At 59.7% G+C, this 56,174-nt stretch carries 55 protein-coding genes (2 of these 55 cut by a window edge); 8 read left to right on the forward strand and 47 right to left on the reverse strand.

What is annotated here, in order from left to right; all coding sequences use genetic code 11:
• The 39 genes from AC2A6O_RS03340 to AC2A6O_RS03530 form a co-directional block, all read right to left on the reverse strand.
• Positions 1-867, reverse strand: the 5' portion of a protein-coding gene (locus tag AC2A6O_RS03340) for an ABC transporter ATP-binding protein (RefSeq protein ID WP_498925717.1). It extends 132 nt beyond the left edge of the window; only the first 867 of its 999 coding nucleotides appear in the window; the start codon lies at positions 865-867; the stop codon falls past the left edge of the window.
• Positions 864-1,898: a Gfo/Idh/MocA family protein gene (locus tag AC2A6O_RS03345; protein WP_498925718.1), complete on the reverse strand. Its 1,035-nt coding sequence runs from the start codon at positions 1,896-1,898 to the stop codon at positions 864-866. Before AC2A6O_RS03345 ends, AC2A6O_RS03340 begins: the two co-directional genes overlap by 4 nt.
• Positions 1,895-2,734 (reverse strand): carbohydrate ABC transporter permease, encoded by an 840-nt coding sequence (locus AC2A6O_RS03350; RefSeq protein ID WP_148584414.1) that lies wholly within the window; start codon positions 2,732-2,734, stop codon positions 1,895-1,897. Before AC2A6O_RS03350 ends, AC2A6O_RS03345 begins: the two co-directional genes overlap by 4 nt.
• A 13-nt stretch (positions 2,735-2,747) precedes the next feature.
• A complete protein-coding gene (locus tag AC2A6O_RS03355) occupies positions 2,748-3,662 on the reverse strand; it encodes a carbohydrate ABC transporter permease (protein WP_148584415.1) in 915 nt (304 codons plus the stop codon).
• A gap of 140 nt (positions 3,663-3,802) precedes the next feature.
• A complete protein-coding gene (locus tag AC2A6O_RS03360) occupies positions 3,803-5,056 on the reverse strand; it encodes an ABC transporter substrate-binding protein (protein ID WP_498925719.1) in 1,254 nt (417 codons plus the stop codon).
• 499 nt (positions 5,057-5,555) lie between these two features.
• Positions 5,556-5,750, reverse strand: a complete 195-nt coding sequence (locus AC2A6O_RS03365) for a hypothetical protein (protein ID WP_498925721.1) — start codon at positions 5,748-5,750, stop codon at positions 5,556-5,558.
• Between the two features lie 68 nt (positions 5,751-5,818).
• A complete protein-coding gene (locus tag AC2A6O_RS03370; RefSeq protein WP_148584417.1) occupies positions 5,819-6,880 on the reverse strand; it encodes an ABC transporter ATP-binding protein in 1,062 nt (353 codons plus the stop codon).
• A 12-nt stretch (positions 6,881-6,892) separates the two neighbouring features.
• On the reverse strand, positions 6,893-7,735 hold the full coding sequence (locus AC2A6O_RS03375) for a carbohydrate ABC transporter permease (RefSeq protein WP_498925722.1): 843 nt from the start codon (positions 7,733-7,735) through the stop codon (positions 6,893-6,895).
• A 10-nt stretch (positions 7,736-7,745) separates the two neighbouring features.
• Entirely contained in the window at positions 7,746-8,678 is a 933-nt protein-coding gene (locus AC2A6O_RS03380) for a carbohydrate ABC transporter permease (protein ID WP_498925723.1), read from the reverse strand.
• Positions 8,675-9,931 carry an ABC transporter substrate-binding protein gene (locus tag AC2A6O_RS03385; RefSeq protein WP_148584419.1) on the reverse strand — a complete coding sequence of 419 codons (1,257 nt, stop codon included), beginning with the start codon at positions 9,929-9,931 and terminating at the stop codon, positions 8,675-8,677. Before AC2A6O_RS03385 ends, AC2A6O_RS03380 begins: the two co-directional genes overlap by 4 nt.
• Positions 9,932-9,975: 44 nt before the next feature.
• The gene (locus AC2A6O_RS03390) at positions 9,976-11,139 is read right to left on the reverse strand and encodes an aminotransferase class I/II-fold pyridoxal phosphate-dependent enzyme (RefSeq protein ID WP_286192631.1); all 1,164 of its coding nucleotides are present in this window, start codon (positions 11,137-11,139) and stop codon (positions 9,976-9,978) included.
• The gene (locus tag AC2A6O_RS03395; protein ID WP_148584420.1) at positions 11,132-11,860 is read right to left on the reverse strand and encodes a FadR/GntR family transcriptional regulator; all 729 of its coding nucleotides are present in this window, start codon (positions 11,858-11,860) and stop codon (positions 11,132-11,134) included. The genes AC2A6O_RS03390 and AC2A6O_RS03395 overlap by 8 nt, the downstream gene beginning before the upstream one ends.
• 392 nt (positions 11,861-12,252) lie before the next feature.
• Positions 12,253-12,648: a RidA family protein gene (locus AC2A6O_RS03400; protein ID WP_498925725.1), complete on the reverse strand. Its 396-nt coding sequence runs from the start codon at positions 12,646-12,648 to the stop codon at positions 12,253-12,255.
• Positions 12,649-12,746: 98 nt separating this feature from the next.
• Positions 12,747-13,148: an acyl-CoA thioesterase gene (locus tag AC2A6O_RS03405; protein WP_498925726.1), complete on the reverse strand. Its 402-nt coding sequence runs from the start codon at positions 13,146-13,148 to the stop codon at positions 12,747-12,749.
• Positions 13,149-13,151: 3 nt separating this feature from the next.
• Entirely contained in the window at positions 13,152-13,841 is a 690-nt protein-coding gene (locus AC2A6O_RS03410; protein ID WP_498925727.1) for an ABC transporter ATP-binding protein, read from the reverse strand.
• Positions 13,838-14,587, reverse strand: coding sequence for an ABC transporter ATP-binding protein (locus AC2A6O_RS03415; RefSeq protein ID WP_498925728.1), 750 nt, complete (start codon positions 14,585-14,587; stop codon positions 13,838-13,840). Before AC2A6O_RS03415 ends, AC2A6O_RS03410 begins: the two co-directional genes overlap by 4 nt.
• Positions 14,580-15,563 carry a branched-chain amino acid ABC transporter permease gene (locus AC2A6O_RS03420; RefSeq protein WP_148584425.1) on the reverse strand — a complete coding sequence of 328 codons (984 nt, stop codon included), beginning with the start codon at positions 15,561-15,563 and terminating at the stop codon, positions 14,580-14,582. Before AC2A6O_RS03420 ends, AC2A6O_RS03415 begins: the two co-directional genes overlap by 8 nt.
• Entirely contained in the window at positions 15,560-16,480 is a 921-nt protein-coding gene (locus tag AC2A6O_RS03425) for a branched-chain amino acid ABC transporter permease (RefSeq protein ID WP_498925729.1), read from the reverse strand. The genes AC2A6O_RS03420 and AC2A6O_RS03425 overlap by 4 nt, the downstream gene beginning before the upstream one ends.
• Before the next feature lie 57 nt (positions 16,481-16,537).
• The gene (locus AC2A6O_RS03430) at positions 16,538-17,674 is read right to left on the reverse strand and encodes an ABC transporter substrate-binding protein (protein ID WP_498925730.1); all 1,137 of its coding nucleotides are present in this window, start codon (positions 17,672-17,674) and stop codon (positions 16,538-16,540) included.
• Positions 17,675-17,805: 131 nt separating this feature from the next.
• Positions 17,806-19,425, reverse strand: a complete 1,620-nt coding sequence (locus AC2A6O_RS03435; protein WP_498925731.1) for an AMP-binding protein — start codon at positions 19,423-19,425, stop codon at positions 17,806-17,808.
• 3 nt (positions 19,426-19,428) lie between these two features.
• On the reverse strand, positions 19,429-20,583 hold the full coding sequence (locus AC2A6O_RS03440; RefSeq protein ID WP_498925732.1) for an acyl-CoA dehydrogenase family protein: 1,155 nt from the start codon (positions 20,581-20,583) through the stop codon (positions 19,429-19,431).
• Positions 20,583-21,383, reverse strand: a complete 801-nt coding sequence (locus tag AC2A6O_RS03445) for an enoyl-CoA hydratase family protein (RefSeq protein ID WP_498925733.1) — start codon at positions 21,381-21,383, stop codon at positions 20,583-20,585. Before AC2A6O_RS03445 ends, AC2A6O_RS03440 begins: the two co-directional genes overlap by 1 nt.
• Positions 21,373-21,855, reverse strand: coding sequence for a MarR family winged helix-turn-helix transcriptional regulator (locus AC2A6O_RS03450; RefSeq protein ID WP_498925734.1), 483 nt, complete (start codon positions 21,853-21,855; stop codon positions 21,373-21,375). The genes AC2A6O_RS03445 and AC2A6O_RS03450 overlap by 11 nt, the downstream gene beginning before the upstream one ends.
• Positions 21,855-22,598, reverse strand: a complete 744-nt coding sequence (locus AC2A6O_RS03455; protein ID WP_498925735.1) for an SDR family NAD(P)-dependent oxidoreductase — start codon at positions 22,596-22,598, stop codon at positions 21,855-21,857. Before AC2A6O_RS03455 ends, AC2A6O_RS03450 begins: the two co-directional genes overlap by 1 nt.
• Entirely contained in the window at positions 22,595-24,889 is a 2,295-nt protein-coding gene (locus tag AC2A6O_RS03460; protein WP_498925736.1) for a bifunctional salicylyl-CoA 5-hydroxylase/oxidoreductase, read from the reverse strand. Before AC2A6O_RS03460 ends, AC2A6O_RS03455 begins: the two co-directional genes overlap by 4 nt.
• 151 nt (positions 24,890-25,040) lie before the next feature.
• The gene (locus tag AC2A6O_RS03465; RefSeq protein WP_498925738.1) at positions 25,041-26,030 is read right to left on the reverse strand and encodes a LacI family DNA-binding transcriptional regulator; all 990 of its coding nucleotides are present in this window, start codon (positions 26,028-26,030) and stop codon (positions 25,041-25,043) included.
• An 80-nt stretch (positions 26,031-26,110) separates the two neighbouring features.
• Positions 26,111-27,037 (reverse strand): ribokinase, encoded by a 927-nt coding sequence (gene rbsK, locus AC2A6O_RS03470; RefSeq protein ID WP_498925739.1) that lies wholly within the window; start codon positions 27,035-27,037, stop codon positions 26,111-26,113.
• On the reverse strand, positions 27,034-27,444 hold the full coding sequence (gene rbsD / locus AC2A6O_RS03475) for a D-ribose pyranase (protein WP_148584436.1): 411 nt from the start codon (positions 27,442-27,444) through the stop codon (positions 27,034-27,036). The genes rbsK and rbsD overlap by 4 nt, the downstream gene beginning before the upstream one ends.
• A complete protein-coding gene (locus AC2A6O_RS03480; protein WP_148584437.1) occupies positions 27,441-28,439 on the reverse strand; it encodes an ABC transporter permease in 999 nt (332 codons plus the stop codon). The genes rbsD and AC2A6O_RS03480 overlap by 4 nt, the downstream gene beginning before the upstream one ends.
• Positions 28,436-30,004: a sugar ABC transporter ATP-binding protein gene (locus tag AC2A6O_RS03485; RefSeq protein WP_498925740.1), complete on the reverse strand. Its 1,569-nt coding sequence runs from the start codon at positions 30,002-30,004 to the stop codon at positions 28,436-28,438. Before AC2A6O_RS03485 ends, AC2A6O_RS03480 begins: the two co-directional genes overlap by 4 nt.
• 77 nt (positions 30,005-30,081) lie before the next feature.
• Positions 30,082-31,002 carry a sugar ABC transporter substrate-binding protein gene (locus AC2A6O_RS03490; protein WP_148584439.1) on the reverse strand — a complete coding sequence of 307 codons (921 nt, stop codon included), beginning with the start codon at positions 31,000-31,002 and terminating at the stop codon, positions 30,082-30,084.
• A 527-nt stretch (positions 31,003-31,529) separates the two neighbouring features.
• Positions 31,530-31,919, reverse strand: a complete 390-nt coding sequence (locus AC2A6O_RS03495) for a GFA family protein (RefSeq protein WP_498925741.1) — start codon at positions 31,917-31,919, stop codon at positions 31,530-31,532.
• 84 nt (positions 31,920-32,003) lie between these two features.
• Positions 32,004-32,744, reverse strand: coding sequence for an SDR family oxidoreductase (locus AC2A6O_RS03500; protein ID WP_498925742.1), 741 nt, complete (start codon positions 32,742-32,744; stop codon positions 32,004-32,006).
• 125 nt (positions 32,745-32,869) lie between these two features.
• Positions 32,870-34,324 carry an aldehyde dehydrogenase family protein gene (locus AC2A6O_RS03505; RefSeq protein WP_498925743.1) on the reverse strand — a complete coding sequence of 485 codons (1,455 nt, stop codon included), beginning with the start codon at positions 34,322-34,324 and terminating at the stop codon, positions 32,870-32,872.
• A gap of 11 nt (positions 34,325-34,335) precedes the next feature.
• Entirely contained in the window at positions 34,336-35,940 is a 1,605-nt protein-coding gene (locus tag AC2A6O_RS03510; RefSeq protein WP_498925744.1) for an ABC transporter ATP-binding protein, read from the reverse strand.
• A complete protein-coding gene (locus tag AC2A6O_RS03515) occupies positions 35,937-36,767 on the reverse strand; it encodes an ABC transporter permease (protein ID WP_498925745.1) in 831 nt (276 codons plus the stop codon). Before AC2A6O_RS03515 ends, AC2A6O_RS03510 begins: the two co-directional genes overlap by 4 nt.
• Positions 36,767-37,714 (reverse strand): ABC transporter permease, encoded by a 948-nt coding sequence (locus tag AC2A6O_RS03520; protein WP_498925746.1) that lies wholly within the window; start codon positions 37,712-37,714, stop codon positions 36,767-36,769. Before AC2A6O_RS03520 ends, AC2A6O_RS03515 begins: the two co-directional genes overlap by 1 nt.
• A gap of 101 nt (positions 37,715-37,815) precedes the next feature.
• Positions 37,816-39,300 (reverse strand): ABC transporter substrate-binding protein, encoded by a 1,485-nt coding sequence (locus AC2A6O_RS03525; protein WP_498925747.1) that lies wholly within the window; start codon positions 39,298-39,300, stop codon positions 37,816-37,818.
• Positions 39,287-40,612 carry an acetylornithine deacetylase/succinyl-diaminopimelate desuccinylase family protein gene (locus tag AC2A6O_RS03530; RefSeq protein ID WP_498925748.1) on the reverse strand — a complete coding sequence of 442 codons (1,326 nt, stop codon included), beginning with the start codon at positions 40,610-40,612 and terminating at the stop codon, positions 39,287-39,289. Before AC2A6O_RS03530 ends, AC2A6O_RS03525 begins: the two co-directional genes overlap by 14 nt.
• Before the next feature lie 86 nt (positions 40,613-40,698).
• On the opposite strand from AC2A6O_RS03530, the gene AC2A6O_RS03535 reads away from it, so the two are divergent.
• Positions 40,699-41,238 carry a PAS and helix-turn-helix domain-containing protein gene (locus AC2A6O_RS03535; protein WP_148584448.1) on the forward strand — a complete coding sequence of 180 codons (540 nt, stop codon included), beginning with the start codon at positions 40,699-40,701 and terminating at the stop codon, positions 41,236-41,238.
• 22 nt (positions 41,239-41,260) lie between these two features.
• On the opposite strand, the gene AC2A6O_RS03540 is transcribed toward AC2A6O_RS03535, so the two are convergent.
• The 4 genes from AC2A6O_RS03540 to AC2A6O_RS03555 all read right to left on the reverse strand — a co-directional run bounded on the left by AC2A6O_RS03540 (position 41,261) and on the right by AC2A6O_RS03555 (position 45,665).
• Positions 41,261-42,412, reverse strand: coding sequence for an ABC transporter permease (locus AC2A6O_RS03540; protein ID WP_498925749.1), 1,152 nt, complete (start codon positions 42,410-42,412; stop codon positions 41,261-41,263).
• Positions 42,409-43,332 carry an ABC transporter permease gene (locus AC2A6O_RS03545; RefSeq protein WP_148584450.1) on the reverse strand — a complete coding sequence of 308 codons (924 nt, stop codon included), beginning with the start codon at positions 43,330-43,332 and terminating at the stop codon, positions 42,409-42,411. Before AC2A6O_RS03545 ends, AC2A6O_RS03540 begins: the two co-directional genes overlap by 4 nt.
• Before the next feature lie 2 nt (positions 43,333-43,334).
• Positions 43,335-44,423, reverse strand: a complete 1,089-nt coding sequence (locus AC2A6O_RS03550; protein ID WP_148584451.1) for an ABC transporter ATP-binding protein — start codon at positions 44,421-44,423, stop codon at positions 43,335-43,337.
• A 102-nt stretch (positions 44,424-44,525) separates the two neighbouring features.
• On the reverse strand, positions 44,526-45,665 hold the full coding sequence (locus AC2A6O_RS03555) for an ABC transporter substrate-binding protein (RefSeq protein ID WP_498925750.1): 1,140 nt from the start codon (positions 45,663-45,665) through the stop codon (positions 44,526-44,528).
• Between the two features lie 259 nt (positions 45,666-45,924).
• Between AC2A6O_RS03555 and AC2A6O_RS03560 the strand changes: the two genes are divergently transcribed.
• Entirely contained in the window at positions 45,925-47,406 is a 1,482-nt protein-coding gene (locus AC2A6O_RS03560; protein ID WP_498925752.1) for an aminotransferase-like domain-containing protein, read from the forward strand.
• A 39-nt stretch (positions 47,407-47,445) separates the two neighbouring features.
• Here AC2A6O_RS03560 and aptA read toward each other — a convergent pair whose 3' ends face one another.
• Complete coding sequence (aptA, locus tag AC2A6O_RS03565) at positions 47,446-48,762, reverse strand: omega-aminotransferase AptA (RefSeq protein ID WP_498925753.1); 1,317 nt, start codon at positions 48,760-48,762, stop codon at positions 47,446-47,448.
• A 187-nt stretch (positions 48,763-48,949) separates the two neighbouring features.
• On the opposite strand from aptA, the gene AC2A6O_RS03570 reads away from it, so the two are divergent.
• Entirely contained in the window at positions 48,950-49,699 is a 750-nt protein-coding gene (locus tag AC2A6O_RS03570; RefSeq protein ID WP_498925754.1) for an SDR family NAD(P)-dependent oxidoreductase, read from the forward strand.
• Between the two features lie 248 nt (positions 49,700-49,947).
• Here AC2A6O_RS03570 and AC2A6O_RS03575 read toward each other — a convergent pair whose 3' ends face one another.
• Positions 49,948-50,802 carry a fumarylacetoacetate hydrolase family protein gene (locus AC2A6O_RS03575; protein WP_498925755.1) on the reverse strand — a complete coding sequence of 285 codons (855 nt, stop codon included), beginning with the start codon at positions 50,800-50,802 and terminating at the stop codon, positions 49,948-49,950.
• Between the two features lie 12 nt (positions 50,803-50,814).
• Here AC2A6O_RS03575 and AC2A6O_RS03580 point away from each other — a divergent pair, with 12 nt between their 5' ends.
• On the forward strand, positions 50,815-51,117 hold the full coding sequence (locus AC2A6O_RS03580) for a hypothetical protein (protein WP_498925756.1): 303 nt from the start codon (positions 50,815-50,817) through the stop codon (positions 51,115-51,117).
• Here AC2A6O_RS03580 and AC2A6O_RS03585 read toward each other — a convergent pair.
• Together AC2A6O_RS03585 and AC2A6O_RS03590 are read right to left on the reverse strand one after the other, a co-directional pair.
• Positions 51,107-51,862 (reverse strand): SDR family oxidoreductase, encoded by a 756-nt coding sequence (locus tag AC2A6O_RS03585; protein ID WP_498925917.1) that lies wholly within the window; start codon positions 51,860-51,862, stop codon positions 51,107-51,109. The two genes, AC2A6O_RS03580 and AC2A6O_RS03585, sit on opposite strands and share 11 nt — an antisense overlap.
• A 45-nt stretch (positions 51,863-51,907) precedes the next feature.
• Entirely contained in the window at positions 51,908-53,434 is a 1,527-nt protein-coding gene (locus AC2A6O_RS03590) for a UxaA family hydrolase (protein WP_498925757.1), read from the reverse strand.
• Positions 53,435-53,642: 208 nt separating this feature from the next.
• On the opposite strand from AC2A6O_RS03590, the gene AC2A6O_RS03595 reads away from it, so the two are divergent.
• The 4 genes from AC2A6O_RS03595 to AC2A6O_RS03610 form a co-directional block, all read left to right on the forward strand.
• Entirely contained in the window at positions 53,643-54,356 is a 714-nt protein-coding gene (locus tag AC2A6O_RS03595) for a GntR family transcriptional regulator (protein WP_498925758.1), read from the forward strand.
• A gap of 83 nt (positions 54,357-54,439) precedes the next feature.
• Positions 54,440-55,492, forward strand: a complete 1,053-nt coding sequence (locus tag AC2A6O_RS03600; RefSeq protein WP_498925759.1) for an aldo/keto reductase — start codon at positions 54,440-54,442, stop codon at positions 55,490-55,492.
• Entirely contained in the window at positions 55,482-55,913 is a 432-nt protein-coding gene (locus AC2A6O_RS03605) for an RbsD/FucU family protein (RefSeq protein ID WP_498925760.1), read from the forward strand. The genes AC2A6O_RS03600 and AC2A6O_RS03605 overlap by 11 nt, the downstream gene beginning before the upstream one ends.
• A protein-coding gene (locus tag AC2A6O_RS03610; protein WP_498925761.1) for an amidohydrolase family protein crosses the window boundary here: on the forward strand, positions 55,910-56,174 show its 5' end (the start). It continues 569 nt past the right edge of the window; the window shows 265 of its 834 coding nt (coding positions 1-265); it begins with the start codon at positions 55,910-55,912; its stop codon lies off the right edge, out of view. The genes AC2A6O_RS03605 and AC2A6O_RS03610 overlap by 4 nt, the downstream gene beginning before the upstream one ends.

Here is a 56,174-nt window from a genome sequence, read left to right on the forward strand (position 1 = left end):
CTTTGCAATCACATTGGTGTCGCCGCCAAGATGTTCCACATGCTGTACAGACGCCTTGAGTTGCCCCTGTTCACTCTGGAACAGGTCTTCCGGACGCACTCCGAGCGTGCGGGTATCGCCTTCACTGATCAAGCTTGCGGGCATGAAATTCATGGCAGGTGAGCCGAGGAAGCCTGCAACGAACTGGTTGACCGGGTTGTTGTAAAGCTCCATCGGGCTTCCGACCTGCTCGACACGCCCGGCGCGGAGGACCACGATCTTGTCGGCCAGCGTCATGGCTTCGGACTGGTCATGTGTCACATAGACCATCGAGGTCTTGAGCTGCTGGTGAAGGTTGGCAATCTCCAGCCTTGTGTTCATGCGCAGTGCCGCATCCAGGTTGGACAGCGGCTCATCGAAGAGGAACAGCTTCGGATGGCGCACGATGGCCCGGCCGATCGCGACACGCTGGCGCTGACCGCCGGAGAGTTCCGACGGATAACGCTCAAGATAGTCTTCAAGGTTCAGCATGCGGGTCGCCTCGGCAATGCGCTCCTCGATCACCTGCTTGCTCTGCTTTTCCTGCTTGAGTGCAAGAGACATGTTGTTGCGCACGTTGAGATGCGGATAAAGCGCGTAGCTCTGGAACACCATGGCGATGCCGCGCCTGGAGGGCGGCGTTGCATTCACGATCTCCCCGCCGATGGAGACCTCGCCGGAGGAAACGTCCTCAAGGCCCGCAATCACGCGCAACAACGTGGATTTGCCACACCCGGACGGCCCGACGAAAACGACGAACTCGCCGTCTTCCACCTCGAGATTGATGTCCTTCAAGACATGAACATCGCCGAATGACTTGTTGACGTTTGTCAGGGTTAGCGCCTTCATGGCGTTAGCTCCTTTAGCATGACTGAGTGACCGCTGCGGATGCTCTCGTCGGCGGCTAGGCAAATCGCCAGCGACCGGACCGCATCCTGCATATGCCGGCTGAGATCGATATTTTCTGAAATCGCGCGAAGCATGAACGTCTGTTCGGCGTCGCAAAGCTCCTGGTGGCCGGGTTCGCCCGGCAGTTCGATGCGCCTATCACCTTCCGGGCGATGGACCAGAAGCCCGCCGACCCTTGTGTGGCCATCGACATCGGCGGAGGCGCCCTTGTCGTCCTCGACGATCGAGACGGAGCCTGCTGGCGAGACGACATCCTTCACGAAAAAGGCGGTCTCCGACATCATCGGGCCCCAGCCGGCTTCGTACCAGCCGACCGAACCATCATCGAAGAACACCTGAAACTGTCCGTAGTTGTACATGTCCGGCGCGATTTCATCGGAAAGCCGCAGCCCCATGCCGTGAACTTTCACAGGTTCGGCATCGGTGATCTGGCACCAGACATCGACATAATGCACGCCACAATCGACAATCGGCGCCGTCGTTTGCATCAGGGCTTTGTGGGTCTCCCACTCAGCGCCCGAGCTTTGCTGATTGAGGTTCATGCGGAAGACATAAGGGCCACCGAGCCCCCGAGCCTCCTCTATCAGGCGAACCCAGGAGGGGTGATGCCTCAGGATATAACCGACCACGAGCTTGCGGCCGGTTTCCGCGGCACAGGCGACCACCCGCTTTGCATCGGCAACGGTTGTCGCAAGCGGCTTTTCGACAAAGACATGGGCCCCTGCCTGCATGGCCGCGACAGCGTAATCCGCGTGGGTGTCGGAATAGGTAGAGATAACCACCAGATCCGGCTTGGTTGTTTCTAACGCCACGGCGTAATCCGTGAAGACCAAATAGCCGGCAAGATCCGCATGGGAGACCTGGCCGGAACGGTTGACGAGACCGACGATCTCGGCGCCTTCATGCTTGTGATGAGCCAGCGCATGGGAGAGCCCCATGTTACCGAGGCCGACGATCAGAACCCGGATCATTTGACAGCTCCCGAGGTAATGCCGCGGATGAGCTGACGCGAGAAGATGACGTAAAGAACCAGCACCGGCAGGATCGCCATCGAAAGCGCGGACAGGACTGCGTTCCAGTCGGTGACGAACTGACCGATGAACACCTGGCTGCCGAGCGTCAGCGTCTTGGTTTCCTCAGCCGGAGCCAGGATCAGCGGGAACCACAGATCGTTCCAGATGGGGATCATGTTGAAGACTGCGACCGTCGCCATCGCCGGGCGCACAAGAGGCAGCACAAGGCGGAAGAAGATCGTGTATTCCGAAAGCCCGTCGATACGTCCGGCGTTCTTCAGATCGTCCGATACCTGCCGCATGAACTCGCTCAGGATGAAGACCGCAAGCGGCAGGCCCTGTGCCGTGTAGACCAGGATCAGTGCCATCAGCGAGTTGACCAGGCCGGTGGCAACCATCATTTCCAGAATGGCCACGGTGCCGATCCGGATCGGGATCATGATGCCGAGCGCCAGGTAGAGGCCCATCAGCATGTTGCCCTTGAAGCGATATTCGCTGAGGGCAAAGGCCGCCATTGCGCCGAAAACCAGAATGAAGGTCAACGACACCACGGTGACGATCATGGAATTCTGGAAATAGAGGAAGAAATCCCCCTGCTTCATGACCGTCTGGTATCCGATCATCGAGAAACTGTCGGCACTGGGCAGCGCCAGCGGTTCACGGAAGATCGCCTTGCGGGTCTTGAAGCTGTTGATCAGGATCACGAAGACCGGGAAAAGCGCGATCAGCGTGTAGAGGATCAGGGCGCCGTGCATGGCGGCGGTGTTGAGCGGATTGGTACGCGCCTTGTTCATGTGACGACCTCCCTTACAGCTGATATCTGCGCATCCGGGTCTGGATGCCGAAGAGGTAGAGACAGACGCCGATCAGGATGATCGCGAACATGGCGCTGGCAATTGCCGAGCCCATGTAGGGATCGCCCAGCTGAAGCTGGAACCCGAAGAACGTGCGGTACATGAAGGTGCCGAGAATATCGGTCGAGAAATCCGGTCCGGCCAGCGCCCCCTGCGTTGTATAGATAAGGTCGAAGGCATTGAAATTGCCGACGAATGTCAGGATCGAGATGATGCCGATGGACGGCAGAATCAAAGGCAGCTTGATCTTCCAGAAGGCCGACATGCCGGTGATGCCGTCGATCTCGCCAGCTTCCAGGATCTCTTCGGGAATGGACAGAAGAGCGGCATAGATGAGCATCATCGGAATACCCACGAACTGCCAGACCGAAATGAGCGACAGCGTGGTCAATGCGTATTCTTCCTTGCCGAGCCAGGGTGCGAACAGGGATTTCAGTCCAACGGCATCCAGCATGGAGGGGGCTATGCCCCAGATCGGCGACAGGATCAGCTTCCAGGCGAAACCGACAATCACGAAGGAGAGGATCGTCGGAATGAAGATCGCCGAGCGGTAGAAGGCCGCGAACCTGAGCCGCGGATGGCTGAGAATGGCCGCCAGCGCGACGCCGATCGGGTTCTGAACCAGCATATGCATGAGGAAGAACCAGAAATTGTTTCCCAGCGCGTTCCAGAACTGATCCGACCAGAGCGGATCGCCAAGAAGCGTGGTGAAATTCTGCAGCCCCACGAAGACACGCTCCTGATCGATCTTGCTGTAAAGCGCAAGGCGAAGCGTGTTGAAGAGGGGGAAGATCATCACCGCCGTGTAGACAAGGACCGCTGGGGCCAGAAACACGACGATATGCCAGCGGAAACGAGGCCTGCTCATGAAAAGCTCCGGTCAAATGCCCCGGGCAGGCCTGGCCTCTCCGGGATACAGACGTTCCGGGGGCAAGCCGAAGCCTGTCCGGGAATAGAGTTCCCGGGCGATCCGAACGCCGCCGCGGGAACCATTTTCATTTGTGCAGATTACTTCTGCGGCTCGTACCAGTTAGCCAGGCCTTCCTGCAGTTTCTTGCCGAGAGCCTCTGGCGTTTCCGTGCCCTTGATGGCAGCCGCGGATGCACCCCAGGTTTCGTTTTCCAGGTTCGGCGTGCCCCGAGACAGGATCTGATAGGTGGACCGGATGGTGCTTTCGCACTCGCCGCGCCAGCTAGCGAATTCCTTCGCGAGCGGATCTTCCAGCTGGACAGGTGTCTTGGACAACGGGAAGAAACCCGGCAGTGCATTGCCGAAGATGGTGGCGAATTCCGGAGAAGCCACCCATGCCAGGAATTCCTTGGCCTGTTCGGGATGCTCGGTCTTGGCGTTCATGCCGATGCCGATATCCGTGTGGTCGGAGATGTAGCATTCGTCACCAGCATTGCGGACTGGCGGCTTGAAAGCGCCCATTTCGAAATCGGCCTGCGCATTGAAGCCGGAAATTTCCCAGCTGCCAGCCGGATAGATTGCGGCACGGCCAAGCGTGAACAGGTTCTGGCTGTCCGGGTAGGTCTGTGCCTCGAAGCCGTCGCCAAGGTAAGGCGCCCATTTTGCCAGCGTGGCGTAAGGCGCAACCCACTGCTCGTCGGTGAGTTTCTGTTCGCCGGCGATCAGAGCCTTGCGGCCCTCTTCACCTTTCCAGTAGTTCGGGCCGATGTTGTTGTAACCCATGGTGGCCGCTTCCCACTGGTCATTGGTGCCCATGGCCATCGGGATATAGGTGCCGTCTTCCTTGATCTTGTCGAGAGCGGCGAAGAACTCTTCCTCGGTTGTCGGAACTTCGATACCCAGTTCGTTAAACGCGTCCTTGTTGTAGATGAAACCGTGGATCACGGCGGCCATCGGAACGCAGAAGCTTGCCGAGCCATCGTCCGTCTGCCAGGCAGCCTTGGCGACGTCGGAGAAGTTGTCCATGGCATCCATGTCGGACAGATCAGACAGGTGTCCGGCATCATAAAGCGCCAGGGAGGCATCGAACGGGCGACAGGTGATCAGATCGCCTGCAGAGCCGGCGTCGAGCTTGGAGTTCAGCGCGGCATTGTATTCCGTCGGTGCGGACGGGGTGAATTTCAGCTTGATGCCGGGATGCGAGGCTTCGAAAGCCGGAATGATCTTTTCCTGCCAAAGCGCCAGATCATCGTTGCGCCAGCTTTCAATCGTCAGCGTGACGTCTTCTGCATAAGCTGCGGATGTAAGGAGCGCGGTGCTAGCCATCGCCAGTGCGAGAATATTGCGTTTCATAAGACACCTCCGAAAAGTTCCATCCATTGCTGGACGTTTCAGGTTGTTCGCTCACGGCGTTGGAGTCTCTTCCGTTTCCTGACCCGGCCTGCCCTAATGAGGATTGCCGCTGCCATTCACGTTGTTGTTTTACCGCCAGATACAGAACAACATGCGCTGGAGAACATCAGCCCTCCTGCTCAACGTATATAATACCTATTTGATACCACTTGTCGACCTATTAGTTTAAATTCGTGAAAATCATTTTTTGACAGCTAAATCAAACAAATGAGACAGTTATTGGTATTATATTGGAATTATTTTCTCCAGATTTTCAGCTTAAAAGCACTGTTCTGAAGCTTAGGAGGCCCGCTCAAACGGGTTGAAAGCGCCTTCCGAAGTGACCTTTTGAAAAAAACGGCACACTTCACGCCTGATCAGACAGCCCTGGCCATGCCTGGGCTGTCTTGTCCGCTGGGTCGCAGCAGTCATCCGGCACACAACCCCGGGTCAACGAGCCTCACGCATCCGTCATAACTTTTTGATTTTGATAGAGAAATTCTTTTTCAACGATTTCGATACCGCAGATCAACCTGCAAATGCCAAACCATGCAGGCAACAGGGCTGCAGTCAGGTGTTCGTTGAAAAAGAAGCTGTTTTCGAAAGCGATCAGGTGACAGGTGATGCCGGGCGCTGAGCGGCTGCTCGCGAGCATTGCGCCGGCACCTTGTTAAGAACGCCGGCGCTGATCCACTGTCTGGCTTTCGTCGCGATAACTTGCGCTCAGGCAGCCAGGCGTCGACCATCCGCATCGAACAGGTGGGTCTTTTCAAGATCCAGCGCGATCCCAACCGGGTCGCCGGATTTCAGCGCGAAATGACCGTGCTCGCGCACAAGCACCTGACCGATGCCGGGCACATTGGCATGAATGTTTGTGTCCGACCCGAGGTGTTCGACCAGTTCGGCGGTTCCCGAAATATGAGCCTCCTCCGGGGAAACAATGTTGAGATGTTCCGGCCGGACGCCCAACTCCCTAGCGCCTGCCTGAGCGTTTGTCAGACCAACACCGAGGTTTGCCCCGTTCTTCAGCGAAAGCCCGCCCTGCTTCGGTTCGATTTCCAGAATGTTCATGGTCGGAGACCCGATGAACTGGGCAACGAACTTGTTGGCCGGAGTTTCGTAAAGATCCAGTGGCGTGCCGACCTGCTGGATGTCGCCGGCATTCAGAACCACAATGCGGTCGGCCAGCGTCAAGGCCTCCACCTGGTCGTGGGTTACATAGATCATCGTTGCCTTCAGCCGCTGGTGCAGCCGGGCGATCTCCAAGCGCATCTCGACGCGCAATGCCGCATCGAGGTTGGACAGCGGTTCATCGAACAGAAAAGCGCTCGGGTCACGCACGATGGCCCGGCCCATGGCAACACGCTGCCGCTGGCCGCCCGAAAGCTGCTTCGGCAGGCGTTCCGTCAACTTGCTCAGGCCAAGTGTTCTCGCAGCTTCCTGCACCTTGCTCACACGTTCTTCGTTGGCCGCTTTGCGGATTTCCAGCGAAAAGCCCATGTTGCGGGCTACATCCATATGCGGATAAAGCGCATAGGACTGGAACACCATCGCCATATCCCGGTCACGGGGTGGCACTTCGTTCATGCGTTTGCCGTCGACGGTGAAGTCACCGCCGGAAATCGGCTCCAGCCCGGCGATCATGCGAAGCAGCGTGGACTTGCCGCAGCCGGACGGGCCGACAAGCACGATGAATTCGCCATCGTCGATGGTCAGGTTGATATCGCGCATCACCTCGACGGGACCGTAGGCCTTTGCGATGTTGTTGAGTTCGATACGAGCCATGATCCGGGTCCCCTACCCCTTGACGGCGCCAGAGGTTAGCCCCTGGACCAGATAGCGCTGGATGAAGATGAAGAACAGGCAGGACGGCACGAGGGCGAGGACGCCGGCCGCCATCATCTGCCCCCAATCGACAGAGAACTTCGAAACGAAAGTCAGAAGCCCGACCGGGAAGGTCATTGTGTCATTGGAGTTGATCAGCATGAGTGCGAACAACAGCTCGCTCCACGCCGCGGTGAAGACGAACCCAAGGGTCGCGCCCAGCCCCGGCAGCGTCAACGGCAGGATGATCTTCCTGAGCGCTTCGAAGCGGGTGCACCCGTCAATCATGCCGGCCTCTTCCAGATCCTTCGGAATGCCGTCGAAGAAGGACTGCATCAGGAACGTGGCGAAGGGGATGTTGAAGGCCGTGTAGACGATGATCAGGCTGGTGAGCGAGTTCAGCAGGCCAACCGCAGCAACGATCTTGTAGATCGGCGCAATGATCATCAGCAGCGGAAACATCTGGGTGATCAGCATCAAGGCGATGATCAGGCGTTTCCCGCGAAACACGAAGCGCGAAAAGGCGTATCCGGCAGCAGCAGCTATGGCCGTTGTGATGGCCGCCGTGCCGACGGACACGATCACGCTGTTCTTGAAGTAGGACAGGAAGTCCGTCGCGATCAGAACGGTCTGGAAATTCTCGAAGGTAAACTCGCTCGGAAAGAGCGCCGTCCCTTCCGTGAAGATCAGCTTGTCCGGTGTAATCGCGATCTTGACGAGCCAGTAGAGAGGAAACAGCGCAAAGGCGACGTAAAACCCAAGAGCCAGATATTTTCCCGTCACCGCCAGAGGCGAGCTTTTGCGAAGGGTACTCATTGGAAGCACCTCAGATCTTGACCAGTTTCCGGCGCAGCACCAGCAGGATTGCCGCATAGATCAGCAGCAGCCCGAGGAGCGCGACCGCGATTGCGGAGGCATAGCCGAAATCGAGTTTCCGGAAGGCGGTTGTGAAAATATAGGTCGACAGGATCTGCGTGGAGTTTGCAGGTCCGCCGCCGGTCATGACGAAGATGAGATCGGCGAAATTCGCGATCCAGATCGTCCTCAGCATGACGGTGATTGCGATCATCGGTGCCAGGAACGGCAGAGTGATCTTCGTAAAGGACTGCCAGGCCGTGGCGCCGTCGATTTCCGCGGCCTCGTAAAGCTCGCCGGGGATGGACTGCAGCGCCGCAAGCAGCGTGATGGCGAAGAACGGAATGCCGAACCAGACGTTGGCGGTCACAGGCCCCCACATGGCAAGATGCTTGTCGCCCAGGATGTTGAACGGCTCAGACAAGATGCCGAGAGCAGCCAACCAGTGCGGCAGTGGGCCGATGGTCGGGTTGAACAGCCAGGCCCAGGTGAGCGCCGACAGGAAGGTCGGGACTGCCCAGGGCAGGAACACCAGCGCCTGGACGATGCGCTTGCAGTGGAACTGGGTGTTCAGAAGCATTGCAAGGCCGAGACCCAGGAAGAACTGGAAGAAAATCGATCCGAGTGTCCACCAGAAGGTATTGGTCATCGCAAGCCAGAACTTCCGGTCCGACCACAACGCTTCGAAATTGGCAAGGCCAACCCAGCCCGACTGGAATGGACGCAGCAGGTTGACGGCCTGAAAGGCGTAGGAAATGCCGATGACCAGCGGCACCAGCATCACCAGGGCAATCAGCACGATTGCCGGGGTCAGGTAGAGATAAGGCTCCACCATGTAGCGAAAGTAGAAGGAGGGCCGAGCCCGGGACTTTTTCCCGGGCTCGGCGGTGTCGATCATTGTCATTGCGCGGCTTTCCAGCGGCCATACTCTGCCGTCAGGAACTCAGCCCATGTGTCGGCCAGTTCCTGCGCGGTGAGATCTCCGAGCAATGCTTCCTGACTGGATTCAAGTGCAATGGAATCCGCAAAATAGCCGAACTGCTCCAGATAGGTCGGCATGACCGTCGGGATGTACTGATCGCCGTTCAGCGTGTCGAACCAGCCCTTGAACTGCTCGGTCTTGAAGTACGGATCCTGCTCGGCGCCTTCATGGATCGGGATAACACCGACGCGCTTTGCCCATTCCTTGTTGGCCTCGGGGCTGGACAGATGCGCGATCAGCTTCCACGAAAGATCTTCGTTGCTGGTCGTGTCGAAGATGGCCCAACCGGCGAAACCGATGGTCGGGAAGGCTTTTCCGGCCGGACCGACAGGCATCGGCACCACCGCAAAATCTTCCGGCGCCATACGCTCGGAAACCGCAATCAGCGCATCCGGGTCCTGATCGAGGAACGCGCAGGTTCCCGAGTAGAAGCCAGCCACGATCTCGTTGAAGCCCCAGCTGACGGAGTCTTTCGGGGCATAGCCCTTCTGGTACATGTCCATCAGGAACTGGATACCTTCGACGGAGCCCGGCTGGTTGATCGTGCTGTTGCCGTCTTCGTCGAAGAAGGTGTTGTCTCCGTTCATGGTGGCGGCCATCATGATCCAGCCGTTGAGCCCACCGGGTCCGCCACGCAGACAATATCCGTATTTTCCGTCCAACTCGGACACAGCCTTGGCCGCATCCATGAATTCCGCCATTGTGCTCGGCGGATTTTCAACGCCGGCTTCCGCCAGCAGCTTCTTGTTGTAGAACATGGCGCGCAGATAGAAGCCGTAAGGGATCATCCGGGCGGTCTTGCCGTCAGTCTGACGGCCCATGTCCAGGGTCTTCTGGGTCAGCGTGCCGCCATATTCCCAGTTTGCGATCTTGTCGTTGAGGTCAACCAGCCTGTCCTTGTAGATGCCCGCCCAGCGGTCCGGCATTTCAACGACGTCCGGAATATCGCCACCGGCGACCATGGTTGCCAGCTTTTCGAAGGCCTGGCCCCAAGGCAGCGAGACGATTTCAACTTCCGTGCCCGGGTTCTCAGCCTCGAAGGCGTCCACTTGCTTCTGCAGCACTTCCGTGCGCTCCGGGCTGGTGATCACTTCCACCAGCTTCAGGGTTTCCGCGCTCGCTGCCGAGCCAGCCAGAAACGCCAATGCGCTAATTGCTCCTATCAGTCCCCTCATGGTTCAACTCCGCTTCTTTCAGGTTTGGTTTGAAATACGCCGTCTTATGTCCGGGCGCTTTTGCTCAGGGCCGTTTCGAAGTCGGCCCAAAGATCGTCAGGGTCTTCCAACCCCAGGCTGAGGCGTACGATCCTGTCGGAGACGCCAAAGCGTTGCATTGAATTCTGTTCACCCGCCTGATTGAGGCCGATCCGCGTCGGCAGGATCAGGCTTTCGAACCCGCCCCAGCTGACGCCAAGACGGAACAGCTTCAGGCTGTCGGCAAGGTTCGGGATATCGACGTTGTCGTTCAGCGCCACGGACAAAAGGCCCGAGCGGCCGGTCAGGCCGGGAACGATATTCGGACCGGGTGAATACACCGCACTGACATGCGGGTGGTTCGACAAGCGGTCGACAAACAGATTTGCGGTTGCCTGGTGCTGACGCATGCGGGGCCCAAGTGTGCGCACTCCCCGCGTCAACAGAAAGGCCTCGAAAGGCGCCAGCTTGCCACCCAGCAGCGGCAGCGTCAGGTCCCGGATGCTGTCGATGAACTCCCGGCTGGCCACCACCACACCGGCAACCGTATCGGAATGGCCGGAAAGATATTTGGATGCGGAATGCAGCACGATATCGATGCCGAGGGTCAACGGACGCTGGAACAGCGGCGTTGCCCAGGAATTGTCGACCACCGTTATGGTGCCGTGCTTCTTCGCGTGAGACGCGACGACCCCGAGATCCATCGTCTGGAAGACAATGGACGTCGGACTTTCCAGATAAGCCAGCTTCACCCCTTTGAGCAGATCCGGCTCTGTCTGGAACTCCTCGACAGAGTGATAGGAGACGCCAACACCGAAGGGCCTCAACATGCGCTCAAGCAGGCGGTAGGCGTCCGGATAGACATGTTCGATGCAGGCAATACGGTCGCCCGGCTTGACGAAGGCAAGAATGGTTGAGGAAATCGCCGCCATGCCGGACGCAAAACCGATTGCAGCCTCGCCTTCTTCCGCCTGCGCCATCAGTTTTTCAAACGCAGCCACCGTGGGGTTTTGAACCCGGGTGTAGAGCGGCTCATTCGAGCGGCCCGCCATGCGGTCTTCGAAGGCCTGATAATTCTCGAAGGTGAAAAGAGACGTCTGCACGATTGGCGGAGCGACGGCGCCTCCACTTTCGGCAGCTGCCGTCAGCAGCGTCTCGATCGAATATCCACCCGGCATAGCGTCAGCCATCGTGTTCCTCTGAAATTTTCTGGGTTTCGGCACAGACCATGTCGATGATCATCCCGGCCAGTTCCGCGGCCTTGTCCTCGTCGCCGGCGATGATCGCATCGGCAAGCGGGCGGTGCAGCGGAATGGTGTCCTGACCAAGATGCGGTTTGCCGAACGGTGCATCGTAAATGTCGTGAAAGGCTTTCTGAATCTGTTCAATGAACTGGCTGAACAGGGGGTTGCCGGTCGCATCGTGAATGGCGTTGTGAAAACGGTGGTCTGCCGGGCGCCAGTCCTCACCAGCCTCGTAGACCGCCATCAGTTCCGCCGCCCGGGCATTGATAATAAGCCGCTGCTCAGGCGTTGCGGATCTCGTTGCGATGCGCACCGACTCGATTTCCAGAGGCCGGCGAACCTGTTGCGTGCGCAAAAGGCTATCGGCCTCATGTTTGATGGTCAGCGCCACACGCAGTGTGTTCGTTGAAATTTCCGCGATGAGCCTTGTGCCGGCGCCTTTGTTGCGACTGACGACACCCATGCTTTCCCAGGTTTTGAGCGTCTCGCGAATGGTCGACCGGCCAAAGCCGAGACGGCGCACCAACTCCAGCTCCGGTGGTAGTCGATCCCCCACCTTGAGGCCTTCCTGCTCGATCAGGCCGATCAGAGCACGCGGCACATCCCGCGGCTCTCGCGCTGATCCGGACGCCGCTTCCGGTTTCGGCTGTTGTGCATTTTCCGGCATGGAAAGATGTCGACCCCACTTGTTTCATAGTCACGTTAGCACTTTGTCTGACATTGTAAAGACTTTGTCAGACATAGTTTTTCCCCTGAGCCTCACCCTCTTCAAGCATCTGTTTTGTTTGATATTTTTTAAATCCACCACGGAGGATCAGCTCCAACCAAGACTGTTCATCTCAGTATTGCCCTAACGTCCGGGCGACGTGCGAGCCGGGATCGGGGAGTTTTGGAGCCGGGAGAAGACGCATTGGTGGTTCCCGATTCTATTTCATTGCAGTCCCGGATTGTCCTGTGCGTCCCCCGGCGAGACGCCAGCCTCTTAGGGTGTGGACCCAAACAAAAAGCCCGGCGCGAGGCGCCGGGCTGCTGATACGTCAATCAGGAGCGTTCAGCGAGTCAGCCGACCTGAGCGGTCGCTTCGATTTCAATCAATGCGTCGTCTTCGATCAGACCGGCCACGACAACCACGGACATGGCCGGGAAATGCCTGCCCATCACCCGGCGATAGGCTTCGCCGACGTCCCTTTGGCGGGCGAGATATTCCCGCTTGTCAGTGATAAACCACGTCAGGCGGGCAATGTCGGTCACGGTGCCGCCAGCGGCCTCGACGATGGCCACGATATTGGCGAGCGTCTGCTCCATCTGGCCGACGAAGTCATGGCTTTCGAAGACCTGGTCCTTGTTCCAGCCAATCTGGCCGCCGATGTGGAGCGTCTTGCCCTCTGTCAGCATGCCGTTTGCATAGCCTTTTGCCGGGGCCCAGCCGTTCGGTTGAATAGTTTTGACCGTCATCGATCCTGACTTTCCTTGTCTTCCGGATCAGCAAAATCAATCCGACTGGATTGACCCTCTCAAGGCTGATCGTTTCCTCCTGTTGAACCGGTCCACGTTCAGGCGAACGCCGACTGGTCCTGAAATCTTTGTTTGACCTGTTCCGGCCATGCTTCCGGCCTGCCGCCGCTATCCACGTTGACGAGAGTAAGCTCGGTCTGAAAACGTGCTTCGCCGTCGCAGGACGCAGAGATTTCGATGCCGCAGCTGCTGCGGCCGACCTTGTTCAGTTTCAGGTCGAACACCAGTTGGTCGCCCAGCCGGCTGGGTGCGATGAAACGTGTATGGATCTCGGCGGTCGGCACGGCTCCCACCTTGTGAATGTCCTTGAAAGGCCATGCGGCGACCTTGTCGAAAAAGGCTTCGACGCAATCGTTCATCATCTCGAAATAGCGAGGATAGAAAACGATCCCCGCCGGATCGCAATGCTTGAACAAGATAGGTTGCTCGAACCGGAACATTCCTCAAACCCCAATGTATTTGGCAGTGACGTCGTCAGTCAGCGCGTCGATACCACCCGTCCAGACGGACGTGCCGCGTTCCAGGATCGTCGCCCGGTCGCAAACCTGGCGCAGTTCCTTGATCGACTTGTCGATGACGAGAATCGCAAGGCCCGTTTCGGCCTTCAACTGGCGGACCACCGACCAGATTTCCTGGCGGATGACCGGTGCAAGACCTTCCGTTGCTTCGTCCAGGATCAGGAGCTTCGGGTTGGTCATCAGAGCGCGGCCGATGGCGAGCATCTGTTGCTCACCGCCGGAGAGCGATCCCGCCCGCTGACCGCGCCGTTCGCCAAGCCGTGGAAACATGGAGATCACGCGCTCGAAGGTCCAGTCGCCACGCCGTGCTGCCGCAATCAGGTTTTCATGGACGCTCAACGTTCCGAAACAGCGGCGGCCTTCCGGCACAAGACCAAGGCCCAGCCTGGCCGCCTTGTGGCTTGGCAGACGGGCAAGATCTTGCCCGTCGAACACCAGCGAGCCTTGCGCGGACAGCATCCGGCAGATGCATTTGACCGTGGTCGACTTGCCCATGCCGTTGCGCCCGAGCAAGGCCAGAACTTCGCCCTCGCCGATTTCCAGATCGACGCCAAACAAGGCCTGGCTGGCACCATAGGAGGCCGTCACATTGGACAGTGTCAGAAGACTGCTCATGCTTCGTCTCCCAGGTAAGCTTCCTTGACGTCCGCGTTGGCGCGGATCTCATCGACCGTGCCGGTGGCGATCACTTCGCCATAAACCAGCACACTGATGCGGTCGGCCAGCGAGAAGACCGCGTCCATGTCGTGTTCAACGAGCAGGATCGGCGCCTCGTGGCGGAGCTGATCGAGAAAACCGGTCAGCAGTTTGGAGCCCTCGGAGCCCATGCCCGCCATGGGTTCGTCCATCACGAGCGCCTTTGGTTTTTGTGTCAGCGCGACGGCAACTTCCAGCTGGCGGCGCTGTCCGTGGCTGAGTTCTGCCGTGCGCATGCGTGCCTGGTCCAACAGGCCGACACGGGCCAGCGCCTCCTCGGCGGTTTCGCGCAAGGACTTGTCCTTGAGCACGTTGGAGAAGAACCGCCAGGGCCGACCGCTGGCGCCCAGAGCGCCAAGCAGCACGTTCTGGAGAACCGTGTCTTCCATGGACAGCGAGGAGATCTGGAAGGTTCGCCCCAAACCGGCCCGCGCCCTGGCCCGAGTCGGCTGATGCGTGACATCCTTGCCCAGCAGGTGGACCGACCCGGAATCCGGCTTCAGCGTACCGCAGATCTGGCCGATCAGGGTGGATTTGCCGGCACCGTTGGGGCCGATGATCGCGTGGATTTCTCCAGGCTTCAGGTCGATGGAAATGTCCCTGCTGGCACGCAAGGCACCAAAGCTCTTGGAGATGCCGCTTGTCTGCAGAACAGCGTCAGTCATGAACAGCCTCCCGTCCGCAGAGCATGCCAATCAGTCCGCCCCTGCCGAAGAGCACGATGACCAGCAACAACAATCCCAGATAGATGTGCCAGAAGTCGCTCAGCCCCCCGAGCCAGTGTTCCAGCGCGACGAAAACCAGAGCACCGACGACAGGCCCGAACAGGCGGCCAACGCCACCCAGAATGATGAAGATCATGATCTCGCCACTGGTCTGCCAACTGAACATCGTCGGGCTGACGAAGCGGTTCAGATCGGCGAACAATGCCCCGGCTAGACCGGTTATGGCACCGGAGAGAACGAAGGCAACGAGCTTGAGCCTTACCGGATCCAGACCCGCTGTTTCCACTCGAACGGGAACCTGCCGGGCGGCGTTGAGCGCGAGGCCGAAGGGAGATCCTGACAGCCGCCATGCAAACAGCAGCACAAGGCACAGCAGCCCCAGGCAAAGACCGTAGAACTGGATCGGATCCAGCGTATTGAGCCCCGGAAACCCGTTGCGAACATAGATCGACAGTCCGTCCTCTCCTCCGTATTCCGCCCAGGAAATGGCAAAGAAGAAGAACATCTGGCCAAAGGCCAGGGTGATCATGATGAAATAGACGCCTGCCGTCCTGAGAGACAGGATGCCGATTACCAGCGCAGCAAGGGAAGACACCACAATGGCCGCAAGCCAGATCACCGGCATGGACTTCGTGCCTTCAATGAGGAAAGGCCATTCGGTGAGCGCGGTGTAATTCTGGGCATGGTAGGCTAGGATGCCCATGGCATAGCCCCCCAGACCGAAGAATACCGCATGGCCGAGACTGACCAGTCCGCCAAGGCCCAGTGCGATGTTGAGGCCGACGGCGGCAATGGCGAAGACAACGGCCCGCGTCATCAGGGTGATGGTAAAGGGTTCGTCTGCCGTGATCGCCCAGAATGGGATCGCGACGAACAACGCCAGTGTCAGCGCATTGAGATAGCGTTCCCGGATCATGCGCGCGCTCCGAACAGACCGGCAGGACGCAGGATCAGCACCGCAGCCATGAGGATATAGATCGCCATGGAGGCGAGCGAGGAGCCGATAGAGGTGGCTGTCGACGGATCGAGAAAGAGCTTCAGGAGCTCGGGCAGAAAGATGCCGCCGAGCGTATCGGTCAGCCCGACAAGGATGGCCCCCACAAGCGCGCCCTTGATGGAACCGATACCGCCGATGACGATGACGACGAAGGCCAGGATCAGCACCGGCTCGCCCATGCCGACCTGCACCGACTGGATGGCACCGACCAGCGCACCGGCCAACCCGGCCAGTGCCGCGCCAAGTGCGAAGACGATGGTGTAGAGCCGGGCGATATCGATGCCGAGGGCCGCGATCATCTCGCGGTCATTCTCCCCTGCTCTGATCTGCACCCCGAGCCGCGTTCTGGAAATCAGCAGCCAGAGGCCGATGGCAACGGCAAGACCGACCGCGATCAGCGTCAATCGATAAAGCGGATATTCGATGCCGCCCGGAAGCGTAACCGGGCCGGACAGGAACTCCGGCACATTGAGAAACAAGGGAAAGGAACCGAAGATCCAGCGCGTTCCTTCGGAAAAGATCAGGATCAGCGCGAAGGTGGCCAGCACCTGATCCAGATGGTCCTTGGTGTAAAGCCGACGAATGACCACCAGCTCGACAAGGGCACCTGCGATGGCTGCCCCGGCAAGTGCCCCGATGAGGCCAAGCAGAAAGGATCCGGTGGCAGCCGCAACAGCCGCCGCACAGAAGGCGCCGATCATGTAAAGCGAACCATGGGCAAGGTTGATCAACCCCATGACGCCGAAGATCAAGGTCAGCCCGGCGGCCATCAGAAACAGCATGATGCCGAATTGCAGGCCATTCAGTACCTGCTCTATGAGCAATATCAGAGACATGAGTTCCCCGCCCCGTTTGCCGGTGCAGCTTCCTGCACCGGCTTTTGGGTCAATACCTTACATGCTGCACTCGTCCGAATAGGCATCGCCGTGATCGGTCAGGGCCGTTCCGACAATCTTGTTGGTGTAGACGTCGCCTTCCTTGATCACCTCACGGACATAGATGTCCTGGATCGGATGATGGTTCGGGCCGAAGCTGAACTTGCCGCGCACGGACGGGAAATCCGCAGCCTCAAGAGCGGCCCGGAAAGCGTCCGCGTCCGTCACATCCGCCTTGGCCATGGCCGACAGCAGCAGGTTGGCCGTGTCGAAACCCTGGGCCGCATAGAGCGACGGCAGGCGGCCGTATTCGGCTTTAAAGCTATCCACGAAAGCCTTGTTGGCATCGTTGTCGATGTCCTTGCTCCACTGGCTGGTGTTCTTCACCCCCAGCGCCGCATCGCCGACCGCCTGCAGGATGCCCTGATCGAACGAGAAAGCAGGACCGACGACCGGAAGATCGATGCCGCTGTCGGCATATTGCTTCAGGAAGGAGATCCCCATGCCGCCCGGCAGGAAGAAGAACACGCTGTCGGCGCCCGACGCGCGGATCTGGGCCAACTCGGCCGCATAGTCGGTCTGGCCCAGCTTGGTGTAGATCTCGCCCGCCAGTTCGCCGCCATAATAGCGTTTGAAGCCGGTGAGCGAATCCTTGCCGGCCGGATAGTTCGGGGCAAGGATAAAGGTCTTCTTGAAACCGGCTTCCTTGGCATAGGCACCAGCGGCTTCATGCAGGTTGTCGTTCTGATAGGCGACGCTGAAATAGTTCGGATTGCAGCCTTTGCCGGCCAGTGCGGACGGACCGGCGTTCGGCGACAGGTAGAACTTGCCCTGAGCGGTCACGGACGGCACGACGGCCATGGCCAGGTTCGACCAGATGATACCGGTCAGGACGTCGACCTTGTCCGACTGGATCATCTTGTCGGCAAGCTGAACCGCGACGTCCGGTTTGCGCTGGTCATCCTCGACGATCACCTCAAGGTCCTTGTTGCCGGCCTGTTTGACCGCCAGCATGAAGCCGTCGCGCGCATCGATGCCAAGGCCCGCACCACCGCCCGACAGCGTCGTGATCATGCCGACCTTCACGGGCTCGGCGTTGGCACTGGAAAGGCCGATCGCCAGCGCGGCTGCCGCCGCCAATGTTACAAATTTCATGTGCTGCTCCTCTTGGTCTTTGGACCTGCTGTTCCCGTTTTTTTAGTTTGGACCGCCGCGCTTCATTTTCCGGCACGGTCGGCAAGGGGCTTGTTGTCTTGTTTTCCCGCGTGCCCCACGCGGAGTTTTGATCAGGCGTCCGGACGCAACCGGAAGCGCTGAATCTTGCCGGTTTCCGTTTTCGGCAAGGTATCGGCAAAAACAATCGACCGTGGATACTTGTAGGGGGCGATCGTCGCCTTGACGTGGTCTTTCAGAATTTTGGAAAGATCATCCGACGCTTCCTCTCCAGCCACGAGAACCACGTGGGCCTGGACGATGGCGCCACGCTCCTCATCTGGCGCAGAGATGACGGCGCATTCCTGAACCGCCGGATGCGCCAGCAGTGCGGCCTCCACTTCCGGACCGGCGATGTTGTAGCCGGCGGAGATGATCATGTCGTCGTTGCGAGCGGCAAAGTGCAGATGGCCGTCCTCGCTCATGGAGAAACTGTCGCCGGTGATGTTCCAGCCGTCGATCACGTACTGGCCCTGGCGGTCGTCTGCCAGATAGCGGCAACCGGTCGGTCCACGCACGGCAAGGCGTCCCACTTCCCCGGGAGCAACGTCGTTGCCGTCCTGGTCGAGAATTCTAACCTCGTATCCGGACACAGGCTTGCCTGTGCAGGCAGGCTTGTGATCATCGAAGCGGTTGGAGATGAAGATATGCAGCATCTCCGTTGCGCCGATCCCGTCCAGCATCGGCTTGCCCGTCTTGGCCATCCACGCTTCATAAACGGGAGCCGGCAAGGTTTCACCGGCGGAAACCGCGGCGCGCAGTGAAGAAAGGTCAGCCCCCTCGTCCATGGCCTGCAACATCACCCGGTAGGCGGTCGGCGCTGTAAAGCAGACGGTGGCCTTATATTTCTCGATGATCTCGATCATGTTCGGCGGTGTCGCAGCTTCCAGAAGCGTCGCCGCTGCACCGAACCGCAGCGGAAAGATCGCCAGTCCGCCGAGACCGAAGGTGAAGGCCAGTGGCGGCGACCCGACAAACACATCGTCCGGCGTAACACCCAGGACCTCTTTTGCGTAGCCGTCGGCAATGATCAGCAGATCCCGGTGGAAGTGCATCGTCGCTTTAGGCGTGCCGGTGGACCCGGAGGTGAAGCCCAGCAAGGCTACATCGTCTCGCCCGGTCTGCACGGCGTCATAGAGCACCGGTTTTTCCAGCGCGAGCCGGTCCAGTTCCGCATCGTGGTTCGACGTCCCGTCAAAACCGATCACCTTCTTCAAAAAGGAGGAGGTTTTGGCGCAGGCAACCATCTCGTCCATGAGGCGTGTGTCGCAAAGGGCGAATTCGACTTCGGCCTTGTCGACGATCTTGGAAAGTTCACCGGCGCGCAGCATGGGCATCGTGTTGACGACAACCGCACCGGCTTTTGTTGCGGCAAGCCAGCAGGCGACCATGGCCGGGTTGTTTGCAGACCGGATCAGCACCCGGTTACCCGGTTTTACGCCCAGATCCTCGGTCAGTGCATTGGCCAGACGGTTGGTCCAGTCAGAAAGCTCCTTGTAGGTGCGGCGGCGGCCATTGCCGATCAGGGCGGTGTGATCTCCCAACCCCTTTTCGACCATCCTGTCAGTCAGTTCGACGCCCGCATTGAGACGTTCGGGATACTGAAACCCATCCAGAAGGAAGTCGGGCCAGCTGTCTTCCGGCGGAAGGTTGTCCCGGGTGAAGGTATCAACATGTGCGGAGGAACCAAGCATGGATCAGTCTCCCTGAAATGCGCCAAGGGTCTGGCGCGCGATGATGATTTTCTGGACGTCCGACGCCCCTTCGTAGATCCGAAGGGCGCGAATTTCACGATAGAGCTTTTCAACCTGCATTCCCGAGCGCACGCCGTCACCGCCGTGAAGCTGCACGGCCTTGTCGATGACTTTCTGCGCCTGATCGGTCGCAAACAGCTTCGCCATGGCGGCTTCGCGCGTAACGCGTGGGGCACCGCTGTCCTTGGTCCAGGCAGCTCGGTAAATCAGAAGCGCGGCGGCATCGACGTCCAGCGCCATATCGGCGATATGCCCCTGCACCAGTTGCAGATCGAACAGCGGCGAGCCCTGAATTTCACGCGTCGTGACCCGGGAAAGCGCCTCATCCAGCGCCCGGCGGGCAAACCCCAGAGCGGCGGCGGCGACCGTTGAGCGAAAGATATCCAGAACCGACATGGCGATCCTGAACCCTGCTCCCGGCGTTCCGATCAGGTTCTTTTTCGGAATGCGGCAACCGGTAAAACGCAATGTGGCAAGCGGATGGGGTGCAATGGTCTCCAGTCGCTCAACGACTTCAAAGCCCTTGAGATCCGGCGTCACGATGAACGCGGAAAGTCCCTTCGCCCCAGGCGCTTCGCCGGTTCTTGCAAAGAGGGTATAGACATCGGCAATACCGCCGTTGGAGATCCATGTCTTTTCGCCGTCGAGCACATAGGCATCGCCATCGTCGGTGGCGGTCATGGTCGAGTTGGCAACATCCGAGCCGGATTGGGGTTCGGTCAACGCAAAGGCGGAGATTGCCTTTCCACTGCGCGTCAGCGGGAGCCACTCGGCTTTCTGTTCGTCCGTGCCGAACAGGGAAATGGCACCGGTGCCGAGCCCCTGCATGGCGAAGGCGAAGTCGGCCAAACCATCATGACGGGCCAGGGTTTCGCGGATGAGGCAGAGGCTGCGCACATCCAGCTTGCCATCCGGCGCGCCGCTGTGCTGCAGAAAGCCTGCTTCGCCCAGGGCCGTGACCAGATGCCGGCAGGCAGCGTCCGTGTCCGTATGATCGAGATCGGCCAGATGCGCGCCTGCCCAGACCTCCAGGTCCTCGGCAAGACCCCAGTGTTGGTCTTCGAAGAACGGCCAGCGGAGAAACGATTTATCCGACATCAATCACCCTCGAAAACTGGCTTTTCTTTCTTGACGAAAGCTTCATAAGCCCGGCGGAAGTCATTGCCCTGCATGCAGATTGCCTGCGCCTGGGCTTCCGCTTCGATGGCCTGATCAAGCCCCATGGACCATTCCTGCGCCAGCATGGTTTTGGTCATGGAATTGGAGAAGGTCGGGCCGGAAACAATACGGCCGGCCATGTCCATGGCCGTCTGGTCAAGCTCGTCCGACGGGACCACCGCGTTGAAGAATCCCCAGGCATGACCTTCCTCGGCCTTCATCGAGCGGCCGAGATAAAGCAGCTCCGCAGCCCGTCCCTGACCGATGATCCGCGGCAGGATCGCACAAGCGCCCATGTCGCAACCGGCAAGGCCGACCTTGTTGAACAGGAAAGCAACCTTGGCCTCTGGTGTGGCAACGCGCAGATCGGATGCCATGGCCATGATGGCACCGGCACCGGCGCAGATGCCGTCCACCGCCGAAATGATCGGCTTGCCGCAATTGAGCATGGCTTTCACCAGATCGCCCGTCATGCGGGTGAAGGCCAAAAGCTCCTTCATGTTCATTTTGGTCAGCGGGCCAATGATGTCGTGAACATCGCCGCCGGAGCTGAAATTGCCACCATTCGGCAGGATCACCACCGCATGAACATCGTCGGCATAAACGAGATCCCGGAACCAGTCGCGCAATTCTGCATAGCTTTCGAAGGTCAGCGGGTTCTTGCGTTCGGGTCGGTCGAGCGCGATGCGCGCAATGCCGTTGGCGATCTCACATTTGAAATGCGTCACGTCACTTCGCATTGCCACTCTCCTCCTGGCTTTGACGTTTCAGAACCAGATCGAGCTGGCTCGAAAGTGCAGCGATATCGTCCGCCGACCAGCCCTCGAGCAGTTCATCGATCCAGGCTTCGTGATGGGCGGCAAGTTCCTCGAAGGCGGTCCTGCCTTTGGGGGTCAAACGGGCCACCTGGGCGCGCCGGTCGCCCGGAACGGCAACGCGCAGGACAAGGCCTTCTTCGGTCAGCTTGTCGACAATGCCGGTGACATTGCCGTTCGACACCTTCAGGAACGTCGACAGTTCCGACATCTTCAGGCCATCGGGAAACCGGGCAAGCGCAGACATCACATCGAACCGCGGCAGCGTCGTGCCATGCTGGTCACGCAGGTTCCGGCGGATCTCTGCCTCGATTCCATTGACGGATTTCAAAAGCTTCAGCCAGAGACGCAGGCGCGTCTTGGACAAGGCTTCCTGTTTTTCTGCAGTTTCCGCCATCAGAGCTCCCCTCCTGAAAGTGTCAGCGCGTGGCCGTTTACGGACACGGCTCCATCAGAACACAGATAGAAAGCAGCTTCGGCAACTTCCGAAACCTGAATAAACCGTCCCTGTGGATTATCCGCTTTCAGGCTATCGGCCGCAGCTTCCGGGCTCATAGCGGTCTTTTCGACAATCGTGTCGATGGAACGCTGCAACAACGGCGTCTCGATGAAGCCCGGGCATATGGCGTTGACCGTTATTCCGGTTCTGGCCAGCTCCCGCGCCAGCGAACGCGTCAGGCCCACCACCGCGTGTTTGGCGGCGCTATAGGCGCTGACATAGGGATAGCCGCGCAGTCCAGCAGTAGAGGCAATTGCGATCATCCGGCCCCAGCCACTTGCTTTCATGTCCGGCAGTGCCGCCTGCCAGACATTGGAGACGCCAAAGAGGTTCACCGCCAGCATGGCCTGGAAGTCTTCCACCGTGGTGCGGGCAAAAGGCTTGCTGCTGGCGGCACCGGCATTGGCGATCACCACATCCACAGGGCCGTTCATCTGCCGGGCCGCGTCGACAGCCGCCTGGACGGCCTGCGTGTCGGTTACATCGCAGACCTGATAGGGCAACTTCTGTTCGGCAAGGCTTGCTTCCGTCCTGCCGAAAATGGTGACCTTCGCGCCTTTTTCGGCGAAGAGGTGGGCACAGGCAGCGCCAACGCCGCTGCCGCCACCGGTTACAAGGATATGGCGACCTTCGACGCTCATACCTTCAGCATCTCCGCTTCCCGGTCGGCCAGACGCCACATCTGGTCGCGGCCGGCAAGATAGGGCAGCGGCCAGTCGGTAGCCTTGCGGTCGCCGATCTTGGCGGCTTCATGCAGCGTCCAGTAGGGATCTGCCAGATGCGGACGGCCGACGGCGACAAGATCCGCCCGGCCCGCCATCAGGATCGAGTTGGCGTGATCAGCCTCGTAGATGTTGCCGACAGCCATGGTCGGCAGTCCACCCTCGTTGCGGATGCGGTCGGAGAACGGCGTCTGGAACATGCGGCCATAGACCGGACGTGCCTTCGGCGTTGTCTGACCGGCGGAAACGTCGACCAGATCGACACCGGCGTCCCGGAACCGGCGGGCGATTTCAACCGCATCATCCGGCGTGATGCCTTCCTCGCCCACCCAGTCGCAGGCGGAGATGCGCACCGACATCGGCTTATTCTCAGGCCAGACGGCCCGCATGGCGTTGAAGACTTCCAGCGGCCAGCGCATCCGGTTGTCCAGCGATCCGCCGTACTCATCCGTCCGCGCGTTGGAAACCGGCGAAATGAACGACGACAGCAGATAACCGTGAGCGGCATGAAGCTCGATCATGTCGAAGCCGGCCCGCTCGGCCATTTCGGCGGCAGAAACGAACTGGGCCTTGATTTCATCCATCTCGGCCAGCGTAATTTCGCGCGGCGACGCATTGCCGTCCGACCAGGGAATGGCGGATGCGGACACAAGGTCCCAGTTGCCGTCTTCAAGAGGCTTGTCCATGCCTTCCCAGCCGATCCGTGTTGAGCCTTTCCGGCCGGAATGACCGATCTGGCAACAGATCTTGGCCTCGGTTTCGGCATGCACGAAATCGGTCAGCCGTTTCCAGGCTGCCTCGTGTTCAGGCGCATAAAGGCCAGGGCACCCCGGCGTGATCCGGCCTTCGGCACTGACGCAGGTCATCTCGACAAAAACGAGCCCTGCCCCGCCCTTGGCGCGCTCGCCGTAATGGATCAGGTGCCAATCGGTCGGCGCACCATCAACAGCCTTGTACTGGGCCATTGGCGAGACGACGATGCGGTTCTTCAGCTCCATTTCACGCAGCTTGAACGGCGTGAACATCGGCGCGCGCACCGGTGAGTTCGGTGATACGCCCGCCTGGTTCATGAACCAGCGCTCGGCGGACTCCAGCCATTTCGGGTCGCGCAGACGCAGGTTTTCGTGGCTGATACGCTGGGAGCGGGTCAGCATGGAATAGTTGAACTGGACGGGATCGAGATGGAGATACCGCTCGACATGCTCGAACCATTCCAGCGAATTGCGGGCTGCCGACTGCAGACGCAGCACCTCCAGGCGCCGGTCTTCCTCATAACGCTTGAAGGCAGCGGCCATGTCCGCTTCCGTATGCAGATATTCCGCAAGAGCGATTGCCGATTCAAAGGCAAGCTTGGTGCCGGACCCGATGGAGAAATGCGCAGTTGCAGCGGCGTCGCCGAGCAGCACCACGTTCTCATGGCTCCACTTCTCGCACAGGACGCGCGGGAAACGGATCCAGGCGGAACCACGGATATGCTTGGCGTTGGTCATCAGCGGATGGCCGCCAAGGTGATCCTTGAAGATCTCCTCGCAGGTCCGGATACTCTCTTCCTGACTCATCTCGCCAAAGCCGAAGGCATCAAAGGTTTCCTGCGTGCACTCCACGATGAAGGTCGCGGTCTCATCGTCGAACTGATAGGCGTGCGCCCAGACCCAGCCGTGCTTGGTTTCTTCAAAGATGAAGGTGAAGGCATCAGCGAATTTCTGATGGGTTCCGAGCCAGACAAACTGGCACAGACGCTGATCGATATCCGGCTTGAAGGTGTCCTGATAGAGCGTCCGGGTCTTGGAATTCAGACCGTCGCTGGCAACCACAAGATCGTAGTCCTTGCGATAGTCCTCGGCGCTGTCGACCTCGGTTTCAAATTTCAGGTTGATGCCAAGTTCCCGGGCCCGCTCCTGCAGGAGCACCAGGAGTTTCATACGGCCGATACCGCAGAAACCATGCCCGGTAGAGACAAGACGTTCACCACGCATATGCAGGGCAATGTCGTCCCAATAGGCGAAATTCTCGCCGATGGCCTTGGCACTGACAGGGTCGTTGACGGCAAGATTCTGCAAGGTCTCATCAGACAACACCACGCCCCAGCCGAACGTGTCGTCGGCGCGATTGCGCTCGATCACGTCGATCTCGTGGGACGGGTCTCGCAGTTTCATCGAGATGGCGAAATAGAGACCGGCAGGTCCTCCGCCCAGACAAGCAATCCTCATACGAAACTCCCCTGCTGTGTTATGCTTCAGCGAACCACAGGGAGATTTTTATTTCAAGCCTAAAATTTCAAGCTTGAAACAAATGCCGATAGAGCTCTGCCAATTGGTTATCATGCCTTGTGGACGCAGGTTGGCAACACTCAGTCTCGTATCAGGAAGAAGAGACTGTCCCCGTCGATTCCCGCACCACGATCTCCCCTGCAATCGCCTCGTCGGCCGCAGCTTCCCTTGCAAAGATCCGTTCAACCGCAGACCCTGCCAGCCGTTCGATTGGCTGACGCAAGGTGGTGAGACGCGGGACAACGAGAGCCGCGAGCGCAATATCATCGAAGCCGGTGACGGACAGATCCGCCGGAATGGCGATCTTCAGGTCGCGCGCACAACGCAGAACGCCGATGGCCTGCTGGTCGCTGGCGGCGGCGATGGCGGTGGGGCGTGTCTCCCTTGAGGGGTCCTTCAGGATTTCCCGGCCGATGTCCTCACCGCTGTCGTAGTCGAAATGGCCTTCGTGAACGGTGAGCGTGATTGGATCGTCTGGCGTCGACAAAGCCTTGATCCGGGCAACGAAACCTTCCTGCCGCTGGCGGGCAACCTCCATGGATTGCGGGCCGGCGATATAGGCGATGCGGCGATGCCCCAGGCCAACCAGGTGGTCGGCAATCCTGGCCGAACCGTCGAAATGATCGGTCGCGACCAGCGGATAGGGTCCGAACCGGCGGTCGAGCGAGACGATCGGAACATCGGCCTTGTGTGTCTGGCCGCCGTCGGAGGTCGCCACGACGATGACCCCGCACACGGCCCTGTCGAGCAGTGCCGCAATCTGTGTCTGCTCGGCGTCCGCATCATCGTGGGAGTTCGCCAGCATCACCGAGTGCCCCCGTTTGGCGGCCTCCATTTCAATGTTCTTGGCGAGCTGGGAAAAGAACGGATTGGTGATATCCGGCACCACAAGGCCGATCACGTCGATGCTGTTGGTGCGCAGTGCCCTTGCGGCAAGGTTGGGTTTGTAGTCCAACTCCTGCATTGCCGCGAGCACACGTTCCTTCAGCGGTTGCTTGACGGATTCATTCTTGGACAGAACGCGCGAGACAGTACCAACCGACACACCGGCTTTGCGTGCGACGTCTTTGATTGTTGGCATGTTTTGCGTGTCTCCCCGCGCCCCAGGCGATGCCTACCTTGAACCACTCCTCGATGACAGGATCAAGCATTTGAATTCATTCAGGCGATGCGCTGAACGGGGAATGCCTCCAGCTCGTCCAGACGTGGCAGGGATGCGGCGGCTCCCTTGCGGGTGGTCGCCAGGGCTGCCGCCTGCATGGCGAACGCAATCGCTTCTTCAATCGGCTTTTTCATGGCGATCCGCGCCGCGAATGCGCCATTGAAACAATCCCCGGCGGCAACCGTATCGATGCTGTGCACCTTTGGGGCCGGCAAGGCACCGGCGCTGCCGTCGATGGACCAGGCCACACCGTCCGCTCCCATCGTGACGATGGCGCCGCGCAGACCAATGGTCCGCAGGGCATCGGCTGCCTCTCGTGCATCTGCCAGTGTTCGAGGTTCCGTTCCCAGCAGACCACCGGCCTCGCCCGCATTTGGCGTCAGAATGTCGAACGCGGTCAGCACCTCTGCAGACCAGGCAGGCTCGGGGGCCGGTGCCGGATCCATGATCACCAGCGCACCGGCCTGGTGCGCCAGCCGCGCAGCTGCCAGCGACGTTTCCAGGCCGATTTCATTCTGAAGCAGCAGAACACGGCTTTGACCCAGGATATCTGCATGTTTAGACACAGTATCGGGCGACAACCGGCCGTTGGCACCTGCGGAAAGCCGGATCATGTTCTGCCCATCCGGGCCAACATCGATGAAGGCGAGGCCAGTTGCGGTGTCCGGCAATTCCTCCAGCAGGGTCATAACCCCTTCGGGCCTCAAAGCTGCGGCAGCTTCCGCCCCAAAACCATCTTTGCCGACGGCCCCGATGAAATTCACATTCGCACCCAGCCGGGCGGCAGCGACAGCCTGATTTGCCCCCTTCCCGCCCAGTGACGTGACGGTTTCGCGAACGGAAATGGTCTCTCCGATCCTTGGCCAGCGGTCGAGATAGCTGGTGAGATCGATATTGATGCTGCCGACAACGGTAACGGACGTCAAAACGCTACTCCGCTGATGAGAATGATGTTGGCGTAGGGGGTAACCTCGCCAGTGCGGATCACGGCCCTGGCCTTTTGCGTCCGCTGTTTGAACGCTTCGTGCGACAGCCTTGAAACGGCGATCTCCTTGCCCGTTTCCGACGCCCAGAAGTCTACCTCGCGCTGCATCAGCGACGACAGGTCGTCAGAGGCTTCCTCAGCCCAGACGGCCCCCTCGATGACGAGTTCGGATTGCAGCGCGGCGAGCAGCTCACGGAAGGTTGGCACGCCCGGCGTGATGGCAAGGTCGATGACGTCCACACCGGCAGGCACAGGCAAGCCTGCATCGGCGACCACGATTTCATCCATATGCCCGAGAGAGGCGACAAGCGCACTCAGGTGGCGGTTCAGCAGGGCTGTGCGTTTCATTTGGCGGTGTACTTTGCACGGTAGTAGTCGAGGATAACAGCAACGATAATGACGACGCCGGTGATCATCTGGCGCATGAAGTCGCTGAGGCCGATCAGGATGAGACCATTGGCGAGAACACCGATGATAAAGGCGCCGAGCAGCGTGCCGATGACCGATCCCCGTCCGCCGCTGAGGCTGGTACCGCCGATGATGACCGCTGCGATGGCGTTGAGTTCAAAACCGATGCCGGCAATCGGGCTGGCGATGTTGAGACGCGCCATATAGACCACGGCCGCGATTCCGGCCGTCAGTCCGCAGATGGTGAAGGCCGCGATCTTGTAGCGGGCCACCGAATGACCGGCCAGCCGGACGGCTTCCTCGTTGTTGCCGATGCCGTAGATCAGGCGGCCGAAGACCGTGAAATTCAGCACGAACCAGGCAATGAAGACCAGAACCAACGCCACCAGGAACACCACCGGCACGCCGTAGATCATGGCGGACCCGAATTCCTCGAAGGCAAAGGGGAAGGAATAGATGGTCTGCGCCTCGGACACCTGCAGCGCCGCGCCACGGGCAATGTTCAGCATGCCGAGCGTGATGATGAAGGACGGCAGCGACCAGTAGGCACTGATGGCACCGTTGAGAAAGCCGCAGAAGACACCTGTCAGCGTGGCCGCGACAATGGCAAGCGCAATGGCTTCCGCCGGTCCGAAGCCGGGCAAGGTAATCGCCTTGCCGGCCACAACGGCAGCAAATGCCATCACAGACCCGACGGACAGATCGATACCGCCAATCAGGATGACGAAGGTCATGCCGACGGCCAGCACCAGATTGATGGTGATCTGGGTCAGGATGTTGGTGATGTTGTTTGGCGTCAGAAAGTGCTCGGTGAAGAGCGAGAAAAAGACGATCAGCGCCAGCAGAGCCAGACCGATACCGGCATTGTGCAGCACCGTCCGGATGGAGAACTTCGGTGCCGCAGCAGCCGTTTCACTCAAGGTTTCGGTTGTCATCTATCGTTTTCCCCGGCGCCCGGCGTTTGCCCATAGGCCAGTTTCAGGATGTTTTCTTCTGAGAAGTCGGGGCGTTTCACTTCGCCCTGGATCTCGTGTTCGGCAAGCACCAGAATGCGGTCAGCCAGCGTCATCAGCTCCGGCATTTCCGAAGAGACCACAAGCAGGGCCACGCCTTCGCGCGCCAGGTCCTTCAGAATGGCGTAGATTTCCGCCTTGGCGCCAACGTCGACACCGCGTGTGGGCTCGTCGAGCAGCAGAACCTTCGGATTGCGCGCCAGCCATTTGGCCAGAACAACCTTCTGCTGGTTGCCGCCGGACAGGCTCGACGCGGGGTCCGAAGTGCGGCCGTACTTGAGGGTCAGCCGGGCTGCGCCTGCAATGGCCTGGCGCGTTTCTTCGGCCAGTTTCAAGAGCCCCGAACGGGAAACGGATCCCATATTGGCCAGCGAGATATTCGCGGCAATGGGCATACCCAGAATGAGACCTTCATCCTTGCGGTCTTCCGTGACAAATCCAATCCCGGCCGCGATGGCATCGCGCGGGCCTTTGAAACGAACTTCCGTACCATCGCGAAAGATCTTTCCGGACCGGGGCGGATCAATGCCGAAGATGCCGCGCAGGATTTCCGTTCGTCCGGCGCCGACAAGTCCGGAAATTCCGACAATCTCGCCGTAGCGCAAATCAAGCGAAATTCCCGAGTTTCCGGGATTTGCGGAGGTCACAAGGTTTTCCAGCCGCAGCGCGCTTGCGCCCACAACGTGGCCCTCGGGGTGCTCATGCTGCTCGGCGGCCAGTTTGCGCCCCACCATCCGCTGAACGACACCTTCCGGCGTGGTCTCGCTGATGAGATCGGTCGCAATGGTCTTGCCGTTTCGGAACACCGTGACACGGTCGCAGATGGCAAAGACTTCATCGAGATGGTGCGAGACGAAGACCACCGTGACCCCGTCCGCCTTGATGCCGGCGACGATGTCGAACAGACGTTTGGTCTCGCGTTCCGTCAGGGTCGCGGTCGGTTCGTCCAGGATCAGGATCCGGCTTTTCGACTGCAGTGCCCGCGCGATTTCGACAAGTTGGCGATGGGCAATTCCAAGCGCGCTCACCGGCGCGGTAACGTCCACATCCGTCAGGCCGATTGCGTCCAGGGCCTTGCGGGCACGCCGGTTCATTTCCTTGCGGTCCAGAAGACCAAAGCTGTTCTTCGGCAATTGCTCGATGGAGATGTTTTCGGCGATGGAGAGATGTTCCAGCAGGTTGAATTCCTGATGAACCACCTGCACGCCATGATCCTTGGCATCATGCGGGCTCGAAGGACGATAAGGCTCGCCCGCCAGGACAATCTGCCCCGCATCGTAGGGAAACACGCCGGAAAGGATCTTGATGAGGGTCGATTTGCCCGCGCCGTTTTCCCCAACGAGCGCATGAACCTCGCCTTCGTCCAGGGAAAAGCTAACTCCGTCCAGCGCCTTGACGCCACCGAAGTGCTTCTTCAGACCCTCGACCGTCAGGAAAGCGCGGTCCGGTGCAGCAGCGGGCGCTGCGGCAAGCGATGCTGCTGCCATGATGCGTCCAGTCGTTCTTTAATGGATAAACAGCTCCCGCCCTGAAGCTGACCGGGCGGGAGCCTTCTTGAGACTGCTTACTTCACAGTCACCAATTCAATCGGGGTCTTGACCCAACCTTGCAGCGGTTCACCGGTCGAAACCACGTCGAGCGCCATATCGATGGCGTTGGCCGCCATTTCGGTGCCGAACTGGTCGACGGTTGCCAGCATCCTGCCGTCTTCGATCATCGGGCCGACAGCGGGAATGTTGTCGAAACCGACCACTTCGATGTCGGTGCGACCGGCGCTTTCCAGTGCCTTCACGACACCGATGGCCATGGAGTCATTGGCTGCCATGACGCCCTGGATGTCGGGATGAGCTGTCAGCATTGTGGCGAACACCTGGTTGGCTTCTTCGGTTTCCCAATGCGCGGTCCGGCTGTCGAGAAGGTCGAGCTTGTATTCGGCAACGGAATCCTCAAAGCCCAGACGGCGCTGGGTGGCGTTGTCCGCACCCGGGTTGCCCTCGATGATGACGACCTTGCCGCCCTCACCCAGCTTCTTGCCCAGTGCATCGCCTGCAAGCTTGGCGCCGCCCCGGTTGTCCGGACCGACGAAGGCCAGCTCGACGCCCTGCTGCTTCTTGGCTTCCTCATCAAGCGCCACGTCGAAGTTGACCACGACGATACCGGCTTCCATCGCCTTTTTCAGTGGACGGACCATGGCACGGCTATCAGCCGGAGCGACCACAATGGCGTCGACATCCTGGGTGATGAAATTTTCGACCGCGTTGATCTGAGATTCAAAGTCGGTCTCGTTCTGCATGCCGACGGCCTTGAGTTCGTAGTCGCCACGGCGCTTCTGGTGCTCTTCGGCACCTACCATCATGTTCTGAAAGAACTCGTTGGCCAACGATTTCATGATCAGACCAACCACCGGCTTTTCGTCAGCGAGAGCGGTTCCACCAAGCAAAGCGAGGCCTGTCGCCGCCGCAGCAGCGATTTTCAATAACTTCATGATTTTCCTCCCAAAAAGGCTGCACCTCTCACGCCATTCCAAGGGCGCTATCAGGTTCGATAATTGAAAGCACGGCCAAATTGGGACGTCAATATGAAACGTTTCATTTTTTTGAATGCATTCATTTCATACGTAGAAATCACGAGCGATTTCAGCAACTTTCACCTGAAATTAAACGTGAGAAAAATTTGTTCGACAGGGTTCAGAAGCGAGGCCAGGAAGGTCGAATCCGCTCACCTTCATCACTCCGGACCAGAAAAACGTTGCCGGTCGCCCAAACATATATCGGTAATCAGCGGGCCCGAAATCTTGCCGGCATCGCCGTTCCGGCAGCTGGCTCTCGGGACAAGCGCAGCACTGATCCAGAGGTCAGATCACTCTCAAACTCGCATTGAGCCCCGGTTTGATCGCGCCAACACCTCTTGAAAACGCGACTGCTCCGGAAATGAGGAGACCTAGGATCTTGTGACGGGCTACCGGCTGGAAACCCGAGGGGTGCGCGGACGTCACTGGGCTAGCCGCGCGCCCTACTCCTCGCGGCCCTCATTTTCCCGGTCCCGTTCGTAGTGCGCGGAAAGCGGAAACTCCGGCAACCAGGTTTCGCGGCGGATGGTCCAGAGTTCGTAGGTTGGCTTCAACTGGTCGGGTGCATCGAGCGCGCCAAGATGCACCTCGGTTTCATCGCCCGTTTGCGAGAAAACGGACGACCCGCACCGCGGACAGAAGGACCGCCTCTGGTACTCGCCCGTTTCCCCCTCGTGACTTACAGCGTCCTGCGGAAAGACGGCTGAGGCATGGAACAATGCCCCGTGATGCTTGCGGCAGTCGAGACAGTGGCACAGGCCGACCCGGTAGGGATCGCCTTCCGCCACGAACCTGACATTCCCGCACAGGCAGCCACCGGTGTATCGCTTCATCTTCGCCGTCTCCTCAGCCGTCTCATCGTCGCGTAGTCTGTCCAGACCTGTCTGATACGTGACTCTGCCAAGGCTGATCAATGCTCAGATGCAGCGCCCGCCGTCGACTTCCATCGCGACGCCCGTGATCATGCCTGCCTCGTCCGAGCACAGGAAACAGGCCGCGTTGCCCATGTCTTCCGGCGTGGAAAAGCGGCCGATGGGAATGGTAGACAGGAACTTGGCACGCATTTCGGGCGTGTCTTCCCCCATGAAGCTTTTCAGCAGCGGCGTTTCACCGGCCACCGGGCAGATTGCATTCACCCGCACACCCGAAGGGGCCAGTTCCACGGCCATTGTCTTCGTCGCGGTGATCATCCATCCCTTGGAGGCGTTGTACCAGTTGAGCCGAGGACGCGGGCTGAGGCCTGCGGTGGAGGCCACATTCAGGATCGCGCCCTTGCCGGCTTCCGTCATGGCCGGGACGAAGTGCTTCGCCGTCAGATAGACCGATTTGCAATTGACTGCCATGACCCGGTCGAATTCTTCTTCCGTGACCTCCTGCATCGGCTTGGGGAGATGCGTGATGCCCGCATTGTTGACCAGAATGTCGACGCTGCCGAGCAGAGACGAGGCAACGTCAGCCATGTGGCTGACACTGTCATTGCTGGAGACGTCCGCCTTGATGGCCAGGCCGCCGACTTCGGAGGCAATTTCCTCGGCAAGCTCCAGGTTCAGGTCGGCGACCATCACCTTGGCGCCTTCTGCAGCGAACTTGCGCACGATACCAGCGCCAAAGCCCGAGGCCCCGCCAGTGACAATCGCCTTCTTTCCTTCAAGTCTCATGCAAACCTCCCGATCTTGGTTCCATGCTCTCCGGCGTCATCCCGGCCAAACGAAGCGCGAGCCGGGATCGGGGAGCTACATTTCATCGTTCTTTTGCCGCACAACAAAGCGGAGCATCCCGGCTCCTACCCGTGAAACGCCGCCACGGTCTTCAGAGTGGTGAAGCCGTAGAGGGCCTCAAAGCCTTTTTCCCGGCCGTGACCGGATTTGCCCATGCCCCCGAACGGCAGCTCGACACCGCCACCGGCGCCGTAATTGTTGATGAAGACCTGGCCTGTGCGGATCTTTTTGGCGAGCCGCATCTGGCGCGCTCCGTCGCGGGTCCAAAGGCTCGCGACCAGGCCGTAGTCCGTGCCATTGGCAATGGCGATGGCTTCGTCCTCGTCGTCAAAGGGAATGATCACCTGCACCGGACCGAAGATCTCGTCCCGGGCCAGCACGTGGCCGGGTGAAACGCCGGCAAATAGGGTCGGGCAGACATAGTTGCCGCCGTCAGGTGCATCCTGCAGCACACCTTCTGCCACCTTTTGAAGATCCGCACCCCGGTCCAGAAAGCTGGAAACGATGCCCTTCTGCTTTGACGAGATCAGCGGCCCAACGTCGAGATCGTTCAGCGCTGGTCCAACCTTCAGGGAACCGTAACGAGCCGCCATGCGTTCGGTAACCTGATCAACGACAGACCTTTGCACCAGAATGCGCGAGGACGCCGAGCAGGTCTGGCCCGCGTTCTGGATGCCCGCGTTGACCAGAAACGGCAGGGCTGCGTCCAGATCGGCATCTTCGAACACAAGCTGAGGCGACTTGCCGCCGAGCTCCAGTGTGACCGGCACAACATTTTTGGCTGCTGCCGTCTGCACCTGAACACCGGTTGCGACCGATCCGGTGAAGGAAATGTGGTGAACGCGGGGATGAGCTGTCAGAGCTGCACCGGCTTCGGACCCGAGCCCCGGAACCACGTTCAACGCCCCCTCTGGCAAACCGGCCTGACGGGCAAGATCCGCAAAGGCGAGTGCCGTCAGGCAGGCGTCTTCCGCCGGTTTCAAAACGCACGCGTTTCCTGTTGCCAGGGCAGCGCCGACAGATCGGCCGATGATCTGCATCGGGTAGTTCCACGGCACGATATGTCCCGTCACGCCATGCGGTTCGCGCAAGGTGTAAACCGTGTAGCCATCGAGATAGGGAATGGTTTCGCCATGGAGCTTGTCGGCGGCGCCGCCATAAAATTCCAGATACCGGGCAAGCGCCACGGCATCGGCGCGGGCCTGTTTCAGCGGCTTGCCGACGTCGATGGACTCGATCCGAGCCAGATGGTCGACCTTTTCCAGTACCAGCTCACGCAGGCGAAACAGGAACCGACCGCGCTCGGCAGCGTTTGTCCGGCCCCACTCTCCTGCCATGGCAGCTTCCGCCGCCGCGACCGCCGCATCAATGTCCGCCGCTCCGCCGCGGGCAATGGCCCCGATGCGTGCTCCGGTCGATGGATCGTTCAGCGGCAGTTCGCCTCCTCCCGCAGGGGCCACCCATTTTCCGCCGATCAGGCACTTGGCCGGATCGAACCAAAGGTCCAGGTGCTGGGTCATGGGCTTCTCCCTCAAGCGATACCGGCCGGCAGAACCGGCGCGGCGGCAACAAGTTGTTGTGTGTATGGGTGGTTGGGCTGGTCAAAGACGGTGTTGGTCGGACCTTCCTCAACGATCTTGCCCGATTTCATCACCAGCACCCGATCCGTGATCGAGCGGACCACGCTGAGATCGTGGCTGATGAAGAGGTAGGTCAGGCCGAACCTGTCGGCCAGATCCGCCAGAAGATCGAGCACCTGGGCACGGACAGATACATCAAGCGCCGACACCGCTTCATCCAGAATGATCAGGTCCGGCCTGATGATCAGCGCGCGTGCAATTGCGATGCGCTGGCGCTGGCCGCCGGAAAATTCGTGAATGTACTTGTTGGCATCGGCCGCGCTCAGGCCAACGCTTTCAAGAGCTTCCGCAACGGCCCTGTCGCGCTCGGCACCACGCGGTGGATTTGACATGAGATGGAACGGTTCGGTGATCAACCGCTCCACCTTCCAACGCGGATTGAAGCTGCCATAGGGGTCCTGAAACACCACCTGCATGCGCCGGCGCACGATCTGATTTGCATGGTGATGGGTGAAGACCGGCAGACCATCGAACAGGATCTCGCCGCCCTGCACCTCCTCAAGGCCGAGGATCGCCCGCGTAAGCGTCGATTTTCCGCAACCGGATTCGCCGACAAGACCAAGGCTTTCGCCTTTGCGGATCTCGAAGCTGACCCCGTCAACGGCGCGAAACTGCGTGGTCTTGCCCCACCAGCCGTGCGTGTGCCCGGTATAATCGCGCACGACATCACAAACCTGCAGCAGCGGCTGCTCCAGCATTTCGTGGCTGCGGTCCGGCACGTGGGCCGAAGCTTCCAGCAGCGCGCGCGAATAAGGGTGTTGCAGATTGCCGAAAAGCGCTTTTGCCGGGCCGCTTTCCACCACCTCCCCCTGGCGCATTATAACCAGATCGTCGGCAAGGTCGGCCACGACGGCGAGATCATGGCTGATCAGCATCAGGCCCATGCCGTCCTCGGCGACAAGACGCTTCAGAAGATCCAGGATCTGCGCCTGGGTGGTGACATCCAGCGCCGTGGTTGGTTCATCGGCAATCAGGAGTTTGGGCCTGAGCGCAATCGCCATGGCGATGACCACTCTCTGCCGCTGACCGCCGGAGAGTTCATGCGGATACCGGCTGAGCGGGAACCGCTCCTGCGGCAGCTCCGCCCGATGCAAGGCATCGGCTGCTCGCGCCATCGCTTCGGCTTTGGAAACGCGCTCGTGGATCAGGATCGTCTCCTCAACCTGAGCGCCGATGGTCTTCAGCGGGTTGAGCGCGGTCATCGGCTCCTGAAAGACCATGCCAACATCCCGCCCGCGCAGGCCACACATTTCGGCTTCGCTCAGCGAGAGGATGTCCTTGCCCAACAGGGTGATTGACCCATTGCAAGTCGAACCGCCGGGCAACAGTTGCAGCACGGAAAAGGCCGTGATCGACTTGCCAGATCCGCTCTCGCCGATCACGCCCAGAATGCGCCCCGGTGCCACGTCCATGGAGACGTCTTTGAGGATCGGCAGACCATGAATGGAAAGCGACAGGTCCCGGATGGAAAGGAGGCCGGTTTCGGAGAGGGTCATGTCCGGGCTCTCCTGAGTTTCGGGTCGAGACTGTCGCGCAGGCCGTCGCCCAGCAGGTTCAGCCCGAGCACGGTCATCAGGATGGCAAGGCCCGGGAACAGCGCCAGATGGGGCGCAAGCGATATCATCGTCTGGCTGTCAGCCAGCATTCGGCCCCAGCTTGCCGTGGGAGGCTGTGCACCGAGACCCACGTAGCTCAGACCTGCCTCGGCCAGAATGCCGAGCGAAAACTGGATCGTGCCCTGAACGATCAGAAGATTGGCGACATTCGGAAGGATGTGTTCCACCGAGATGCGCGCCGAGCCCTTGCCTGCCACCCGGGCTGCCAGAATGTACTCCCGGTTCCAAAGTGACAGCGCGGCGCCCCGCGTCAGGCGAGCAAAGACCGGGATGTTGAAGATGCCGATGGCGATGATGGCGTTGAGTGCCGATGCCCCGAAGACGGCGGTGATCATGACCGCAATGAGAAGGCTTGGGAACGCAAACACCAGATCATTGGCGCGCATGATGATCTCGTCCATCAGGCCGCCTTTTCTGGCAGCAGCAGCCAGACCAAGCGGCACGCCGACGGCCATGCCGATGCCGACGGCCACCAGCGCGACGGCGATGGAGGTTCGGGCGCCGACCATGATCATGCTGAGAATGTCGCGGCCGAACTGATCGGTGCCAAAGGGATGGAGCCAGCTTGGCGGCTTCATTCGGTTGGCGATGTCCACCACCGTCGTGTCGTATGGCACCCACACAAGACTGATCAGCGCTGCGAGCGTGAACAGCAGCGTCAACACGGCACCTGGAAGCAGGGTTCTACTGCGGAACAGGAGGGCCATCAACGACGCCTCCTCAATCTCGGATCGACCCAGGCATACGTCATGTCGACAGCGAAGTTGACTACGATGACCGCAAAGACCAGCAGCATCACGACACTCTCGACCACGATAATATCGCGCGCGCTGATTGACTGAAAGACCAGTCTGCCAAGGCCTGGCAGGAAGAAGACGTTTTCGATGATGATGGCGCCTGCCAGCAGGAAGGAGAATTGCAGCCCGAGGATCGTCAGCACCGGAATGAGCGCATTGCGCACAGCATGGCGCCAGAGCGCTTGTCCCTTGCTCAGCCCCTTGGCCCGGGCGGTACGGATGAAATCCTCCCCGAGCGTGTCGAGCAAGCTGGAGCGCATGACACGTGTCAGGATGCTCGCCTGTGGCAGCGCGAGCGCAATCGCCGGCAAGGTAAGTGCTTTCAGGGCAACGAAGAAGCCTGCGTCCCACCCCGGAAAACCGCCGGCGGAAAACCAGCGCAGATTGATGGCAAAGACCAGCACCATCAGCATCGCAAACCAGAAATTGGGAATGGCAATGCCGAGCTGCGTGACACCCATGACGGCGCCATCGGCATGGGAGCCTCGGCGAGAGGCGGCCCAGATGCCGGCCGGAAAGGCGATCAACGTGCTTAGAACCAATGCATAGAGCGCCAGCGGCAAGGACACCCACAGCCGGTCGGCGATCATGCCGGCAACCGGCGTGCGATAGGTGTAGGACGTTCCGAAATCGCCGACCAGAAGTCCACCTGCCCAGGCTGTGTAGCGCTCGAGAATGCTGCCGCCGAGGCCCAACTCCTGGCGCAGCGCGGCCAGTGTGTCTTCCTGGGCGTTGAGGCCAAGCATGTAGGACGCCGGGTCCCCCGGCACCACTTCCAGAGCCAGGAAGATCACCACCGACGCAGCCACGAGGCTGAGCCCGAGGGACAGAAGGCGTTTCAGGAAATATTGCAGCATAAACGCGTCGCGTGCCTATCGGCAGTCAGGTACCGGCAAAAGGAATGGAGGGATGAAAGATGCCCGCACGTGGGGTGCGAGCATCCGCTTTGCAGTATGGGTCAGTCTTCCCAGTAGACCGCTGTCAGGTCCGTCGCCTGGGTCGGCTGGTTTTCCCAGAGCCCCTTGATCTTGGCATCGGCGACAGTCGGGAATGCGAGCTGGAACAGGTAGGTGTTGACGTAATCCTTGGAGATCATCTCCTGGGCCTGTTTCAGAAGATCGGAACGTTTGGCCGGATCGTTCTCCGCCGTCAGATCGGCAAAGAGTTTCTGAAAGTCCGCATTGTCATACTGGAAATAGTAGTCCGGACGGGCATAGATGCCGATGTCCATCGGCTCGGTATGGCTGACGATCGTCAGGCCGTAATCCTTGCCCTTGAAGACCTGCTCCAGCCACTGCGCCCATTCCAGATTGGTGATCTCGGTTTCAATGCCGACGGCACGGAGCTGTGCGGCGATGATCTCCCCTCCCCGGCGGGCGTAGGAAGGCGGCGGCAGCTTCAGCGTGGTGGTGAAGCCATCGGCATAACCGGCTTCGGCCAGAAGTTTCTTGGAAAGTTCGGGGTCGTACTGGCTGTTGTCCGTCAGATCGACATAGTCGGGATTATGCGGCGCGAAATGGGTACCAATCGGTGTGCCGTAGCCGAACATCGCACCATCGATGATTGACTGCCGGTCAATTGCATGGGCAATCGCTTCGCGCACCTTGACGTTGTCGAGCGGCGGCAGCTTGTTGTTGGCGGCAAGAATGGTCTCGCCTTCGGTAGAGCCAACCAGCACCTGAAAGCGGGGATCGGCCTCGAATTGCGGCAGGTTTTCCGGCGCCGGGAAACCGACGAAAGCATTGACGTCTTCCGCCATCACGGCAGCGAAGGCAGCCGTCGGATCAGAAATGAACTTGAAGGTGACCTTGTCGAGCTTGGCCGGCTCACCCCAGTAGTCTGCATTCTTTTCCAGATCGATGCGGTCGCCCTGCACCCAGTCGGTGAACTTGAAAGCACCCGTGCCGATTGGCTTGCTCTTGATATCGGCAATGGATTCCGGCGCGACGATAACCGCATCGCCCCAGGCCATATTGAACAGGAAATTTCCGTTCGGTTCCTTGAGCGTCACCTTCACAGTGAGCGGATCGACCACTTCGACGCTTTCGATGCCGGTGAACAACGCCTTCTGGGCGTTCTGGCTGTCATCGGCCCGTGCGCGGTCCAGGCTGAACTTGACGTCGTCTGCCGTCAGATCCGAACCATCGTGAAACTTCACGCCCTCATGCAGCTTGAAAGTGTAGGTTTTGCCGTCCTCGGAAATCTCCCAGCTTTCGGCAAGACCCGGATTGACCGAGCCATCCGGACCGAAGCGGGTCAGCCCTTCGAAGACGTTGGAATAAAGAACGGAATCAATCGCGCCTGCAGCGGCACCAGTCGGGTCCAGATGCGGTGGTTCCAGTTGCATGGCGACCACGATATCGCTCTTCGCATGGGCCATTCCCACGCTCGCGACCAACGCCAGGGCGCTGACCAGACCCAATCCAAACTTACGCAAACGCATGACTTCCCCCTTTATTGAGGCCGCTTTCGCAAGGCCTTGCCAAAAGCTCGATCAGCGAACGGCCCATCACCTTCGCAGAATCGAGCATGTCATCCACTCCCACATATTCGTCCGGTTTATGTGCCAGATCCAGAATGCCCGGGCCATAGGCGATGCAATTTTTCAGTTTACCGATACGGTCGATGTGCTTCTGGTCGTATGTGCCCGGACTGACGACATATTCCGCTTCGCGGCCCATGGTCTCGGCAATCGCCTTCGCGACGGTCCGCACGACGGGCGCATCCTTTTCCGTCATGGTGGGCAGCACCCTGTGCAATTCGCGCAGGTCGTAGCGGAACTTGTCACGCTGCCCTTCAACCGTTTTCAGCACTTCCAGAACTTCCGCCTGCACGTCGTCGATGTTTTCCTCCAGCAGAAAGCGGCGGTCGATCACCATGCGGCAACTGTCCGGCACGCAGGGGCTCGGAAGGCCGGTGAAATCTGCTTCGCCTTCCGACTGTCCGCCATGGATGGAATTGATGTTGAGCGTCGACTGCTTGGCCCCCTCCGGCACCACCGGCATTTCAGTGCGCTTTTGCGCGAGCGCCGGAAACAGGCTCTGCTCCATTTCGTCGATGACCGCGCCCATGTGCCGGACAGCGCAATCGCCCAGGAATGGCATCGAGCCATGGGCGATTTCACCGAAGGTTTCAAGCTCTGCCCACCAGACCCCTCTGTGACCAAGGCAGATACGGTCCTTGTTGAGCGGTTCGGGAATGATGACATGCTGGACCCGGTCCGGGCTGAAGTAGCCCTTGCCTGCGAGGTAGGCGACGCCGCCGTAACCACCCGATTCCTCGTCCGCCGTGCCGCTGATCTCGATGGCCCCGGCAAAATCCGGACAGACGGCCAGAAAAGCCTCGGCTGCGACGATGCTGGCGGCAAGACCACCCTTCATGTCACAGGCGCCCCGGCCATAGATCTTGCCGTCGATAAGTTCTCCGCCGAAGGGATCTTTCGTCCATCCGTGGCCGACATCGACCACATCGATATGACTGTTGAAATGCACGCAGTCACCCGGGCTGTCGCCATCGCGGCGCGCGACGATGTTCCAGCGCGGATATCTGTCGCTGTCACCGGGTGTGCCGTGGGCCCGGATCAGCTCGATATCGAAACCGGATCTGGACAGACGCTTTTGCAGATAGTCGCAGATTTCGCGGTAGTTCTCGCCGGGCGGATTGAGCGTGGGGATGCGCAGAAGGTCCTGTGTGAGCGCGATCAGATCTTCGCGTCTTCCGTCGATCTCACGGATCAGGTCGTCTGCAAGCGCCATCCCGTCTCAGCCTCCCGTTGGAAAAACAGGCAAGAACTATGCTACCGTCAAACTACGGTGCCAATACCGTAGGAACACGGTGAAACATGGAAAATCTCGACCAACTCGCCTTTGAAAATGCCCCCATGGGCCTGGCGCTGACCGAGAAGCGGATCATTCGCGCCTGCAACCAGACATTCGTGGAAATGTTCGGTTTCAAGAAGGAGCAGTTGATTGGCCAGAGTTTCCGGCTGCTGTACGGCACGGACCAGGAGTTCCACCAGATCCGGGACATCGGCCTTGAGCCCCTGCGCCGGTCCCTGCCCTATACGGACGAACGGCTGATGCGGCGCTCCGACGGGACGCCGATCTGGTGCCGGTTCCGCGCCCGCACCCTGACGCCGGAAACGCCGCTGGCCCGGATCGTCTTGAGTTTCGCCCTGATCGACAATGCGGCAGCGGGTCCGAAACTGACACCGCGCGAGCGCGATGTCCTGCTCCTCCTCTCCCAGGGCCAGACCAGCAAGGAAATGGGCCGCGTCCTGAGCCTTTCCCCCAGAACCGTGGAAGATGTCCGGGCGAGACTATTGAAGAAGTTTCAGGTCAAAAGCGTTGCCGTGCTGCTGTCCCGGCTTTCCGGGCAGTAGACGGTAAGCTTCTGACAGGTTGTCACTCGCCCGGCTTCAGCCCATTGGACTTGAAGGCACCGCCGAAAGGCGACGGGTTGGCCTTGACCGGCGCTTCGGCCGGCGCGGTGGATGCGGGTGCCTGGTTCTGCTTCTGAGCTTCCATTTTCCTGCGTTGCTCCTCCAGAAGTTCCTGCTGGCGGGCACGTTTTTCGTCCAGGATCTGCTGCTTGCAGACGCCAGCATCATGCTGCGTGCCCTGATAGGTGGCAAAGCCCGCAACGCCCAGAAGGATCACGAAGATCGTCAACGGATGGACAAGTGTCCGCAGAACCGGATTGCCATAGATGCGCGACCGCGCGGCAGTGCCGGTCCGCATCACTTCCTTCCGCCGCATGTGGGCTTCGTGCACCACCGCCCCGATCAACGTGATGCCGATGATGATGACCGCCAGCGCCGACAACGAAGGATCGGTCCCGTGCCGGACCTTGGAGGCAAGCGCCGTGGTGAAGGTGTTGCCCGACAGGATCGTGAAGACGGTGGTGTTGTAGTTTTCGAATGATGCCAGAAAGGTCAGGAACGCCGCAGAGCCGATGGCCGGCCCCAGGAAGGGCAGCAGGATCTTTCGGAAGGCCTGCCCCGGCGTTGCACCGAGATCAAGCGCAGCTTCCGTCAGGATCGGATCAAAGCGCTGCAACCGAGCCAGGAACACCAGCATTGCATAGGCGGAAATGAAAGTGACCTGCCCGGCAAGGGTCAGAAACATGCCGCTGTAGAAGATCGAGCCATAGTCCGCCCCGACGGACCTTCCAAAAGCGCCCCAGAAGATGATGGTCGAGATGCCCAGAACCACCCCTGGAATGAGGATCGGCGTGATCAGCACCGTGTAGAGGGCCGCACGCAAGCGGGGGCCAAGCTCCGAAAGCGCAAGCGCTCCCGCCAAGCCGATAGGCACGGCAATGACCACCACACTGACGGCAATCACAAGGCTGTTGGCGAGACCGCTCATCAGTCTGTCATTGGCAAAGAGAACGCCGAACCATTCCGTCGTGAAACATTCCCAGGGTGTGATCCTCGGGAATGAGGAGGAGTTGAACGCCGTGATCACCATGATGATCAGCGGACCGAACAGGAAGGTGAAGAAAAGCAGCGAAAAGCCTGTCGCGACCACGCCGCCGCCTGTGCCCCGGTTCATCGGCCGATCTCCCCGATAGAGACCTTGAAGACACGCATCAGCATCATGACGAAGGATATGCACACAATCAGCAGGATCACCGCATAGGCCGAACCGCGCTGCCAGTTGGCGCTTTCGTTGAACCACTGGTAGATGAGCTGGGTGAACCACAGGTTTGATGGCCCACCGAGGATCTGCGGCGCGGCCAACGCGCCTGCCGTCAGCATGAACACCATGGTCGCTCCCGAAGCGATGCCCGGCTTGGCGACCGGCAGCACCACCCGCCAATGCACTCGCCACCAGCTTGCGCCCATGTCCCTGGCGGCTTCGATCTGGTTTCGGTCAAGTGCCTCAACCGCATTGAAGATCGGGAACACCATCAGCAGGATGTAGGCGTATGTCAGGCCCGAATAGAGCGCGACATCGGCCCGGATGAAATCCACCGGCTGGTCCCACAGCCCCATCGACATGCCGATGCCGTTGATGAGACCGGTGGAGCCGAACAGGACACGGAAGGCGAAGGCGCGCAGGATCTCGTTCACCCAGAAAGGCACGATCAGACCGATCACCATCATTCGCGCCGCCACCCCGGTGGCCGAATGGGCCAGGATAAAGGCAATCGGGTAGCAGAGCAGAATGTCGATGAAGGTGACGAACACCGCCGCGATCAGGGTTTTGACCAGGATTCCTATATCGAGCGTGTTGACCGTGCCATCATTGCCTTGAAAGAAATAGGCATAGTTTTCAAGCGTATAGACATCCTGCGGGCCACCCACTTCAGCCGCCGGCAAATTGAACCGGAAGGAATAGTCGAGCATAGCCACCTGCGGCAGCGTGATCAGGCAGATCACCCAGAACAGCACCGCAACGGCGACGAAGGAGGCAGCTCCAAGGCCATGCTTGCCCGAGATTTCGCTGAAGACGTTTTGAAGCACTTTCATCGTCACGCCCCCGCCAGCGCGCCATGAGGCAGGACAATTGCCTGCTCGGGCGTGAAGCCGAGCGAGACCGTACCGCCGGAGAGATTATCCGGCGTGCCGCCAAGGTTGACCCGGGTAAGCCGCAGCTGGACGCCGTTCGCTTCCAGGAACAACTGCCTCGAGTTGCCTTCAAACTCTTCCTTGACCCAGTTCGCGGTCAGCGTGTTGGGCGTACCGCCTTCAAGGCTCAGCTGCTCGGGCCTGATGAAGAGGATGCAGTCTTCGCCTGCTTTATATTGCCGCCCGCCTGCCGCCCTTCCCTGAAGACGGCCAAATGGGGTTTCGACGGAAACCAGCGCTTCCGTCTGCTGGGCGACCTTGCCTTCAATGGCATTGGTTTCGCCCACAAACGAGGCGACGAAGGAGGTCTTGGGACGATTGTAGATGGTCTCAGGCGGATCGACCTGTTCGATCACACCGGCATTCATCACCGCGACACGGTCGGACATGGTCAGCGCCTCGCCCTGGTCGTGTGTAATGTAGATGAAGGTCAAGCCGACGCGCTGCTGGATGGCGCGCAGTTCGGTGCGCATGTGGTGGCGCAGTTTCAGGTCGAGCGCGGACAGTGGCTCATCGAGCAGGAGGATGTCGGGCTCAACCGCCAAAGCGCGGGCAATGGCCACGCGCTGCCTCTGACCGCCGGAGAGCTCGTGCACCTTTTTGTCGCCGACACCTGGAAGCGCGATCATGTCCAGAAGTTCGTCCGCCCGTTTACGCCGCTCCTTGCGGCCAATACCCCGAACTTCCAGCGGAAAGGCGATATTGTCGGCAACGCTCATGAGCGGAAAGAGCGCCAGGTTCTGAAAGATCAGGGCTGTCGGCCGCTTGTTCGGCCCGATGCCTCTCATATCCTGTCCGCCGATCAGGACACGGCCTTCGGACGGGTCGGAAAACCCGGAAATACACCGCAGCAAGGTGGTCTTGCCACAGCCGGATGGACCGAGGAAAGAGAAGAACTCCCCGCCCTTGATGACGAGATGCGCATTGTCGACCGCGGTATAGGCCCCAAAACGAATGGAAACGTGATCCAGAACAATATCTTTTGTGGCCATGACGCTCTCAGAAGGACGGCGGAAAAGGAAGACGCAAGCAAGGCGGCCGAGGCCGGGCGACACTGCGCCCGGCACCACACCATTGAGAAAGCCGAAAAGGCCTTATGCGGACAGGAACTTGTTGGTGTATTCGGTCCGCTTTTCCGAGTACCAGGGTGCTTCCGCCGGCCAGGCGTTCAGGTTGTCCAGCGCTTCGCCCGGATAGGCATCGGCGAAGTTCTTGGCATAGACCTCACCGCCAAATTCGGCAGCCCCGAGAACCGGTGAATTGTAGCCATGGGTCTTGATGGCTTCGCCGGCGAGCTTGGCGTCGTAAGCCGTCTCGATGAAGGCATAGATCTGATCGATATTCTTCGCACCTGTTGGCATGGCAAGACCATCGACCCAGGCCATCGCCCCTTCCTTCGGCGCCCGGTACATGACCGGTTCACCGGCGGTTTTCAGTGCAAGCGGAGGACCGTCCCAGGTCTGACCGACGATCACGCCTTCGTTCAGGAGACCGTTTTTCTGGGTGTCGGCATCGTTCCAGATCAGCTTGATATTCGGCTTCTTGGCGATGGCAGCCTCAACAACCTTGGTCCAGACTTCGTCCATCATTTCCGGGCTTTCATATGCGGCCCACATGGAGCCCGGCTCCAGTTCGCCGCGGCCTTCGAGACCGAGACCGAGGCCAAGCAGCATGGAGTGTCCACGGCCCATGGTCTTGCCTGCGTTGGCTTCATCCCAGACATCATAGTAGCTCGGGAATTCGCCACCTGGAACGAAGGCATCCGTCCGCCATGCAATGCCTTCCGTGCCCCAGATATGCGGCAGCCAGAACACGCCCTTGCCGTCAAAGTTCCAATGGGTTTCGCCAAGCGCCATGGACGGGTTGACCTTGTCGATGGCCACTTTGGACATGTCGAACGGCTGCAAAAGGCCGAGTTCAGCCCAGAGGAGGTTGCGGTTCACGGTCGGGGAAACGATGTCAAAACCTTCGCCGTTGGTAGCTTTCAGCTTGTTGATGATCTCTTCGTTGGAACCGATGCCGGTGAAGTTGATCTTGATACCCGTCTTGTCGGTGAAACCGTTGACGAAGCTTTCCGGCAGATAATCCGACCACATCATGATGTTGATTTCACCGGATGAGGCCAGCACGCTGGAACTGACGATCGCCGGCATGGACAGACCCGCGCCTGCCGCCGCAGCGGTCTTCAGGAAATCGCGCCGCGTCGCGGATCCCCCCTTCTTAAAACTGGTCATGACTTCCCCTTCACTGTTGGTTTCACCAAACTGTTCTCGCTCTGGCGCATTACAGGTCGCAGTTTTTAGGAAAGGGTCGCATTGCCCGGACGATCCTGCGCAGCGTTGCAAGAAAGGATATTGCGGTGCAAAATTCACCCTTAGAGCCAGAGAGTGAAAACTATGGAGCCAGAGGATTTGCCGGGCTTTCCAGATTGAGAATGCCCCGTCAGACTGGCGCGTGCGGGCTAACCGAAATCAGGGAAATCTGTCAGGACAAATGCTTTCTACCTATTTCGAGACGCCCTTCGATCCGGGCAGACGATTGCAGCACCAGATCCAGGAACGGCTGATCGAGGCCATTCTGGACGGCGTCTGGCCCCTGCACGAGCCACTGCCGGCAACCCGCGTCTTTTCCAGCGAGATAAAAGTCTCCCGCAACACGGTTGCCATCGTCTATGAGCGGCTGGTTGAAGACGGCTATCTGAAATCGGTCAGCCGGCGCGGATACTTCATCAATGAACGGCATATCCGCGAGCAGTTGAACATCCGGGTGGACGATCACGCGAAGGACATCCTGCCCGCCGCCGAACACCCCTTCGATCCGCAAGCCTTTCTGACCTACAGCTATGCCGCCCAGGAAAATATTTCCAAACCGGTCGACTGGCAGTCCTATCCCTACCCGTTCATCTATGGACAGCTCGCCCCCGACAAGACCTCCGTCACGCGTTGGCGCGATTGTGTGAGGCTGGCGGGAACCGCACAGCATGCCCCAACCTGGATCGGCGATCTGGTCGATCTGGACGACCCGATGCTCGTGGACCAGATCATCCGCCGAATGCTGCCACAGCGAGGCTTTCGCGCCGAACCGGACGAGATCCTGGTGACTGTCGGTGCGCAGAACGCCCTCTTTCTGGTGGCACAGCTTTTTTGCAGGTCCGGCGTCAGAACAGACATGGAGGAGCCCGGCTATGTCGACACGCGCAACATCTTCCAGTCCTTTGGTGCGGAGCTGAAGTATCATCCGGTCGATTCAAACGGCATGCGGGTTGGAGACGAACTGAAAGGGGCACGTCTCGTTTACGTGACGCCGGGGCATCAGTCCCCCACCAATGTCACCATGTCGATGGAGCGGCGTTTTCGCTTGCTGGCCCATGCCGAAACACACGATTTCATCGTTCTGGAAGACGACTATGAGCATGAGCTCAATTTCATCGGCGCACAGAAACCGTCTCTGCGCAGTTTCGACCGAACCGGCCGCGTCATTCACGTTGCCAGCCTCTCCAAGGCGCTCTTCCCCGGATTGAGGCTCGGCTTCATCGCGGCGGACAGGCGTATCATCAAGGAGCTAAGGGCGCTCAGACGACTGATGTACCGGCACCCTTCGGCGCTGGACCAGCGGGCAATGGCAATCTTCCTGTCCGAAGGCCACTATGATTCCCACATCCGCCGCCAGCGAAAGATCCTGTCTCAGAAATGGAAGAAGATCTTCAGGCTGATCGAAAAGCATCTGCCGACCTGTCAGGCAACAGCCACGACGGGCGGGTCCGGTGTCTGGATCAGGCTTCCGGACACGATCCGGGCAGCAGAGCTGCAATCGAGGGCGGCGCGGCAAGGCATCCTGATCGAGGCCGGAGACGGCCGGTACTTTTCCCCGAACAGTCCGCGAAACCGCATCCGCCTGGGTTTCGGTGCGATTGCCGAAGAAAAGCTGGAACCCGGCATCAGGCTGCTTGGCCAGGTTCTGGCGGAATGCGGGTAGCGATCCCGGCTGATGGCCGGGACCGCTGAAACTGGTGACCTAAAGCTCTGCCTGGCCCAACACCTTCTGGAGAACATCGACCATCATCGAAAGGTCTTCCTCCGATGTGGTGAGTGCCGGGGCGTAGATGAGCGCGTCGCCGGTCGCCTTCACGTGCAGGCCTTCATCGAACAGGCGCCGCTGCACCAGAGAGCCCTTCGCTCCCGGCGTTTCGCCCGGTGTCAGCTGAATGCCGGCCATCATGCCATGGCCGCGCAGATCGTAGACATGGGGCAGATTGCGCAGGCTGAACACGCCGTCCAGGAAGGTGGACGAGAGGCTTGCTGCCCGCTCGAAAAGACCCTCGGTCTTGTAGATGCCAAGCGTCGCCAGAGCCGCTGCGCAGGCAACCGGGTGGGCAGAATAGGTATAGCCGTGCATCAGTTCCGGCCGATCCGCGGTAATGGAGTCGATGACGGCTTTCTGAATTTCCGTCTTCACCGCAACGGCGCTCATGGGAATAGCCCCATTGGTGAGTGCCTTTGCCATGGTCATCACATCCGGAGTGACATCGAATTCCTGTGCTGCGAAGGCCGAACCCGTCCGCCCGAAGCCGGTAATGACCTCATCGAACACCAGCAGAATGCCGTATTTGTCGGCAATGTCACGCAGCTTCTGAAGATAGCCGACGGGGGGCACGATGGTCCCGATGGACCCGGCAATCGGCTCGACAAACACCGCCGCAATCGTTTCGCCACCATAGGTCTTGCAGAGCTCTTCGAGATCCTCCGCCAGCGAGGCCCCATCTTGCGGTTGCCCTCTCGTGAACCGCTGATCCTCGTTCCAGGTATGGCGCATATGCACGACGTCGCAGGTAACGCCTGCGAAATCTCGCCGGTTGTTGACCATGCCCGCCAGCGACGTACCGCCGAGGTTGACCCCGTGATAACCCCAGGCCCGTGAAACGAAACGGGTGCGCTGCGGCTCGCCCTTCGCCTTGTGATAGGCAAGGCAGATCTTGATGGCGGAATCGACCGCTTCGGACCCGGAAGATCCGAAGAAGATCCGATCGAGACCTTCCGGCAGGATGTCGCTCAGCGCTTCGGCGAGTTCGAAGGAAATCGGCGCCGCCCGCTGGAAGTGAGGGGAATAGTCCAGAACCTGAAGCTGCTTGTAGACCGCCTCGGCAATTTCCTTGCGCCCGTGACCGGCAGCGCAGGTGAACAGTCCGGAGGAGCCGTCCAGGATTTCCCGGCCTTCCGGCGTCCAGTAGCGCACACCTTCCGCCCGCGAGAACATCTGCGGTTCCTTGTGGAAGAGACGGTTGTTGGTAAACGGGAGCCAGTGGTGATCCATGTTGATCGGCATCTTGGTCATGGCGCAAGGTCCTTGAATACGAAGCAATGCCAACACTCCTAGGACCAGTGGCTGAGCCACCGTAGAGCCAGCGCTCAAATTCATAGGAGCCAGAGGGCCATGACCTGAATTTGGCGTTGTGCTGGCGGAGCAGCTGCCTATGGTCCGGTCAAACGACTGTTGCAGACACTTTCGGAAAGGCAGACTCATGCGCGGCACAATCCTCATTACCGGGACAACCTCCGGCTTCGGTCAGGCCATGGGCCGGCTGTTCGTGCAAAACGGCTGGCAGGTCATCGGCACCGGCCGGCGCGCGGACCGGCTGGAAACCTTGAAGGCGGATCTGGGGGGTGCCTTTCATCCACTTGCCTTCGACATCATGGATGAAGCCGCAACCACAGCGGCGCTTGCCAGCCTGCCGGTGGCGTTTCAGGAGATCGATATTCTCGTCAACAACGCAGGTCTTGCGCTTGGCACGGCCTCGGCCCCGGCGACGAAGCTTTCTGACTGGAAGACCATGATCGACACCAACATCACCGGTCTCGTCACCATTACCGATCAGCTTCTGCCCAAACTGATCGAGCGCAAGGGAATGATCGTCAACATCTCCTCCATTGCCGCCAACTGGCCCTATCCGGGCGGAAACGTCTATGCGGCAACCAAGGCCTTCCTGCGCCAGTTCTCACTGGGCCTCAGGTCCGACCTGCACGGCAAGGGTGTTCGGGTCACCTCCATAGAGCCCGGCCTGTGCGAGAGCGAATTTACGCTGGTGCGCACCGGCGGCAATCAGGAAAGCTATGACGCCCTCTATGGTGGCGCCAACGCGATCCAGCCGGAAGACATCGCGAACACGGTCTATTGGGTTGCAACGCAGCCTCCGCATCTCAACGTCAACTCGCTGGAAATCATGCCCGTCAGCCAGTCCTGGGCCGGCTGGCAGATCGCTCGGGAAGGCTGAGGGGAGCGTTAGGCGGGGATCCAGCAATCGCAAAACGTCGCACCTGCCCCTACCAGCACCAGAGTATACTGAGTCCCGGTCTTGACGCTGACGCGACAAACCGGGACGACAAGCTGAAGATTCAACGCGCGCTAATCCGGCCGGCATGATCTTTCACGGTGCCCTGCACCTACCCTCCCCCAAAAACGCCAACGGCCGAACGCGTTTCCGCGTCCGGCCGTAAGTTTTCAGACAAGGTCCGTAAGGGATCAGGCCTTGGTCACCTTCTGGGTCTGGCTGCCCAGCTTGTCGATGCCCAGCGTCATGACTTCGCCGCCCTTCAGATAGACCGGCGGCTTCTGGCCCATGCCGACGCCCGGAGGCGTGCCGGTGGAAATGACGTCGCCCGGCTGCAGGCTCATGAAGCGGCTGAGATAGGAAATCAGGAACGGCACGCGGTAGACCATCGTCTTGGTGGAGCCGTTCTGGTAGCGCTTGCCGTCGACTTCCAGCCACATGCCCAGATCGTCAAAGTTGCCGACTTCATCCGGCGTAACCAGCCAGGGGCCAATCGGGCCGAAGGTATCGCAGCCCTTGCCCTTGTCCCAGGTGCCGGAGCGCTCGATCTGGTATTCGCGTTCGGAGACGTCGTTGACGACGCAGAAACCGGCGACATGGCTCAACGCATCGGCTTCCTCGATGTAGGCACCGCCCTTGCCGATCACGACACCCAGTTCGACTTCCCAGTCAGTCTTCTTCGATCCGCGCGGGATCATCACGTCGTCGTCGGGACCGACCACTGCCGAGGTCCACTTGTTGAAGACCACCGGTTCCGGCGGCACATCCATTCCGGATTCGGCAGCGTGGTCGGCGTAGTTGAGGCCAATGCAGATGAACTTGCCGATGTTGCCGACACAAGGCCCGACCCGCAGGTCCTGTTGCGGAGCCCCTTCGATCAGCGGCAGAGAAGCCACATCAAGCCCCTGAAGGCGCTGAACGCTTTCCGGCAGAAGTGCGTCGCCGGAAAGATCCGCAACTACGGAAGACAGATCACGAACACGGTTATCGGCATCGAGAACACCGGGTTTTTCCTGTCCCGGCGCGCCATATCTCAGCAATTTCATAAAGAATCGTCCTTGCTTGGTTGGAGCCGGGTCACGAATGCAATCAGGCTCGATGGGTTTGGGTACGACAAATTTGATCCGTCGTACAAGACAGCAGCGATCTTTGGATCGTCATTGTTGGATTTGTCGTCGTCGCAGAAGCCTGTATCGACAGGGGCCGGAGAGGATCTTTCTCAGCTTGGACTTGCAGGCACCGTTATCTCTCACGAGGGCATGCAGACCGAAGAAACGAATTTCGATCCCCATCATCCTCACAAGGTTTGTCATGGCGCGATCCTCCCAAACCGCGACGAAGAAGTCACCGTCAGATGGTGACACCTCCATCGACCAGAAGAGCCTGACCGGAAACGAACTTGCTCTCATCGGACAGCAGGTAAACGACCATCGGTGTCATGTCATCGACGGTTGCAAGACGGCCCATGGGCTGCCGGGCAATAAAGTTCTTCTCAGCTTCCACGGGATCGGGTGCGGAGTTGATCCGTCCGCGCAAGGACGGGGTGTCGACGGTCCCCGGGCACAGGGCATTGCAGCGGATACCTTCCTTGACGAAGTCCGCCGCGACACCCTTGGTCAGGCCAATCACAGCCGCCTTGGTAGCGCCATAGGCCGTGCGCATCGGAAAGCCTTTGATGGACGATGCCATCGACGCCATGTTCAGGATCGACGCGGTTCCGGTGGCCTGGGCGCGTTCGCGCATGCCCGGCAGGAAAGCCTGCGTCATGCGGTACATGGAGGTGACGTTCAGTTCGAAGCTGAAGGCCCAGTCGTCTTCGCTGATGTCGAGAACAGTACCGTTGTGCACGAAGCCCGCGCAATTGAAGAGGCCGTCAAGCGCCGGCAGTTCGGCGGCCAGGGCATCAATGGCCGCGCGGTCGCGAACGTCCAGCTTGTGGATCTCGATACCGGGGCACTCCGTGGGGAGCGTCGACAGTGTTTCCTCGTTGACGTCCGCAGCAAAGACTTTCGCGCCTTCGTTTGCGCAGGCAATCGCGCTTGCACGGCCGATGCCTTGTCCCGCCGCTGTTACCAAAATTGTCTTATCTTTCAAGCGCACTGAAATTCTCCCGAAGGCCTGGGTATTTTCTTCACATCAAGCTTGATGCGACTACATCACCGCACCGATCTGCCACGGCACGAATTCAACACCGCCGAAGCCGAGCTCCTCACTCTTGGAGTGTTTTCCGGAGGCGACGGCAATGATCATTTCGAAGATCTCCTCCCCCTTGGCATCCAGGCTGACGTTGTCGGAGATGATGTCACCGCAATTGATGTCCATATCTTCCGACATGCGGCCATACATCTCGCTGTTGGTGGCGAGCTTGATGCAAGGGGTTGGCATGTAACCCGAGACGGACCCGCGCCCGGTCGTGAAAACAATGATGTTGGCACCGGAGGCGATCTGACCGGTGACAGAGCACGGGTCGAAGCCCGGGCTGTCCATGAAGACAAAGCCCTTCTTGTCGACCGGCTCGGCGAACTTGTAGACGTCCACCAGCGGCGCCGAGCCGCCTTTGGCAGCAGCCCCGAGCGACTTTTCCAGGATCGTCGTCAAGCCGCCGCGCTTGTTTCCCGGCGAGGGATTGTTGTCCATCTCCCCGCCATTTCGCGCCGTGTAATCTTCCCACCAGCGGACGCGTTCGATCAGCTTCTCGCCGACATCAACGGACACGGCGCGCCGGGTGAGAAGATGTTCCGCACCATAGATTTCCGAGGTTTCAGACAGGATCGTGGTGCCGCCGTGACGGACCAGAAGATCGGAGGCAATCCCGAGAGCCGGATTGGCAGTGATGCCGGAATATCCGTCTGACCCGCCGCACTGCATGCCGACGGTGATTTCGGAGATCGGCACCGGTGTGCGCTCGGCCTTGTTGGCAAGTTCGGCAAGTGCCCGTAGCTCCGTCAGCCCTGCCTCGATAGTCTTGCGTGTGCCGCCTGTCTGCTGGATCGTCATGTAGCGCAGATCGCCATCCGGACGGATTTTGCGTTCGCCGACGAGGTCGGCAATCTGCATGACCTCGCAACCGAGACCGATCAGCAGGATGGCTGCGAAATTCGGATGCTGGGCATATCCCGATAGGGTCCGGAACAACGTCGCGTACCCTTCGTCCTTGCCGGACATGCCACAGCCGGTGCCGTGAACAATGGGGACGATGCCATCCACATTCGGAAATTCGTCCAGCAAACCAGACTTCTCGGCAGCTTCCGCGATAAATTTCGCGACGGAACCGGAGCAGTTCACCGAGGTCAGGATGCCGATGTAGTTGCGCGTACCGGCCCGTCCTGTCTGACGGCGGTAGCCCAGAAAGGTCCGCTCCTGCGTCGCCGGATCGAGTGGAACGGAGGCTTCGGCGTGCTGATAGTCCTGGCTGTGGTCGCCCATGCCAAGGTTATGGACATGTACATGCTCTCCCGGCTGGATATCTGCCTTCGCCTGACCAATGATCTGACCATAACGAATGACGTTTCCACCAGCAGGGATCGGTTTGCAGGCGATCTTGTGGCCGCGCTGGACCTGTCCGGGAAGAGGCACGTCGACATGGGAGACGCTGGCGCCGGCAGCAATGTCCTGAAGGGCGATGACCACGTTGTCATCGGCATTCAGAAGGATTGAATTGGCATGTGGCTGCAACACGTCTTGTTCTCCCGTTACGGCCGCCTCGGTCCATCTGCCCCATCACCAACCGATGATGAAGCCTCATGACAACCCTCTGACGAAAAACATCTTTTCGCCCCAACCAAGGCATCTGAGATAGGTTGCCGATCCGGTCGGTCTTTGGTCACGATTAGCTTGACACGCCAACTGTGTCAACTAACATGTTAGCATTCAAATCGAGTTGACTATGCCCCTGACCAGCGAACAAGACTTTCCCGAGATCACCCTGCCCGACATTGGCAAATTGTCCGGCTCGCTGGCACAGCGTGTCTATGAGGCCCTGCGCTCTGCCATTCTGGCCATGGACCTGCCGCCGGGAACCCTGCTCAAGAAACAGGTCATCTGCGATCAGCTTGGCGTCTCCCGCTCCCCCGTGACGGAAGCGATCACCCGGCTGGCCGGCGAAGGTCTGGTGGAGGTTGTTCCCCAGTCTGGGTCGCGCGTCACCAGGTTTTCCATGTCTGAAATCCGTGAAGGCGCCTTTCTGCGGGAAGCCATTGAATTGGCGGCCGTGGCGAAAGTCGCCGCGGATCGCACCGAGGAACAGCTTCTGGAGTTGAACCGCAACATGCGCCTTCAGGCACTATGTCTGGAAGACCATGACGACTCCGGCTTTTATCGGGAGGACGAGCACATGCATGAACTCATCTTCTCGTTCACCGGATATCCGAAACTCAACACGCTTGCCGCCACCGGCTGGGTGCAGGTGAACCGGGCGCGGCAATTGCTGCTGCCCATGCGCGGCCGTGCCTTTGAAGCCTATGACGAACACCGGGTCATCGTTGAGGCGATCCGCGACCGCGATCCGGAACGGGCCCGCCAAGCCATGCAGAAACACCTGAGTGAAGTCGTCAGCCGACTGGAACCGCTCGTTGAAACCAGACCGGATCTGTTCGACTGACCCTGGCCCACCGGCCGGGCACCAGACCGCAGGTCATGCGACGCAAAACAAAATCTGATCCAGGATATGTCCAAAGGAAACACATGACCGCTTTGAAAACGCAGCGGCTGAACGGCAGAACCGCAAGACCCATCGACCTGACGGAGATGGGTTTCGGCGGCGCACCACTCGGCAATCTTTATCGCAAGGTCTCTGAAGACGATGCCCAGGCTGCGTTACAGGCGGCCTACGACAACGGCATTCGCTATTTCGACACGGCGCCGCAATATGGCCTTGGCCGTTCGGAAATGCGCTTTGGCACCGCCATCAAGCGCTTCGGTCGTGAAACCATCCAGCTTTCCACCAAGATCGGCCGTCTTCTGCTGGACTGCGAGCCACATGAAGTGACGCCGGAGGCCTTTGTCGACGTGCCGCAAAAGCGGATCGTCTTCGACTACAGCTACGACGGCGTCATGCGCAGCTACGAGGCAAGCCGACAGCGCCTTGAGGTTGCAAATGCAGACATTCTTTTCGTGCATGACGTCTGTGCCTTTTCGCAAGGATCCCAGGAAGCAAGCGATGCCCGCGTGCGCGAACTCTTCGACCTTGGCGGCTACAAGGCCCTGACCGAGTTGAAAGAGGCTGGCGAAGTTGCCGCCATTGGCGCCGGTGTGAACGAGTGGCAGGTTTGCCAGAAGCTGCTGGGTCTTGCCGATTTCGACTGCTTCCTGCTCGCCGGCCGCTACACGCTTCTGGAACAGGACGCCCTTGAGAGCTTCCTGCCGCTTTGCGAAAAGCGGGATGTGGGCATCATCCTGGGCGGGCCCTATAATTCCGGCATTCTGGCAACGGGCGCGGTTCCCGGCGCGAAATACAATTACGCCGACGCACCGCCGGAGATCCTCGAACGCGTGCGCAAGATCGAAGAGGTCTGCCGGAGCCACTCGGTGCCGCTGATCGCTGCCGCCCTGCAATTCGTGCTTGGGCATCCAAGCGTGAAAACCGTCGTCCCCGGCGCGGTGAATGCCGCCGAGGTGGAAGCCAATATCGCGCTTTTACAGACCGACATTCCCGCAGCCCTCTGGTCGGACCTCAGGTCAGCCGAGCTGATCCGTCCCGATGCCCCCTTGCCGAACGAGACCTCCCATGTTGCGTAACCTTCCCCCCCTGCTGAGCCCTTCGCTGCTTTATGCCCTCAGGGCCATGGGGCACGGCGACGAGATCGTCATTGTCGATGCCAATTTTCCGGCAGAAAGCTCCGGCCCCGATTGCGTCCGCCTCGACGGCATTTCAGCGACCGATACGCTGAAGGCGATCCTGTCAGTAATGCCGCTCGACACGTTCGTTCCGGCGCCCGCCAGGACGATGCAGGTGGTTGGCTATCCCGATGCGGTGCCGGGGATCGTCGCGGAGTTTCAGACCATCATCAATGAAACCGCCGACAAATCTGCGCAGATCCAGACCCTGGAACGTCACGCCTTCTATGAAGCGGCCAGCAATGCCTTCGCCTTGGTCCAGACAGGGGAAAGCCGCCTTTATGGCAACATCATCCTGACCAAGGGCATTATCGAGCCATGAGACTGGATGCACATCAACATTTCTGGGCCCTTGAGCGCGGAGACTATGGCTGGCTGACGCCCGAGCTCGAACCGATCTATCGCGATTTCGGCCCCGGCGACCTCACACCGTATCTGCAGCAGTTCGGGATTGAAGGAACAATCCTCGTTCAGGCGGCGCCAACCGTAGCGGAAACCCGCTACATGCTGGACCTGGCCGGACAGAACAGCTTCATCAAGGGCGTGGTCGGCTGGGTCGATTTCGAGGCTGCGGAAGCGCCGG

It is taken from the genome of Labrenzia sp. ATLA3, assembly GCF_057180185.1.

What these genes read in the sequence shown, in the direction of transcription:
- AC2A6O_RS03445 (WP_498925733.1), bottom strand. Translation starts at nt 21,383, where the DNA reads ATGCGAAGTGACGTGACGCATTTCAAATGTGAGATCGCCAACGGCATT.
- AC2A6O_RS03535 (WP_148584448.1), top strand. Translation starts at nt 40,699, where the DNA reads ATGGAAAATCTCGACCAACTCGCCTTTGAAAATGCCCCCATGGGCCTG.
- AC2A6O_RS03390 (WP_286192631.1), bottom strand. Translation starts at nt 11,139, where the DNA reads ATGGCTGACGCTATGCCGGGTGGATATTCGATCGAGACGCTGCTGACG.
- AC2A6O_RS03355 (WP_148584415.1), bottom strand. Translation starts at nt 3,662, where the DNA reads ATGAGCAGGCCTCGTTTCCGCTGGCATATCGTCGTGTTTCTGGCCCCA.
- AC2A6O_RS03420 (WP_148584425.1), bottom strand. Translation starts at nt 15,563, where the DNA reads ATGATCCGGGAACGCTATCTCAATGCGCTGACACTGGCGTTGTTCGTC.
- AC2A6O_RS03545 (WP_148584450.1), bottom strand. Translation starts at nt 43,332, where the DNA reads ATGAAAGTGCTTCAAAACGTCTTCAGCGAAATCTCGGGCAAGCATGGC.
- rbsD (WP_148584436.1), bottom strand. Translation starts at nt 27,444, where the DNA reads ATGAAACGCACAGCCCTGCTGAACCGCCACCTGAGTGCGCTTGTCGCC.
- AC2A6O_RS03435 (WP_498925731.1), bottom strand. Translation starts at nt 19,425, where the DNA reads ATGCTTGGTTCCTCCGCACATGTTGATACCTTCACCCGGGACAACCTT.
- AC2A6O_RS03365 (WP_498925721.1), bottom strand. Translation starts at nt 5,750, where the DNA reads ATGCTCGCGAGCAGCCGCTCAGCGCCCGGCATCACCTGTCACCTGATC.
- AC2A6O_RS03480 (WP_148584437.1), bottom strand. Translation starts at nt 28,439, where the DNA reads ATGACAACCGAAACCTTGAGTGAAACGGCTGCTGCGGCACCGAAGTTC.
- AC2A6O_RS03550 (WP_148584451.1), bottom strand. Translation starts at nt 44,423, where the DNA reads ATGGCCACAAAAGATATTGTTCTGGATCACGTTTCCATTCGTTTTGGG.
- AC2A6O_RS03485 (WP_498925740.1), bottom strand. Translation starts at nt 30,004, where the DNA reads ATGGCAGCAGCATCGCTTGCCGCAGCGCCCGCTGCTGCACCGGACCGC.
- AC2A6O_RS03570 (WP_498925754.1), top strand. Translation starts at nt 48,950, where the DNA reads ATGCGCGGCACAATCCTCATTACCGGGACAACCTCCGGCTTCGGTCAG.
- AC2A6O_RS03405 (WP_498925726.1), bottom strand. Translation starts at nt 13,148, where the DNA reads ATGTTCCGGTTCGAGCAACCTATCTTGTTCAAGCATTGCGATCCGGCG.
- AC2A6O_RS03395 (WP_148584420.1), bottom strand. Translation starts at nt 11,860, where the DNA reads ATGCCGGAAAATGCACAACAGCCGAAACCGGAAGCGGCGTCCGGATCA.
- AC2A6O_RS03595 (WP_498925758.1), top strand. Translation starts at nt 53,643, where the DNA reads ATGCCCCTGACCAGCGAACAAGACTTTCCCGAGATCACCCTGCCCGAC.
- AC2A6O_RS03555 (WP_498925750.1), bottom strand. Translation starts at nt 45,665, where the DNA reads ATGACCAGTTTTAAGAAGGGGGGATCCGCGACGCGGCGCGATTTCCTG.
- AC2A6O_RS03530 (WP_498925748.1), bottom strand. Translation starts at nt 40,612, where the DNA reads ATGGCGCTTGCAGACGACCTGATCCGTGAGATCGACGGAAGACGCGAA.
- AC2A6O_RS03500 (WP_498925742.1), bottom strand. Translation starts at nt 32,744, where the DNA reads ATGAGACTTGAAGGAAAGAAGGCGATTGTCACTGGCGGGGCCTCGGGC.
- AC2A6O_RS03520 (WP_498925746.1), bottom strand. Translation starts at nt 37,714, where the DNA reads ATGCTGCAATATTTCCTGAAACGCCTTCTGTCCCTCGGGCTCAGCCTC.
- AC2A6O_RS03560 (WP_498925752.1), top strand. Translation starts at nt 45,925, where the DNA reads ATGCTTTCTACCTATTTCGAGACGCCCTTCGATCCGGGCAGACGATTG.
- AC2A6O_RS03430 (WP_498925730.1), bottom strand. Translation starts at nt 17,674, where the DNA reads ATGAAATTTGTAACATTGGCGGCGGCAGCCGCGCTGGCGATCGGCCTT.
- AC2A6O_RS03380 (WP_498925723.1), bottom strand. Translation starts at nt 8,678, where the DNA reads ATGACAATGATCGACACCGCCGAGCCCGGGAAAAAGTCCCGGGCTCGG.
- AC2A6O_RS03345 (WP_498925718.1), bottom strand. Translation starts at nt 1,898, where the DNA reads ATGATCCGGGTTCTGATCGTCGGCCTCGGTAACATGGGGCTCTCCCAT.
- AC2A6O_RS03465 (WP_498925738.1), bottom strand. Translation starts at nt 26,030, where the DNA reads ATGCCAACAATCAAAGACGTCGCACGCAAAGCCGGTGTGTCGGTTGGT.
- AC2A6O_RS03525 (WP_498925747.1), bottom strand. Translation starts at nt 39,300, where the DNA reads ATGCGTTTGCGTAAGTTTGGATTGGGTCTGGTCAGCGCCCTGGCGTTG.
- AC2A6O_RS03415 (WP_498925728.1), bottom strand. Translation starts at nt 14,587, where the DNA reads ATGACTGACGCTGTTCTGCAGACAAGCGGCATCTCCAAGAGCTTTGGT.
- AC2A6O_RS03440 (WP_498925732.1), bottom strand. Translation starts at nt 20,583, where the DNA reads ATGTCGGATAAATCGTTTCTCCGCTGGCCGTTCTTCGAAGACCAACAC.
- AC2A6O_RS03410 (WP_498925727.1), bottom strand. Translation starts at nt 13,841, where the DNA reads ATGAGCAGTCTTCTGACACTGTCCAATGTGACGGCCTCCTATGGTGCC.
- AC2A6O_RS03350 (WP_148584414.1), bottom strand. Translation starts at nt 2,734, where the DNA reads ATGAACAAGGCGCGTACCAATCCGCTCAACACCGCCGCCATGCACGGC.
- AC2A6O_RS03460 (WP_498925736.1), bottom strand. Translation starts at nt 24,889, where the DNA reads ATGAGGATTGCTTGTCTGGGCGGAGGACCTGCCGGTCTCTATTTCGCC.
- AC2A6O_RS03425 (WP_498925729.1), bottom strand. Translation starts at nt 16,480, where the DNA reads ATGTCTCTGATATTGCTCATAGAGCAGGTACTGAATGGCCTGCAATTC.
- AC2A6O_RS03505 (WP_498925743.1), bottom strand. Translation starts at nt 34,324, where the DNA reads ATGACCCAGCACCTGGACCTTTGGTTCGATCCGGCCAAGTGCCTGATC.
- AC2A6O_RS03510 (WP_498925744.1), bottom strand. Translation starts at nt 35,940, where the DNA reads ATGACCCTCTCCGAAACCGGCCTCCTTTCCATCCGGGACCTGTCGCTT.
- AC2A6O_RS03370 (WP_148584417.1), bottom strand. Translation starts at nt 6,880, where the DNA reads ATGGCTCGTATCGAACTCAACAACATCGCAAAGGCCTACGGTCCCGTC.
- AC2A6O_RS03400 (WP_498925725.1), bottom strand. Translation starts at nt 12,648, where the DNA reads ATGACGGTCAAAACTATTCAACCGAACGGCTGGGCCCCGGCAAAAGGC.
- AC2A6O_RS03575 (WP_498925755.1), bottom strand. Translation starts at nt 50,802, where the DNA reads ATGAAATTGCTGAGATATGGCGCGCCGGGACAGGAAAAACCCGGTGTT.
- AC2A6O_RS03450 (WP_498925734.1), bottom strand. Translation starts at nt 21,855, where the DNA reads ATGGCGGAAACTGCAGAAAAACAGGAAGCCTTGTCCAAGACGCGCCTG.
- AC2A6O_RS03375 (WP_498925722.1), bottom strand. Translation starts at nt 7,735, where the DNA reads ATGAGTACCCTTCGCAAAAGCTCGCCTCTGGCGGTGACGGGAAAATAT.
- AC2A6O_RS03600 (WP_498925759.1), top strand. Translation starts at nt 54,440, where the DNA reads ATGACCGCTTTGAAAACGCAGCGGCTGAACGGCAGAACCGCAAGACCC.
- AC2A6O_RS03540 (WP_498925749.1), bottom strand. Translation starts at nt 42,412, where the DNA reads ATGAACCGGGGCACAGGCGGCGGCGTGGTCGCGACAGGCTTTTCGCTG.
- AC2A6O_RS03605 (WP_498925760.1), top strand. Translation starts at nt 55,482, where the DNA reads ATGTTGCGTAACCTTCCCCCCCTGCTGAGCCCTTCGCTGCTTTATGCC.
- AC2A6O_RS03495 (WP_498925741.1), bottom strand. Translation starts at nt 31,919, where the DNA reads ATGAAGCGATACACCGGTGGCTGCCTGTGCGGGAATGTCAGGTTCGTG.
- AC2A6O_RS03360 (WP_498925719.1), bottom strand. Translation starts at nt 5,056, where the DNA reads ATGAAACGCAATATTCTCGCACTGGCGATGGCTAGCACCGCGCTCCTT.
- AC2A6O_RS03385 (WP_148584419.1), bottom strand. Translation starts at nt 9,931, where the DNA reads ATGAGGGGACTGATAGGAGCAATTAGCGCATTGGCGTTTCTGGCTGGC.
- AC2A6O_RS03490 (WP_148584439.1), bottom strand. Translation starts at nt 31,002, where the DNA reads ATGAAGTTATTGAAAATCGCTGCTGCGGCGGCGACAGGCCTCGCTTTG.
- aptA (WP_498925753.1), bottom strand. Translation starts at nt 48,762, where the DNA reads ATGACCAAGATGCCGATCAACATGGATCACCACTGGCTCCCGTTTACC.
- AC2A6O_RS03455 (WP_498925735.1), bottom strand. Translation starts at nt 22,598, where the DNA reads ATGAGCGTCGAAGGTCGCCATATCCTTGTAACCGGTGGCGGCAGCGGC.
- AC2A6O_RS03515 (WP_498925745.1), bottom strand. Translation starts at nt 36,767, where the DNA reads ATGGCCCTCCTGTTCCGCAGTAGAACCCTGCTTCCAGGTGCCGTGTTG.